We start from the raw sequence: 57,671 nt of genomic DNA, 5'->3' as shown, positions 1-57,671 counted from the left end.
GAGGACGTAGACGAGGAGACAGCCGCGGGCGTGGACGCGGAAAAGTGGACGCCGAATGGAAAAAGGGCGTGGGCAAGGACGTGGGCGTGACTCGTCATCGTTGAACGATCCCTCCATACTCATGTTGTCTCGTTCTTTTATCTGCGCTTGAATTCGTCCGTGGCCACGGACGAACTGCACGCACTCGCGGACGACCGCGAGCTGCTGGGACGCACCAGCACCGCCGAGCGCGTCGCGGACATCCTCAGGAACCGGATCGCGGAAGGCTTCTTCCCGTCCGGCACCCGCCTGTCGGAGGACAGCATCTGCGGCGCCCTCGGCGTCTCCCGCAACACCCTGCGCGAGGCGTTCCGGCTGCTCACGCACGAGCGGCTGCTCGAACACCGGCTCAACCGGGGCGTCTTCGTCCGCGTCCTGAGCGTCGCGGACGTACGGGACATCTACCGGACCCGGCGCATGGTCGAGTGCGCGGTCGTCCGCTCGCTCGGAGATCCGCCGTACGCCCTCGACGGCCTCGCCGCCGCCGTCGCCGAGGGGCGGCGCGCGGCCAGGGCCCGGGAGTGGCAGGGCGTCTCCACCGCCAACATCCACTTCCACCGCGAGCTCGTCGCCCTCGCCGGCAGCGAGCGCACCGACGAGCTGATGCGCGGGGTCCTGGCCGAACTGCGGCTCGCCTTCCACGTCGTGGACGACCCGCGCCGACTCCACGAGCCCTACCTCGCCCGCAACGCCCGGATCGTGGAGACGCTCGGCAAGGGCCTGCGCGACGAGGCCGAGACACTCCTCGCCGCCTATCTCGACGACTCCCGCGACGGGCTCGTCGAGGCGTACGGGCAGCGGGTCCCGAAGAGCGCGTAGCGGCCCGCGGGGCCAGGGGCATCTGCGTCGTTTCGACCGTTGTCAGACCCAGCGCCTAGTCTGTGCTCCGTGACTTCGCCTGCCACCACGGAATCCGTTCCGCCCCAGCTCAGCGCGGGGCCGCGCCCCGCACCGGGCCCGGCCGCCGACGAAGGGCTCGCGCGGCGCCTCCGCGCGCTCGCCTGCACCGCGCCGCTGCACGATCTGGACGTCCGCAAGGCGAACCTCGCGGGGGAGTACTCGACGTACGGCATGGCCGAGGTGGCGCTCTCCGCGATCGACCTCGTCACGCTGAACATGGACTTCGACACGGGCGCCGACCACGAGCAGATAGTGGCTCGCCTGGTGCCGCGCATCGCCGCGCAGGCCCCGCAGCGGCCGGCCTCCGAGCACGAGCGCGTCGCCCGCTGGGTCCTGGAGAACCTGATCAACGTCGGCAGTGTGGACCGCGGCTTCCGTGCCGTGTACGGCACCTTCGCGACCGACGGCTCGTACGTGCGCCGTGACTACGACTTCAAGCTGATCGAGGAAGTCCCCGGCTACGGGGGCAGCGTCTACCTCCGGACCACCGACGAGGCGGTCAACGTCCTGGTGGGCGCTCTCGACACGGACGTCACCAGCGCGCAGATCGCCGCCGAGGTGAAGCTGGAGGTGCTGATCAGCCGCGGCCGCCTCGCGGACGCGCAGCTCGCCGCCGAGCAGGCCAGGTACCGGACCGTGCAGTACTCGGAGACGCTGCGCAAGGCGCTGGACGCGACGCGGCGCAATGTGCGCGCCGTCGACTGGCTGCGGGCCGTGCCCGACATGATCGCCGAGGCCCTCGACCACGTGGCCGACCGCTACCGCCACGAGAACGCGATCCTGACGAACATCCGCAAGGCGCGGGACGAGTCCGAGGACCCCGAGCAGAAGCGGCGCGCGGCCGAGCTCGTCGACATCGTGAAGGACTGCATCCGCCGCCACACGCAGTTGCAGTCGCGCCTGCTCGAAGCCGGGCCGCTGTTCCGCGCCGAGCAGGACCGGCAGGCGTTCGCGACGCCCTCCGCGCGCGCGGGCCTCGACCTGTACGGCCAGCTCGTGGCGCCGCTGCTGCCGCTGCCCCTGGAGAGCGCGGTCCGGGTGACCGACGCGTTCTTCGCGCGCGGCACCGGACTGCGCACCCCCGTCTCCGTCCGCGTCACGGACCTGGTCGACATACTGCTGACGCCGCCGCAGGAGCGGGAGAACCTGGGCGCCGAGATGCCCGAGCCCGACCTGATCGCGACCCCGGACGACAGCCGGTTCAGCGAGGAGCAGCTCGCGAGCGCCATGGAACTGCTCGACCTGCCCGCGGACGCGCCGCGCCGACTGTCCGGGCTGCTGGCCGACGCCCGCGCGCGCGACGCCGAACTGCCGTACCTGGTCGCCCTGCTGGCGGTCCACGCGGCGAGCCCGGCCGTCGGCACCGCGTACCGCCAGGGCGAGGAGAAACTGCTGTTCGCCGTGGACGACGGCACCGAGCTCGACGACCCGGAGTTCGGCGGCGCCGACCTCATCGTGGGCACCGCGCTGCTCGACGCGGCCGGGATGGCCGCGGACCGGACGGAGGCCGCGTGACGTACCAGGAAATGATCAAGGAGCACCGCCCGTGACCGAGTACCCCGAAGAGCCCGCCGAGTGGGGCGAGCCCGAGGCCTCGGGCGCCGTGGCGGTCAAGGCCGCCGCGCCCGTCACCCCGGCCGACGCCGCGGACGCCGCGCGGCTCGTCTCCTTCGGTCTTCAGCCCAAGCTCCAGCCGTCCCGCGACCAGGAGTACGGCGAGCTGCTGCGCCGCTACCGCGACGACCCTGCGTTCGCCCGGCTCGCCGACGCCGTCGCCACCGGGCTCGGCCTCGTCGTCCTGGAGGTCTCCCCGCGCGCGGGGATGGCCGTGACCGCCGCCGAGGACTCCGTGTTCGCCGTCCGGATGGGCGACTACGCACGCCGCACCTCCGCCGACGGCACCGACCGCTTCCTGCACGGCCTGGCCCACCTCGCCGTCGCCGCGCTCGCCTTCCCGCGGCCCGAGGACCTCGCCGACGACGGCTACATCGGCCGCGTCAGTGTCAACGGCGTGGACGCGTTCGTCCGCCAGGCCTGCCGCAAGCTGGAGGAGCGCGCCGAGGAGACCGGCGAGAACACCGACCCGGCCACCGACGCCCCGGGCCTCGAAGCGGCCTGGCGGATCTGGGCGCGGCGCAGCTCCACCGGCGCCACCAAGGACACGCGCCGACTGGCCAGTTCGACGACCGGCATCATCGGCAAAGCCGTCGCGTTCCTCACCGACTCCGGATTCCTCCAGAGAACCGGCGACGACGGGGGCGGCACGTACCGCACCACCGCCCGCTACCAGTTGCAGGTCCGCGACATGGCCGGCACCGCCGCGATGGGCGAGCTCCTCGACCTCGGCGTCGTCCCGGTGACCGACGGTTCCGCGAGCCTTGTGCCGCCGATGGACGAGGACGCGGCCGAGCTCGCCGCCGACGCGGGCCTGCCGTTCCACTCGTAACCCCATCGACCGCCTCAACTTCCGTACCTACCACGAGAGTCCGCCATGTACGAGCTGTCCCGGATTCGCCTCTACTCGATCGGTCCCGCCGGTGCGCGCTACGCCGACACCGTGCTCGACCTGCGGGGCGTCGGCGCGCCCGTGCCCGACCCCGCGCCCACCCAGGCGGAGTTCTTCGAGGACGAGCCCGTAGGACCGCCGCGCCGCCCCGCGCCGGCCGGCGTGCTCTTCCTGGAGAACGGCGGCGGCAAGTCGGTCCTGCTCAAGCTGATCTTCTCGGTCATGCTCCCGGGACACCGGAACACGCTCGGCGGTGCCAGCTCCGGCGTGCTGCGCAAGTTCCTGCTGGCCGACGACTGCGGGCACGTCGCCCTGGAGTGGCAGCACACGCTCACCGGCGAGTGCGTCGTCGTCGGCAAGGTCAGCGAGTGGCGGGGGCGCCAGGTCTCCAACGACCCGCGGAAGTTCGCCGAGGCCTGGTACTCCTTCCGGCCCGGCCCCGGCATGAGCCTGGACGCGCTGCCCGTCGCCGAGTCGACCGCCGTACGGCCCGTCGTCGAGGGAGCCTCGGGCGCGCAGGGCCGGCGCCGCACCATGAAGGGCTTCCGGGACGCGCTCACCGAGGCCGGCAAGGCGTACCCGCACCTGGAGGTGCACTGGGAGGAGATCCACGACCGGTGGAACGAGCACCTCGGTGACCTGGGCCTCGACCCCGAACTCTTCCGCTACCAGCGCGAGATGAACGCGGACGAGGGCGAGGCCGCCGGCCTGTTCGCCGTGAAGAAGGACTCCGACTTCACCGACCTGCTGCTGCGCGCTGTCACCGACACCCGTGACACGGACGGCCTCGCCGACCTGGTCAGCGGGTTCGGGAACAAGCTGGGCCGACGCTCCGAGCTCATCGCCGAGCGTGACTTCACCGCCGGCTCGGTGGATCTGCTGACCCGCATCGTCGAGGCCGCGGGCACCCGCTCCCGCGCGCGCGACATCCACGCCGCGGCCGAGCGGCGCACCCGTACCCTGGCCCGCCGCCTCACCGCGCGGGCCGCCGTCGAGCGGGGCCGCGCCGGAGACCTCGCCCAGCAGGTCACCGCGGCCGCGCACACCGTCACCGAAGCCGAGTCCGCGCGCGAGCGCACCGCCCTGATCGCGGCCGAACTCGCCTACCGGCACGCCTCGTCGGCGCTCGCGGGTGCCGAGAAGGCCGCCGCCGCGCAGAAGCGGGAGATGGCCGACGCCCGCACCCTCTTCTCCGCGTGGCAGGCCGCCGAGGCCGTGCTGCGCCACCGCGCGGCGGCCGACCGCTCCGCGCGCGTGGCCGTCGCCATCCGCGAGGCCGAGCGGGACGCCGCCCCCGCCCTCGCCGCCCGCGCCAAGGCCGCGTCCGATCTCGTACGCGCCCTGCACGGCGCCGCCGAGAAGGCCGAGGCGCACGCGAACGAGGAGGAGGAGCGCTCCGCCGTCCTCCAGGAGGCGGGCGAGACCGCGCACCGCGACGCGACCGCCGCCGCCACCGAGGCGCAGCGCGCCCGCAGTGAACTCGGGCACCTGCGTCAGCGGTTGAGCGAGGTCGAGCAGGAGACCGCCGAGGCCGTCAGGGCCGGCTGGCTCGACGACAGCGCGCCCGACGCCGACCCGGCCCGCGCCGCGCTCGCCGCGTCCGACGCCGAGAAGACCACCGTCGCCGCGTGGGACACCGCCCGCGAGGCCGCGCGCCGCGCCGCCGAGCACGCCCGCGAGTCCGCCGCCGTGGAGGCCCGCGCCGAGCTGACCGCGGCCCGCGCCGCGGACGCCGCGAGCGCCGCCGAGCAGGCGTACCGGGCGGAGGAGCGGGCGGCCGCGTCCCTGGCGGGCGAGGAGCGCCTCGCCGAACTCCTCGGGGTGAACGACCGGTCGGGCACCCCCAGGAGGCCGGGTTCCCCGGCGCCGTCCGCGCGCGGGCCGAGGCCGCCGACGGTCCGCTCACCCCCGAGGACCTCGACCGCGCCGCCGACGACCTCAAGACGTTCCTCGACGACTCGGTCGCCTCCGCCGAGCGGCAGCTCTTCGAGCTGCGCACCGCCGCCGCCGACGACTCCCGGATCCTCGGCGCCCTCGGCGACGGCGGACTCCTGCCGCCGGGCCCGGACGTACTGGCCACCGTCGAGTTCCTCGGCGAGCACGGCATCCCGGCCCTGCCCGGCTGGCGCTACCTCGCCCAGTCCGTCGACCCGGCCGACCACGCGCGCGTGCTCGCCGCCCGGCCCGAGCTGGTCGACGGCGTCATCATCACCGACCCGGCCTCGCACGTACGGGCCCGCGAGGCGCTCGCCGGGGCCGCCCTGCTGCCCCGGTCCGCGGTCGCCGTCGGCACCGCGGCCGCGCTGCTCGCCCCGACCCCGGCCGAGAACACCTCGGACGAGAACGTCTTCCTCGTGCCGCCGAACCCGGCCATGCACGACGAGCACGCCGCCGACGAGGAGCGGCAGGCGCTGCGCGCGCGGGCCGCCCGGCGCGACGAGGACATCCGCACCCTCGCGGGGCGCCTCGCCAAGGACCGCGAGCTGTCCGCCCGTCTCACCTCCTGGCGCTCCGGCTGCCCGGCGGGACGGCTCGCCGAACTCGCGACGGCGGCCGACGAGGCCCGCACGTTCGCGGCGGAGGCCGAGGCCGAGCTCGCCGAGGCCCGCACCGTGCGCGCCGAGGCCGACGAGAGCGCGAGCGAGGCGACCCGCGTCCGCGACGAGCGCCAGGAAGCGGCCCAGAAGGCGCGCCGCGCCGCCGACGCCCTGGCCGGGCTCGCCTACCGGCTGCGCGAGCGGTCCGCCTGGCAGGCCAAGGTCCGCGAACTCGCCGACGAGGCCGTCGAGTCCGAGGCCCGCGCCCAGTCCTGCCTGGAGCACGCACGCGCGGCCGACGAGGACCGCCGCGCCGCCCAGCGCTCCGCCGACGACGCCCGGCGCACCGCCCGCACGCTGCGTGGCGAGCGCGCCGAGATCGCCGGCGCCCCCGACGACGTACCCGAGGGCGACTCCCCGAAGGCGTCGCTGCCCGCACTGCGCGAGGCGTACCGTGCGGCCTCGCAGGTCTACGAGAAGGTCGGCGTCGGCGCCGACCTGCGGGCCGAGCAGGCCCGCGCCGAGAGCGACGAGAGTGCCGCGCTCGCCGAGCTCGACCGGCTCAGCAACAAGGTCCGCACCCGCGCCGCCGCCCTCCTCGAATCGCCCGAGGGCGCCGACGGCCCGTCCCGGCAGGCCGCCGCGGGCCGCGCCGAGGAGCACGTCCAGCTCCTGGAGACCCGGGCCTCCGCGACGAGCGAGCAGCTCGGCCGGCTGCGCGGCGAGACCGAGCGGCTCGCGCCCGAGGACGGCGAGGCGCACACCGAGCTGCCCGAGGACCTGATCCCGCGCGACACCGAGCACGCGCAGGCCCTGCTCCGTACCGCCACCACCGAACTGGCCGTGCGCACCGAGGCGTTGAGCACCGCGCGCGCCGCGCACGGCGAACTCCTGGCCGCGCACCGCGCCGCGGAGGACGGCACCGGCGGCTTCGAGGAGACGGCGGCGCTCCTGCGCGACCTGTTGCGCGACCACAGCGCCGACACCGAGGAGCAGGACGAGCAGGAGCCCTACCCCGGCTCCCTGGAGGAGGCCCGCACGGCCGCCGCCGAGGCGCGGCGCTCGCTGCGAGGCTGCTCCGCCGACCTGTCCGCCGCCGAGGCCGCGGTCCGCGAGGCGAGCGACATCCTCGTACGGCATGCGAACTCGACGCGGTACGAGGCGGTGCGCACGCCCGCGCGGCAGCAGATCAGGGAGCTGCCGGCGTCCGCGCTGCCGGAGCACGCGCAGAAGTGGGCGGACGCGTTCGCGCCCCGACTGCGCGTCCTCACCGACGAGTTGGCGCAGCTGGAGCGGAACAGGGACTCGATCGTGGACCGGCTGCGGGGGCTCGTCGAGTCGTCGCTCGCCACGTTGCGCTCCGCCCAGCGCCTCTCCCGGCTGCCCGAAGGGCTCGGCGAGTGGTCAGGACAGGAGTTCCTGCGGATCCGCTTCGAGGAGCCCGACCAGGCCACGCTCACCGAGCGGCTCGGCGAGGTCATCGACGAGGCGACCCGCGCGGCCGTGAAGAAGAACTCCGACCTGCGGCGCGACGGCATGTCCCTGCTGCTGCGCGGGGTCGGCTCGGCCCTCGAACCCAAGGGCATCGCCGTCGAGATCCTCAAGCCGGACGCGGTGCTGCGCGCCGAGCGGGTGCCCGTCGGGCAGATGGGCGACGTGTTCTCGGGCGGGCAGCTGCTCACCGCGGCCATCGCCCTGTACTGCACGATGGCCGCGCTGCGCAGCAACGACCGGGGCCGGGACAAGCACCGGCACGCGGGCACGCTGTTCCTCGACAACCCGATCGGCCGCGCCAACGCCACGTACCTGCTGGAGCTCCAGCGGGCCGTGTCGGACGCCCTCGGCGTCCAGCTCCTCTACACCACCGGCCTGTTCGACACCACGGCGCTCGCCGAGTTCCCGCTGGTGATCCGGCTGCGCAACGACGCGGACCTGCGGGCGGGGCTGAAGTACATCAGTGTCGAGGAGCACCTGCGGCCGGGACTGCCGCAGCAGGACCCGGACGGGGAGACGGTGCACGGCGAGATCACGGCCACGCGCATGTTCAAGCGGCCCGAACCCGCGGCCCGTTAGGCGTCGAGCTCCTGGACCAGCCAGTGATGGAAGGTCCCGAGGTGATGCTCGGTCGGCACCAGGACGCCGCCCGAGCAGTACGCCCGTGACGACGTGGCCGACGGGGTGCGCTCGTACACGGCGAAGCCACCGCGGGGCCCGGCGACGTGTGGTCCTGCTTCTTGTAGGCCCGCACGTTCGACATGCCGCGCCGTTTTGCGCGCACCTCCGGTGAACTCGCCCGCGCCGAGGCGCAGGGCGAGGCAGGAACGGAGACGGGCCCCGACGTCGAGCCCGAGTCGCCACCGTCCGGCCGCCACGTGCCCAGCCCGATGCCCGGTCCGGCACCGGGTCCGGCTCCCCGGCCGAGCGCGTCAGGAATGCGTCAACTGCCCGGCGCCGCCCCGACCCCGTATGTTCTCGGGAGCGCGCCGACGAGCCGCCCGGCGGGCCTGGCGGCGCTCCTTGCGCAGTCGGCGGGCCGTACTGGCCGGGACCGACACCACGCCGTTCCGCTGGTTCCACACCTGCCGGGTCACCCAGACGTCGAGCACGCTCCAGGTCGCCACCACCGTGCTGCCCACGCTGCTGAGCACCATGGGGAACGCCAGCCAGGAATCGGCCAGGGTGCACAGCACGGCGACCATGCCCTGAATGAGGGTCAGCGAGCCTATGAGCACCGCCCGTACCGCCGCCGTCCGTACCGGGTCGGGCATGCGGCGTCGCTTCGCCGGTTCCTCGACCCACAATTCGCGTCGCTCCGCCGTGACCATCACCGCACCACTCCCCACCACTCCCGGGCCGCCCGGCCGATGCCCCCGCACCGGCTCCCCACAGTGACTGCCCGGTTTGCTCTGCTTTACGCCGCCTGCGCGGCGCCCGTGCACTGTCCACCCATGTCCCATGAGGAGAGACGAACGGGAGCGCGTGAAGATTCCCGGATCCGCCGGGTGAACCTGCCGGGAATCGGACAACTATCCATACGGAGTCCCGGACGGTCGCAAGGAACATCGGAATCCGGCCAACTGTCCTGTCCGGGCGGCTGAGGGACATCGCCCCGAGCGGACGCGATCCCGGGATGCAATCTCACGCAATGCCCGGACAACTCACGATCTCCGTCATGGTGTTGAGCCGGACAGCATCCGGACAGGCCTTCGAGTTGCTCCTGTCTCAGTAGTAGGCTCGCGCCGTTTGTTGACGCACATGTGTGCCCCTGGCTCTCGGGGGCCGATCTGGGGGAGGCCATGCGCTTTCGCGGGAAGTCCATCCGCCGGAAGATCGTGGCGTTGCTGTTGGTGCCGTTGCTGTCGCTGACGGCGATCTGGGCCTTCGCCTCGGTCATCACGGGCCGCGCCGCCGTCCAACTGATCACGGCAGGCCAGGTCGCCGACGCCATCGGCTACCCCCTGAGCGACACCAGCCGGGTGCTCCAGGACGAGCGCCGCCAGACGTTGGTCTACCTCGCGGACCCCCGGGCCTCCGACGCCCAGTCCAAGCTGCGGATCCGACGCAGCGCCTCCGACGAGGCGATGAGCAAGATCAAGGAGAAGGCCCGCGACTCGGGCCTGCGCGACGACCTGGACGACGACGCGCGCCGCACCCTCGACACCGTCGTCGAAGGCTTCGAGGGAATCGAGTCGCTGCGCCGCAACATCGACGAGGGCACGGTCACCCGCGCCCAGGCGCTCGAGTTCTACAACGACCTCATCACGCCCGCGTACGACTTCCTGCTCGACCTCACCGCCCTCGACGACGCCAAGGTGGAGCGCCAGGGCCGCGCCCTCGTCGGCATCCTGAAGGCGCGTGAACTCCTTTCCCAGGAAGACGCGTTGGTCGGCTCCGGGCTCGTCGCCCGCCGCCTCACCCAGCCGGAACTGCGGCAGATCTCGGACCTCGTCGCCCAGCGCGGCCTCCTGTACGACACCAACCTCGCGCTGCTCCCCGACGACGAGCGTTCCCGCTACGAACGGTACTGGCGCGGCCCCGACACCAACCCGCTGCGCACGGCCGAGGACGCCCTCGTGGACGGCGAGCCCGGCGCCCCGCAGGGCGTCACCGCCGGCCGCTGGGACAAGGCGTCCACCGCCGTCCTCGACGACCTCGTCGACCGCAACACCGACGCCGCCGACCGGTACCGGCTCCGGGCCCGTCCGGTCGCCGTGAAGGTGATCGTCCTCGCCGGCATCGCCGGAGTGCTCGGGCTGCTCGCCCTGCTCTTCTCCGTCTTCCTGTCGCTCCGCATCGGCAGCCGCCTCGTCCGCGACCTGCGCCGCCTGCGCCTGGAGGCCCACGAGTCGTCCGGCGTCCGCCTGCCGAGCGTGATGCGCCGCCTCGCCGCCGGAGAAGAGGTCGACGTCGAGACCGAGGCACCCCGCTTCGACTACGACAAGGACGAGATCGGGCAGGTCGGCCAGGCCCTCAACACGCTCCAGCGGTCCGCCGTCGAAGCGGCCGTGAAACAGGCCGAGCTGCGGCGCGGTGTCTCCGAGGTCTTCGTGAACCTCGCCCGCCGCAGCCAGGTCCTGCTGCACAAGCAGCTGACGCTCCTCGACACCATGGAGCGCAGGACCGAGGACACCGACGAACTCGCCGACCTGTTCCGCCTCGACCACCTGACCACGCGCATGCGCCGCCACGCGGAGGGCCTGGTCATCCTCTCCGGCGCCGCCCCGTCCCGGCAGTGGCGCAAGCCCGTCCAGCTCATGGACATCGTCCGGGCCTCCGTCGCCGAGGTCGAGGACTACGAGCGCATCGAGGTACGCCGACTGCCGCGCATCGCCGTGACGGGCCCCGCGGTCGCCGACCTCACCCACCTGGTCGCCGAACTCCTGGAGAACGCCACGGTGTTCTCGCCCCCGCACACCGCCGTGCAGGTCCTCGGCGAGCGCGTCGCGAACGGCTTCACCCTGGAGATCCACGACCGCGGTCTCGGCATGGCCCCCGACGCTCTGCTCGACGCCAACCTGCGGCTCGCCGAGACCCCCGAGTTCGAACTCTCCGACACCGACCGGCTCGGCCTGTTCGTCGTCAGCCGGCTCGCCCAGCGCCAGAACGTCCGCGTCTCCCTCCAGCCGTCCCCGTACGGCGGCACCACGGCCGTCGTCTTCATCCCGGACACGCTGCTCACGGACGCCCCCGACACCGAGGGCGCCGGTTTCCGTCTCGACCGGCCCGACCCCGCGCGCCGTGCGGCGCCGGCCGGTCGCGGCGCGACCCTGAGCACCTCGGAGGGGCTGCCGGGCCTCCCCGCCTCCGTCCTCGACGGCCCGGTGGAGCTCGAGGCACCGCTGACCACCTCGGACATGACGGAGTTCCCCGGCGCGCTCGGCGACGAGGACAGCGAGCGCGGCGGTCTCTTCCGGCCGCGCCGTGCGGTCGCCGGTACCTCCGGCGAACAGCACCAGCAGGCGTCCGACGACGAGGACGGCTCGGGTCCCGGCCACACCGGCTCCCGCGACGCGCAGCCGGGCGGCCTCGTGCCGCTGCCGCGCCGGGGCGCCCCCAAGCTCGTCAGCTCGCACGGCCGGCCCGTGGGACACAGCCGCCCCGGCGAGGGCGACCGCCCCGGAGCGCCCTCGCACCCGGGGACCACCGCGACCGCGCCGACGAGGAGAACCGGGGCGAGACCCCGTCCACCTCGCTCGCCGACCTGCCCCGGCGGCGCTCCCGCGCCACGGAGCCGACCCGGGCCCCGGCACCGGCCGCCCCGGCGGACGCCGGTCAGCCGGACGCCGGGGCCTGCCCCGCCGCGTACGACAGGCCAACCTGGCCCCGCAGTTGAAGGACGGCCCCGACCAGCGGGCCGACCGCACGACGGCCAGGGACGAGACGGTCGGCGCACCGCCCGTGGAGCGGGACGCCGACGAGGTACGCAGCCGCATGGCCTCGCTCCAGAGCGGCTGGCGGCGCGGCCGCGAAGAGAACGAACGGGACACCACCGCGGGCGACGACCGCGCCGACGGCACAGCACAAGGAACAACATCTGAGGGGGACGGTCGATGACCGCACCGAAGGCCACCGCGCACACCACGAACGGTGGTTCGGGGGAGCTGAACTGGCTCCTCGACGACCTGGTCGAGCGGGTCGCCGCCATCCGCAAGGCGATCGTGCTCTCGGGGGACGGACTTCCGACCGGGGTCTCCAAGGACCTCAGTCGTGAGGACGGCGAACATCTCGCCGCCGTCGCCTCCGGATTCCACAGCCTCGCCAAGGGCGTCGGGCGCCACTTCGACGCGGGCGGCGTCCGGCAGACCGTCGTCGAGCTCGACGACGCCTTCCTGTTCGTCACCGCGGCCGGCGACGGCAGTTGCCTCGCGGTCCTGTCCGACGCGGACTCCGATGTCGGCCTCGTCGCCTACGAGATGACTCTGCTGGTCAAGCGGGTCGGCGTGCATCTGGGGACGGCTCCGCGCACGGATCTGCCCGCCGGAGGGTAGTGGATCGGGATGAGCGCAGACGGTGAGGGGACGCAGGAGACGCACCACTGGTTCGACGACGAAGCCGGGCCGGTCGTCCGTCCGTACGCCATGACACGCGGCCGCACCACCAGCGCGGCCCAGCATCGCCTCGACCTCATCGCCGTCGTCGTCGCGGAACACCGCGGCGCCGAGGCGGTGGCCGACCAGACGCTGTCGCCGGAGCACGTCGACATCGTCGAACTGTGTGGCGACAGCCCGCAGTCGGTGGCCGAACTCGCCGCCGAACTCGACCTTCCCATCGGCGTGGTGCGCGTCCTGATCGGCGATCTCGTCGATGACGAACTGGTCCACGTGACCCGTCCCGTGCCGCCCGCCGAGCTGCCGGACGAGAGCATTCTGCGCGATGTGATCGACGGCCTCAGAGCGCTCTGAACCCCTCCAGCACCCCCGACACAGCGACCGCAGTGAGGCAGGAGAGACAACCGATGATCTTCGGGCGTTCCGAGCGCGGCAGGGCCCCCGTCGAGCCCGTCACGCTCAAGATCCTCGTGGCCGGCGGCTTCGGCGTGGGCAAGACGACCCTCGTCGGCGCGGTCAGCGAGATCAGGCCCCTGCGGACGGAGGAGCCGCTCAGCGAGGCGGGCCGCCCCGTCGACGACACGCGGCACGTCAAGGGCAAGCACACCACCACGGTGGCCATGGACTTCGGCCGGATCACGGTCCGCGAGGACCTCGTCCTGTACCTCTTCGGCACCCCGGGACAGGACCGCTTCTGGTTCCTGTGGGACGAGCTGGCGACGGGCGCCCTGGGGGCGGTCGTCCTCGCCGACACCCGCCGCCTGGAGGACTGCTTCGCCGCCGTCGACTACTTCGAGCGGCGCTCCATCCCGTTCGTCGTCGGCGTCAACTGCTTCGAGGGGGCCGCCCGATATCCCGCGGACTCCGTACGCCAGGCCCTCGACCTCGACCCCGGCGTCCCCGTCGTGCTCTGCGACGCGCGGGAGAAGGACTCCGTGAAGGACGTCCTCATCGGCGTCGTCGAGCACGCGGCGGCCACCGCGGCGCGGCTCCGCCAGCCCGCGGCCACCTGAACCGGTACCTCTGAACACGACCACGCGTGAACACGACCACGCGCGCGTAGCGACGAGAACGTCACCACGCGCGCGTGCCCTACTGTTCCCGGGAACCGTCCGGGGACGGTCCCCGAGCGCTCACGCGCCGTCCTCGTGCCAGCCGAAGCTCTTCTCCACGGCCTTGCGCCAGTTGTGGTACTCCCGGTCACGGATCTGCGGGTCCATGGCCGGCGTCCACTCGGCGTCCTTCTGCCAGTGCGCCTTCAGCTCGTCCAGGTCGTTCCACACGCCCGTCGCGAGCCCGGCCGCGTAGGCCGCGCCCAGGCACGTCGTCTCGGAGACCTTGGGCCGGACGACGGGCACGCCGAGGACGTCCGCCTGGTGCTGCATCAGGAGGTTGTTCTTCGTCATGCCACCGTCGACCTTCAGGGTCGTGATCTGCACCCCGGAGTCCTGGTACATGGCGTCGACGACCTCACGGGTCTGCCAGCTCGTCGCCTCCAGGACGGCCCGCGCCAGATGCGCCTTGGTGACGTACCGGGTCAGACCCGTGACGACACCGCGCGCGTCGGAACGCCAGTACGGCGCGAACAGACCCGAGAACGCGGGCACGATGTACGCGCCGCCGTTGTCGTCCACACTCGCGGCCAGCGTCTCGATCTCGTCGGCGTTCTTGATGATGCCGAGCTGGTCGCGGAACCACTGCACCAGGGCACCGGTGATCGCGATCGACCCTTCGAGGCAGTACACCGGCGCCTCGGACCCGATCTTGTAGCCGAGGGTGGTGAGCAGCCCGCTCTTCGACGGCACGGGCCGGTTCCCGGTGTTGAGCAGCAGGAAGCTGCCGGTGCCGTACGTGTTCTTCGCCGTACCCGCGTCGTAGCAGGCCTGCCCGAAGATGGCCGCGTGCTGGTCGCCGAGGGCGGAGGCCACCGGCACGCCCGAGAGCTGCCCGACCGCGGTGCCGTACACCTCGGCCGACGAGCGGATCTCCGGAAGGATCGCCTCCGGGACGTTCATCGCCGACAGGATCGACGGATCCCACTGGAGGGTCTCCAGGTTCATCAGCATGGTGCGCCCGGCGTTGGTGACGTCGGTGACGTGGACGCCGCCGTCGGTGCCGCCGGTCAGGTTCCAGATCAGCCACGAGTCGATCGTGCCGAAGGCGATCTCGCCGCGTTCCGCGCGGGCTCGCAGACCCGGCACGTTGTCGAGCAGCCAGGCCGCTTTCGGCCCGGAGAAGTAGCTCGCGAGCGGCAGCCCCGTCTGGTCGCGGAAACGGTCCTGCCCGTCGGTTCCGCCCAGTTCGTTGCAGAGCCCCGACGTCCGCGTGTCCTGCCAGACGATCGCGTTGTGCACGGGTTTGCCGGTCGACCGGTCCCACAGGACCGTCGTCTCGCGTTGGTTGGTGATACCGAGGGCGCTGAGCTGGTCCGCGCGCAGACCGGCCTTGGCGACCGCGCCGGCCACCACGGCCTGGACCTTGGACCAGATCTCGGTGGCGTCGTGCTCGACCCAGCCCGGCTTCGGGAAGATCTGGCGGTGCTCGCGCTGGTCGACGGAGACGATGGCGCCGTTCTGGTCGAAGATGATGCAGCGGCTCGAGGTGGTGCCCTGATCGATGGCGGCGACGTACTTCACGGAAGTGTCGGGCATGGCTACCCCTTCGTGAGAAGACGGTCGTTCGTGTGGAGGCTGCCGAGAATGCTTCGGAAGGCGGGCGTCCGGAAGCCGGGCTTCAGAACGCCACGTTGTAGATGAGTCCCGCCAGCGCGCCGCCGATGAGCGGCCCGACGACCGGGACGAGGGCGTAACCCCAGTCGGAGGTGCCCTTGTTGGGGATGGGCAGGAACTGGTGGACGATGCGCGGGCCCAGGTCGCGCGCCGGGTTGATGGCGTACCCCGTCGGCCCACCGAGCGACAGACCGATGCCGACCACCAGCAGCGCCACGATCAGCACCTGGGTGCCGGATTCGCCGAGCCCCTTGGTCAGGCCGAACGCGAGGATGGGCAGGACGAGACCAATGGTCGCGATGATCTCCGTGAGCAGGTTCGCGACCGGGTTACGGATCTCGGGGATCGTGGAGAAGATGCCGAGCGTCGGCGTCGGACCGTCCTCGTCCACGGCGTCCGCCGACTTCACGCTGGAGCTCACATTGGCGTTGAACTGCGCGAGGTACACCAGGTACGCGAGGACGGCGCCCAGCATCGCGCCGACCATCTGCCCGAGCAGATAGACCCAGACCTTGTCCCACTTGCCGGTGTCCACGGCGATGCCGATCGTGACGGCGGGGTTGAGATGGCCGCCCGAGAGCGGGGCCGCGGTGTAGGCCCCGGCGAGCACGGCGAACCCCCACCCGAACGCGATGACGATCCACCCGGAGGCCCTCGCCTTGGAGTGTTTGAGAGTGACCGCGGCGCAGACCCCCGCGCCGAACAGGATCAGGATGCCGGTGCCGATGACCTCACCGATGAAAATGTCTCCGTTGCTCATGGCGGCTCCTAGGCCCTCGCCCGGAGCAGTACGCCCCGGTCCTCCGTGCAGGGTGCGTTTTCCATGGCTGGTTCTGGCTGCGTCAGCTGACGGCAAGGGGGTCCCGCGCCCCGTCCGGCTCCGTGACGAGCCCGCGCAGCCGGAATCGTGCGTGGGGGAGCGGCCCCGACCTGCGACAACCGGACAGGAAGCGCCTCAAGGGCAGGAAGGAACCCCGTACGACGGTGGGCCGACATGCGACGCTGCCGACTGACACCCGGAAGTGTTCACCGGCCTTACTGGAGCGTCAAGGTCGCGGACCGCACGGGTTGACCGGGCCCGAACACCGCGCGAACTGCCCTTTGCCGCACGGTATTTGAGACGGTCCTACGGGGTGCTCGGCGCATCGCCCCGGGTGGGGACGGCGGCGGCCGCCGCCGCCCCGCGCCGCACCTCGAAGCCGTCACGACCCGCGTGACCGCACACCCAACTCGCCCCTGCCAGAGCCTTCGCCGCCTTCTTGAGCGGCGCCAGGTGCGCCGCGGCCCGTCGATGGTCCGGCACGCTCCCCGGCGGGCACACCACGGTCGCGAGCGACAGCGTCACCGCTCGTCCGCCCGCCGACCACGGCGCGTCGAGCACCTCCGCGGCCAGCGGCCCGAACCCCGCCGGATCGGCGAGGACCAGGAAGTCGTCACCACCGATGTGCGCGACCCGCACCGCCTCGGACTCCGCGCGGGCCAGGGCCCGCCCCACCGCGCGGATCAACTCGTCGCCGGCGGCGAACCCGGCCCCGTCGTTGACCTGCTTGAACCCGTCGATGTCCAGCCAGCTCAGCGCGAAGCCCCGCCCCTGCGCCACCCACCGGTCCAGCTCACCGGTCACCGCGTCCGAACCCGGCAGCCGGGTCAGCGGATTGAGCCGGGCGGCCTGCTCCACCCGGCTCTCCGCCAGCGCCCGTACGAGATCGGCGAGGCGTACGACCCCTACGCACCGCCCGTCGTCGTCGACCACGGCGACATCGTCGGCGGTGCGGCTGTGCTCGCCGTCCGCGACCACGTCGAGCACCTCCCACGCCGTCGCTGTGACCCCCACCGTGCGCGGCCGGTCCCCGAGCCGGGCGGCCGGCCGGTCCGCGTACAGCGCGTGCCCGTACCGCGCGGACAGCGACAACAGGAACCGGTCCCGCTGCACCGACCGCACCGGCGCCCCGGCCCGGTCCACGAGCAGCACCCCGGACACCTCGGGGGCGCCGGTGAGCAGCATTCGTACCTGCTCCGCCGAGGCCGCCTCGGGCAGCAGCGCTGCGGGCCGCACGAACTCCCGCACCGAGGGCCCGGCGGGCCGCGACGTGCCGCCGGCCATCGGCAGTCGAGGCACGTACACCTCGACCGTGGGCAGCCGGGCCGGCGGCGCGAACAGCTCCCCTGTGCCACCTGCGCCCCGGCGTCCCGCGCCACGGCGCACTGCCGCTCCGTCTCCACCCCTTCGACCGCCAGCAGCGCGCCGAGTTCCTCGCACAGCGTCCGCATGGCGCGCACCGTGGCCGTGCGCGCCAGCAGCGACGCGTCCAGCTTGACCAGGTCGGGCGTCATGTCGTCGAGCAGCCGCAGCGGTACGTCGCCGTCGCCCACGCCGTCCGCGCAGATCCGGAAGCCCTCGCCGCGCAGCGCCGACACCCCCTCCAGGAGGGCCCGGTGCGGCACGTGCGTGTACGGCGGGCAGATGTCCACCGTGATCTCCCACGGCAGGCGCCCCACCGCACGCACCGCTTCCCGCAGCGGAGGGAGGCCGCCGAGGTCGGCGAGGGTGCCCGCGAACACGTTCACGTGCAGCGGCAGCAGCGTCTCCCGGCGTGCCGCGTCGCGGATCGCCGACGCCGCGAGCCGACCGTCGAGTTCGGGGTCCCGGTGGGCCCGCGCCAGGACGTCGCCGGCCTCCGGGCGGGCCAGTATCTCCAGCGCCGCCACGGTCCCCGTCGTCAGATTGACCACGGGCTGGAAGGCGAAGCGGAGAGTGTCCGTCCAGGAGCGCACGGGAGCATGATGGGCGCCCCAGGAGCACCTCCAGGCCCAGTTCATGCGCTGTTCACGCAGCATTCCCAGCGGCTCGCTCAGCGCGCGCCGAGGCGGGTCGGCCGCCGTGCGTACCAGCCGGTCAGCGTACGGCGACGACGGCCGAACCGTGCCCGAACAGGCCTTGGTTGGCGGTGATCCCGACCCTGGCCCCCGCCACCTGCCGCGCGCCCGCCGTGCCCCGCAACTGCCAGGTCAGCTCGCAGACCTGCGCGATGGCCTGTGCGGGCACCGCCTCCCCGAAGGAGGCGAGCCCCCCACTGGCGTTCACCGGTATGCGGCCGCCGGGAGCGGTCGCACCCTCCCGCAGCAGCTTGGCCCCCTCTCCGGCGCCGCACAGACCCAGGTCCTCGTACCACTGCAACTCAAGGGCGGTCGACAGGTCGTAGACCTCGGCGAGCGACAGCTCGTCGGGCCCGATCCCGGCCTCCTCGTACGCGGCGCGCGTGATGGACGCGCGGAACCCCGGCCCCTCGGGCTCGACCCCCGCGGCCGAGTCGGTGGCGATGTCCGGTAGGTCGAGCACCGTGTTCGGATACGTGGGCGTGACCGTCGAGACGGCGCGTACGCGTACGGGGTCCGCCGCCCCGTGCCGCCGCGCGAACTCCATGCTGGACAGCACCAGCGCAGCGCCCCCGTCGGAGGTCGCGCAGATGTCGAGCAGCCGCAACGGATCGGCCACGACGGCGGATCCGGCGACCTCCTCGGCTGTCACCCGCTTGCGGTAGCGCGCGAGCGGATTCAGCGCTCCGCAGGCGGCGTTCTTCACCTTGACCTGCGCGAAGTCCTCCAGGGTGTCGCCGTACAGCGCCATCCGGCGGCGGGCGTAGAGCCCGAAGTAGGTCGGATTCGTCGCCCCGAGCAGACGGAACCGCAGCCAGTCGGGGTCATCGGCCCGCTCCCCTCCGGCGGGCCGGAAGAACCCCTTGGGGGCGGCGTCGGCGCCCACCACGAGCACCACGTCGGCGAGACCCGCGAGGATCTGCGCCCGCGCGGTGTTGACAGCCTGGGCCCCCGACGCGCATGCCGCGTACACGCTGGCCATCCTGGCGCCCTGCCAGCCGAGCGCCTTGGCGAACGTCGCCCCGGCCACATACCCCGGGTATCCGCCGCGCACGGTGTCCGCGCCGACCACGGACCCCACGTCACGCCAGTCGATCCCCGCGTCGGTGAGCGCGGCCCGCGCCGCGGCCGTCCCGTACTCGACGAAACTGCGCCCCCACTTGCCCCACGGGTGCATGCCCGCGCCCAGTACCGCCACGTCCCCCGTCATGCCGCCACCCCCGTCGGCCGCCAGTGCCACGTCGTCCAGACCGTCCCGGTCTCGTCGTCCCCCTCCTCGTTCAGAACCCCCGGGACGACCTCCACCTCCATGCCGACCTCCAGATCGACCACGGAGACCCCGGGCGCTCCCTGACCGAGCACCACGAGTCGCTCCGCCGCGAGCTCCACAGCGATCAACGTGTAGGGCTGCCACGGAAGTTCCCGGTCCGTGACGTACGGCTCCGGCGGCCGGTAGCGGGCGTCGGTGTACGACCAGACGCGCCCGCGCCGCGACAGCGGCACCTCCACGAGTTCGCCGCCCGCACAGCCGGGATTGCGGCACAGCGCGTCCTCGCGGGGGAAGAAGACCGACGAACAGGCGGTGCAACGGGTCCCCAGGAGCCGGAAGTCGCCCCCCTCGCCGGCGAACCAATCGGCGACGACCGGTGTACGCGTGCGCACCACAATGCCTCCCCGGCAGCAGATCTGACGGAACGTCAGAAGTGTGCCACGGGCAACCGTTCGGCGTCAGGAGTCCCGCAGAACCATGTGCGCGTCCTGTGCGTCCGTCTATCGGTAGGGCGCGGCCGGGATCCACGGGGGTGGTTCCGGTCGTGCCCTGTCGGTGCCGCCTACTAGGGTTTGTGCCGACCATCAGCAGCTGTGACAAGGGAGCCCGATGTCCGAGCACGCCCCGGACCCGTCCGTCGCCCATTTCGGCCGAGACGGCATGCGCCGGATCGATGTGCCCGGCGCGTACGCGGCGGGCCTGCCCGAGACGAGCCGCAGGGCGTTGCGCGAGGTGGGGGTCCCGCTCCACGTGGCGTCCTACTTCACGGCGGCCGAAGAGGCGGAGGGGCCCACGCTCGGCATGTTCACCGGACACCGGGGGCTCGTCATGGAGGGCGAACGAGCCGACTGGGTCCGGCTCGGCACGGATCGTCTGGCCCACCTGTGCGTGCGTCCCGACGGCGCGGTCCTGGCCGTCTTCCTCGCACGTCCTGAAGAGGACCTGTTCGTCAGCAGTGACGTGGAGGCGTTCACCTCCTCGCTGGCGGCCCTGGACCGCCGCCTGCCCGTGATGGCTGCGTCCACGAGCCTGCCCGTCGCGGCGGCGGCCTTCAGAGAGCTGAACGCCGAGCTGCGGCAGATCGACCCGGAGGCCTTCGACCAGCGTGAGAGCTGGTGGCCGCGCGTGCTCGACGACGTCCGCCACACCCTGAACTTCCCGTTCTCGGCCGCCTTCGAGTACGTGAACGACGCCGGCGAGAAGCAGATCGCCACGGACGCCACCGGCCCCGGCAAGGCCCACCCGGAGGAGCTGCTGTGGGCGCGCCTGTCCGCCGAGGGCGTGGCGCCCGCGCGGGTGCGCCGCGTCTACTGCGAACTGGAGCCCTGCATGATGCCGGGCCACTACTGCGCCGTATGGCTCCAGAACCTCTTCCCGCACGCGGAGTTCACGCACAGCTTCGACTACGGCGAGACGGCCGAGTCCCGCGAAGAGGGCCTCAAGGAGCTGATGACGTACAGCGCACAGCAGGCGGAGCGTCCGTGACGCGGCAGGCATGGGGGCGCCCGGCCGCCGGTCGCGAGCCGGCCGCGGCCGCGCTGCTGTCGTGGCTGGCGGACCCCGAGGCGCCGCGCCTGTGTGTCGTCTCCGGCGCCGAGGCGTCCGGGAAGTCCACCCTGCTGGCCTGGCTCATCGCCCATGGGACCCGGCCGGGCACGCCGGCCGGCCGCCGGGTGCACGGCATCGTGCCGCTCGCGGGCCTCACGGCGACGGCGGCGGCCTGGATGCTGGCCGACCAGCTGGGAGTGGCCGCGCGCACACCGGACGAGCTGGTGGACCGACTGGCGGCCGATCCTCGGCGCACCGTGATCGTGCTTCCTGACCTGCACGCGGCCGCAGACCCGCGGGCGCTTGCCGAGTTCGCCCTGGAGCTCCTCGGTCTGGACCACGTCCGGTTGATCGTCGAAGCGCGCAGCGGCGGCGGTCCGTCGACGACCCTGTCCGCCGTACCGGCCGCGACCATGGACCTGGACGAGCCGCAATGGGTCGAGCGCGAGCGCTACACCGCCTGGGCCGCCGAGCGGCAGCCGCACACACGGGAGCCGGACGCGCCTCCGCTCGCCATCGATCTCGACGATCCGGCCGCGATCTGTGGCGCGGACCCCTGGGCGGTCACCGCGCGGTACGAGCGGTCCGTGGACGCCCACGGCGGGCTGCGCGCCGCGTGGCTGCGGGCGGGCGCTTCGCTCACGCGCGACCAGAGCGTGCCGGACAGAGCCGTCGTCCTCCTGGCGGCACTCGGCGACGACGCCGACCCGCGCCTGCCCCGAGCACTCGCCGACCTGGCCGAGGGTGCCCCGTGGCGGGTCGTCTGGCGTCGCGTACGGGGCGACATCCACCCCCGTGGCCGGGCCCGGCGCACGCGCTGGCGATGGGCAGCGGCCCGTCGGCGGACCGGCTGCTGGCCGCTGATCACCAGGGCACCGTCCGATTGATCAGCGGCGCGGACGCCACGCCGCTCGGACGGCTGCCCGAGGCGATACCGCTCATAGCGTCGCTCACCACCCACGAGGACGGCACGGTGACCGTGCTCGACGGACACGGCCGACTCCACAGACGTCAGGGGGCCGCTGCGGCCGCTCCCACAGGGCTGTTGGCCCTCCTGGACGACGGCCCGCACCCCGTGGAGCGACTCCTGGACGAGGTGCAGGCCCACGTGCGGGGCATCGCGCCGACCGCCCTGGCGTCGGCCGGGCGGACGATCGTCGTGGCCGACGCGGCGGGCACGGTCCACGCCTTCGACGCGACCGCAGGCGGCCCGCGTACGGCGTCGCTGCACCGGGGCCCGGTGACGGCCGTGGCGGCGCTGGATCTGGCGATCTCGGACGACGGCGCGACCGTTCCGCTGCTCTACAGCGGAGGCGCCGACGGGACCGTACGCGCCTGGGCGCCCCGGACCGATCCGCTGCCCGAACCGGCCCTGGCGCGCCCCTGCGCGGTCACGGCCCTGGCGGTGTCGGCCACGGAAGCAGGGCCGGTGCTGGCGTGCGCGTGGGCCGACGGGCTCGTCGAACACCACATGCCGGACATGGACGTGGCGCGCGACTTCCGGCCCGGCGGGCGGGTCCACTCGCTGGCGTTCACGGCCGACGGACATCTGGTCGTGGGGACGGACGAAGCGTTGGTCTGCCTCAGCACCGCGTGAAACACGCCAAACCCCAGGCGGAGTTGTCACAGTCACGCCATAGCTCACCCCGCCCCCTTGCTCCCCGGCAGGGAGTGATCGTTAGCCTCACCCCAGGCGTGTCATGCACACCAACGAGAAGGGGCTGTACGGGGGATGGGCTACACGATTCCGGGCTGGCTCGATGACGTCCTCGACTTCATCGGCATCAATTTCCCGAACGTGGACGAGGACGACTATCGCGAAATGGCCACGGCCATGCGCGACTTCGCGGACAAGTTCGAAGGCCACGGGGGCGACGCGCACAAGGCGTTCTCGCGCATCCTCTCGTCGTCCGAGGGCTGGGCCGTCGACTCGATGGAGAAGCACTGGAGCCAGGTCAAGGCCAGTCACCTCGACAAACTGCCCGAGCTTGCGCGGCTGTTCGCGGACGCCTGCGACGTCCTCGCGGACATCATCTTCGGGATGAAGACCAAGGCCGAGGTCGAACTCGCCGTCATGGCGGGGTCGGTGGGGATCTCCGCGGGGCTCGCGGTGGTCACCGGCGGCCTGTCCGCGCTGATCGGCGCCGCCGAGGTGGCCGCGATGCGGCAGCTGGTCAAGCGGATCATCGACGAGGCCGTGGACCGCATAGTCGACGAGGTCCTCGCCAAGATCACCGAGCCGATCAACGCCAAGCTGGAGGCCATGGTCGAGGACATGGTCCTCGACCTCGCCGAGGGCGCGTTCTCCATGCAGACCGGCGGCGGGCACGGCGGCAAGAGCGGGCACGGCGGAATGCAGCTCGCGTCGGCCAGCGGTGTGGCGGGCTCCGGGGCGAAGATCACCCACATCGACCACTTCGAGTTCGAGGACGGCGCCGGAAAGGTCTCGGCGCACGGCAGCGAACTCCACCTGAACGCTTCGACCCACCTCACCAAGGCGAAGAACGCATTCGGTCGGAGCAAAGGAAAGGACCCCTTCACCCAAGCCTTCGACAGCGTGTTGCACGGTGCGCTGAACGGATCAGAGAAGGCGCTGAAGAAGGTCGCGAAGCACGTATCGGAAACCGTCCCCGACCGGGTCAAGGCGTCATCGAAGGTCCACAAGGACAAGGACCACGGCGTCAAGGACGACGTCAACAAGATCGAGACCAAGAAGGGCCTCGACGCGGAGCAGCGAACCTATCTGCTGAACGCGGACGGAACGATTCAGCGGGTCCATCCCGACGGCACCACGGGAAAGCTCGACGATCACGACAGGCTGCGCCTCGACGGGATCGTCAGGCCGGACGGCACCTACTACATCCCGAAGACGGACAAGGAAAAGGCGGACTTCCACGCCGACAGTGACCACAAAAGTCGCGTCAAGTCCCAGAAGGTCAGCCCTTACGGGTACGACCTGGCGGAGGCCACGCACGCGGCGCGCAAGGCGCGTGGTGACAGCAAGGGTACGAACTACGCCGCCGGCCGCTATTTCGACGCGGAGGGCCGCGAGTCCGTCCTCGTCGGCTACAGCAACAAGCTCGGCCACTCCGAGCGCATGATCGGCCGCCCCCTGATCCACGGCGGTTTACAGGACGGCCTGACCGAGGTGTTCAGCTCACGAGAACCCTGCCAGAAGAACCCCGTCTGCGCGCGCTGGCTCGATTTCCACTTCAGTGACAATCTCAAAGTCACGCATGCGGCCGATTATTACGACGCGACCGGAAAGACGACGAACAAAGAACACATCGCATACGTCAACAATTTGAAGAAAATTCTGGATCTCTAGCACTGCGGTAGGATGTGCCCGTGAACTTTACAGTGACCCCGACCAAAATGATCGAAGCCTACGGCCTGGAGAACGTGGTTTTCTTCCCGCAATACGCGGAAGTCGAACCGCGCGCCGGTACGCTTCTCAGTCTGGTGGGGCTGCCGCATTCCGATGTGTTCTCGTCCCGGATCGACCCCGAGGACCCGTACGACGCGGAATTCGATCCAGTGGCACTCGGCAGTCGATTCGAGCACTACGGATTTCCGTGTCCCCCGGAAAGCCGTTCCTGGTGGATGCTGGGAAACCTCTTCACTTCGCTCATCGCGCTGGACCCGGAATCCGGAAAGATCTACGCCTTCCCCGAGGGGGAGGAGGGTTACATTCCGCTCCACCGGGATGTCGAGTCGTTCCTGTTCGCGCTGATCGAGTTCCGGAAGCTCGAAGTCGACCACGACAACGAGACCCTCGAACCCGAGGAGCTCTCCGAGCGGTTCAAGCAGGTCGTCGGTGAGTTCGACCCCACGCCCTTCGCGGACGAGGACTCCCAGTGGAACCTGTCCCTCCAGGAGCTGGAGGACGAGATGTGGTAGCCCCGCCCGGCCCGTGGGGGCAGACCGCGACCAGGTGATCGGATACAGTCCGCGCCGTGTCCGCATCAACCCACACCACGGTCGCCCCCGTTCCGGATTCCCACTGTTCGAGCTGCGGAGCCGCCTACGGAGCCGAGGTGCGCGGATGGCCGCGCACCTGCCCGGCCTGCGAGTCCGTCGCCTACCGCAACCCGCTGCCCGTGGCGATCGCCGTGCAGCCCGTGTACGACACGGCCGGTACGGCACTCGTGGTGATCACCCGCACCATCGCGCCCGCGCGCGGCGAGGCGGCACTGCCCGGCGGTTTCATCGACGACCGCGAGGACTGGCGGCATGCCGTCGTCCGCGAACTCAACGAAGAGACCGGCATCGACGCGGCGGCCCGCGACGTACGCCTCATGGACGCCATGAGCGCCCCCGACGGCCATCTGCTGCTCTTCGGACTGCTCCCCGAACGCCCGGCCGCCCACCTGCCGTCCAGCGCGCCGACCGACGAGACCGAGGGCTGGCACCTCCTGCGCCGCCCCGCCGAACTGGCCTTCCCGCTGCACACGTCGGCCGTCAAAGGCTGGTTCGAAGGCCGCTACCTGTAGGCCGCCGGCAGGCCGAGCCTCCGGGCTGCCGTCGAAGGGCGCTCACAGCCCTCGCACACGCACCGGACACGAGGGCTCGCCACCGCCGCTCGACTCGACGACCACACGACCCTCGGACCAGCACGACTGATAGCGCTCGATCGCGGGCTCCTCCCAGCCGTCCCCGGCATCGCGGACGACGAGACCGCCGCCGGTCCGCCCCGGCGCCGGCGCCCACACCTCCAACTCCACGCCTCCTTGTTCGCCGCGCACCGGCAGCACCGCACCGGCCCGCGCCAGCACCGCGATGCGCGGCAACGGACACGCCACCGTCACCGACCCCGGCCCCTCGAAGACCTCACCCGTCACCGTGTCGTACCACCGCCCCTCCGGAAGCCGCACCGTCCTCCGCTCCACTCCCGGATCCAGAACGGGAGCCACCAACAGGCAGTCACCCAACAAGAAGGCGTCCTCACAGTCCCGAAGACCCCTGTCCTCCGGAGCGGCCCACCACAAAGGACGCACATAAGGGGCGCCCGTACGCCGGGCCAGATGAGCGAGCGTCATGAAGTACGGCACAAGACGCCGACGCTCTTCCAGCGCACCACGCGCGTGCCCGAGCACCTCGTCACCGAACTCCCACGGCTCACGCCGACCGGCCCGCAGCGCCGAGTGCGTACGGAACAGCGGCAAGTAGGCGCCCAGTTGGAACCAGCGCAAATAGAGCTCGGGCGAGGGATGTCCGTCGAACCCGCCCACATCCGGACCCGAGTACGGCACCCCGCACAGCCCGAGCCCGACCACCAGCGACAGGGAAGCGCGAAGCCCAGGCCAACCGCTCGCCACGTCCCCCGACCACGTCCCTCCGTAGCGCTGCATCCCGACCCAGCCCGACCGCGAGAACACGAACGGCCGCTCCCGAGGCTGGAGTTCACGCATCCCCTCGTAGCAGGCCCGTGCCATGCACAGGCCGTACACGTTGTGCGCCTCTCGATGGTCACCACCGCGCCCGTCGAGCGCGTGACGGGCCGACCGGGGGAGCGTGGTGTCCCCGAACGCCGTGAAGGACGCCGGCTCGTTCATGTCGAGCCAGAACCCGGAGAAACCCTGTGCGAGACGCTCCTCGTACAGCCCGCCCCACCACTTCCGGACGTGCTCCGCCGTGAAGTCAGGGAAGACCGACTCACCCGGCCACACGACCCCGCGGACGGCCTTGCCTGTCGTGTCCCGCACGAACGCGTCGATCGCCCGCCCGCCGTCGTACGCCGGGTTGCCGTGCACCGCCTTGATCGCCGGATCGATGACGGACACCAGCCGCACACCCTCCCCGCGCAGCTCTGTGGCGAGCCGGGGCAAGGAAGGGAACCGTTCGCGATCCACGGTGAACACCTGGCGCGCCGCATAGTGGTCGATGTCCAGATGCACGGCTTCCAAGGGCAGCGAGCGCTCCCGGTAGCCGGTGACGACCCGCCGCACCTCCTTCTCGCTGCCAAAGCCCCACCGCGCGTGCTGATGACCCAAGGCCCATGAAGGAGGCACCGTGGCACCGCCCGTCAGTTGCGCCCAGGCGTGCAGCACACGCGCGGGCGTGCCCACCACGACCCAGCACCGCAACGGACCGCCCTCCATGCGCACTTCGCACGATCCGCCGCGGTCGTGGCCCGATCCCGCGCCCTCAGTGCCCTCCCGCAGGCTCACCACGCCGTCCCACGAGTTGTCGTGGAACATCAGATGCGTGCCCGCGTCGGCGACCACCATCTGTACGGGCATCGTGATCGACAGCGGATCGTCGCCGGGAGCGAACGAACCGCCGGGATCGGTGTTCCACAGCCGGTAGGACCCGTCGCGCAGTCGCGGTCCCGCCGCCCGGCCACCGAGCCCGAAGAAGCGCGCGTCCGCGGCGACCTCCGAGCGCTGCACCCAGCGCGCCTCTCCGCCACCCTCAGGCTCCCACCAGCGCGGCGGCAGATCGCGGCGCAGCATGACACCGCCCGGGGTGCACACCTCGACGGCACCGTGCCGGGACACCGCGATGGTCACCCGCTCGGCCACCACCCGCCAGCCCCCGTCCTTGTCCGGCTCCAGAACGGCCCGCGGATCCACCTCGGGGCAGACATCGGCCAGCGCGTACGACGGCCCCGGCTCGGCCCCGTCCCACCCCCAGAACACGGCCCCACCCACCGTCACCGTGATCCGCAGCCGCGACCGCGCGAAGCGCACCAGGCCGCCGCCCGGCTCGGGATCCACGCCCACGACGGCCCCCGGCACCCGCGCCCGCTCCGGCCCCCGCCGCCGCAACCCCACCGCGTCGACGCGGCGCCGTCGCCACGAGGCCCGCACCGCGCGCAACCCCTGGGCGGGACCCACCACAGAGACCGCTTTCACCGAGCGCACCAGGTCACGACCGTTCATGCCGCTCACCCTGCCACCGACGCCCACGCGCGCGTGCCGCGTTCAACTGCCGTTCACTCATGGCCGCAGCACATCTTCACGACACGGACCAGGTGCGGCGCACCCTGGTGTCGAAGTCGATCACGTGGCATCGTCCTGTCAGCCGCGTCACGCGCACACCCCAGCCCGTGCGCGTCGAGGACGCACACACCGCGTACATCCCGGGAGCCGCCCCATGTCCACCGCGAACCCCCAGCCGCTCTGGCAGCCCGACCCGCAGCAGATCGCCGCAGCGCAGGTCACGCGGTTCCAGGCCTGGGCGTCCGAGCACTACGGAGCCCCCGCCGACGGCGGCTACGAGGCACTGCACCGCTGGTCCGTCGCGGAGCTGGAGACCTTCTGGGAAGCGGTCACCGACTGGTTCGACGTGCGCTTCACCCACCCGTACGCGCGCGTACTGGGCGACCGCTCGATGCCGGGCGCCCAGTGGTTCCCCGAGGCCACGCTCAACTACGCGGAACACGCCCTGCGCGCCGGCGACGACCCCGCACGCGCCGACACCCCCGCCATCCTGCACGTCGACGAGTCGCACGAGCCGCGCCCGGTCACCTGGGCCGAACTCCGCCGTCAAGTCGGCTCCCTCGCCGCGGAACTGCGCGGACTCGGCGTCCGCCCCGGCGACCGCGTGAGCGGCTACCTTCCCAACATCCCCGAAGCCGTCGTCGCCCTCCTCGCCACCGCGACCGTCGGAGCCGTCTGGACCTCCTGCGCCCCCGACTTCGGCGCACGCAGCGTCCTCGACCGGTTCCAGCAGGTCGAGCCCGTCGTCCTCTTCGCGGTCGACGGCTACCGCTACGGAGGCAAACAGCACGACCGCGCCGACACCGTGGCCGAACTCCGCTCCGAACTTCCCTCGCTCCGCGCGGTCGTGCACATCCCGCTGCTCGGTACCGAGGCACCAGAAGGCGCCGTGGAATGGTCGGCCCTCACCTCCGCCGATGTGGCGCCCGTCTACGAAGCAGTGCCGTTCGACCACCCGCTGTGGGTCCTCTACTCCTCCGGCACGACCGGCCTGCCCAAAGCCATCGTGCAGTCGCAGGGCGGCATCCTGGTCGAGCACCTCAAGCAGCTGGGCCTGCACTGCGACCTCGGCCCGGACGACCGCTTCTTCTGGTACACGTCCACCGGCTGGATGATGTGGAACTTCCTGGTCTCCGGACTCCTCACCGGCACCACGATCGTCACCTACGACGGCAGCCCCGGCTATCCCGAGACCGGCGCACAGTGGGCCGTCGCCGAGCGCACGGGCGCGACCCTCTTCGGCACGTCGGCCGCCTACGTGATGGCCTGCGGCAAGGCGGACGTGCACCCGTCCCGCGACCATGACCTCTCCCGTATCAAGTGCGTGGCCACCACAGGCTCCCCGCTCCCGCCCGACGGCTTCCGCTGGCTGCACGACGAGGTCCGCGCGGACCTGTGGATCGCCTCGGTGAGCGGCGGCACCGACGTCTGCTCCTGCTTCGCCGGCGCTGTCGCCACTCTTCCCGTCCACATCGGCGAGCTCCAGGCCCCGGCCCTCGGCACGGACCTCCAGGCCTGGGACCCCGAAGGCAACCCGCTCATCGACGAGGTCGGCGAGCTCGTCGTCACCAACCCCATGCCGTCCATGCCGATCCGCTTCTGGAACGACCCCGACGGCAGCCGCTACCACGACAGCTACTTCGACACCTACCCCGGCGTCTGGCGGCACGGGGACTGGATCACCCTCACCTCCCGCGGCTCCGTCGTCATCCACGGCCGCTCCGACTCCACGCTCAACCGCCAGGGCGTCCGCATGGGTTCCGCCGACATCTACGAGGCGGTGGAGCGGCTTCCCGAGATCCGCGAGTCCCTCGTCATCGGCCTCGAACTGCCCGACGGCGGGTACTGGATGCCCCTCTTCGTCCACCTGGCCCCCGGAGCCGTCCTCGACGACGACCTCCGCTCCCGCATCAAGCGGACGATCCGGGAACAGCTCTCGCCCCGCCACGTCCCCGACGAGATCATCGAAGCCCCCGGCGTCCCGCACACCCTCACCGGCAAGCGCATCGAGGTCCCGGTGAAGCGCCTGCTCCAGGGCACCCCGCTGGAGAAGGCGGTCAACCCCGGATCCGTCGACAGTCTCGAACTGCTCCGGTTCTACGAGGACATCGCCCGCAAACGCTCGTGACACCCCAGCCCGACCGGTCGCGCTGCGTCACGCCGAACGGCGTTGTCAGTACCCATGATTACTCTGAGTGAGCATTGTTGGTCGAGCTCATCCAGGGGGAACCATGACGAACACTCAGCGCGGCCGGACGGCGGGCATGCGGCAGCTCCTGCACCGCGAAGTGGCGGGGACCATCGGCCTGTTGGCCGACGAGCAGGACTTCACGGCGATGCGGCGCTACCGCAGCTTCACCTTCCCGGACCACGAGACGTACCTGCGCCAGGTGGAGGGACTCCTCAAATCCAGGGCCGCGATCGGTGGCCACACCTCCATCGCCCTCTTCGACCCCGAGGAGTACGCGGAGTTCTGCGCGGAGACCGGCATCGAGCCGGACGCCCCCGCCAGCCGCTCCCGCTTCACCGCCGAACTGGCCTCGGCGGGCCCGTCCATCCCGTACGAGGGACAGCCCCTTTCCGACCTGGTCCCGGACCTCGTCGAGGAGGCCGTCCGCCAGGCGACGTGGGAGTACGCGACCACGCTCGTGTCCCGGGTCGGCCCCTGCCCGGTCTGCGGCGAGGACGTCGGCAGGCTCGCCTTCGCGCGAGCGTCGTACCTGGTCGCCCGGGTGATCGACGCCATCGGCGACGGTACGCACCACTGGGTGTGCAGCGTTCCCACCGGCAGGGAGACGCTGCACGCGGTGCTCCATGTCGATGCCTCGGAACCCGGCAGGGTCACTCTCGACGAAACGGAGGCCATGGAGCTCACAACAGTTCTGGCGCTCGCCATCGTCACGCGCACGCCGTGCGGGCTCGTCCTGCGCACCACCAGCCCGGGCCGAACCGCCCGTGTCTACGGCTGGCACCTGAAGGACGAATCCCTCGACCCCCTGACGGGGGCACAGGTCTTCGACGCCTACTGCGTCGACGCCGACTCCGGTGATCTGAAGGCCCCGGATCCTCACCTCGACTACTGCACGGCACCCGACGTCGCCGACGGCGATCCGGAAGGCCGCCACCGCCACTGAGAGGACACACCCACCGAAACGCCCGGAGGGCGCCCCACCCTCAGGTGGAGCGCCCTCCGGTACGGGACCTAGCGCACTACTCGCCGGACAGCACGGCCTGCGCGGCCTTACGAGCCTCGTCCGCCGAGTCGGCGGCGCGTGCGGCCGCGGCCGCACGCTCGCACTGGGCCAGCGTGTACTTGCCGAGCGTCGCGCGCACGTAGGGAATCGAGGCGGCACCCATGGAGAGGGAGGTGACACCCAGACCGGTCAGCACACAGGCGAGCAGCGGGTCCGAGGCGGCCTCGCCACAGACACCACAGCTCTTCCCCTCCGCCTTGGCCGCGTCCGCGGACAGCGCGACCAGGTCGAGAAGGGCGGGCTGCCACGGGTCCTGAAGCCGCGACACGGCACCGACCTGACGGTCGGCCGCGAAGGTGTACTGCGCCAGGTCGTTGGTGCCCAGCGACAGGAACTCGACCTCCTGAAGAACCGAACGGGCACGCAGCGCGGCGGACGGAATCTCCACCATCGCGCCGAACTTGGCCTGGAGGCCGGCCTCACGGCACGCGTCGGCGAACGCCTTGGCGTCGGCACGGTCGGCGACCATCGGCGCCATGACCTCGAGGTAGACAGGGAGGCCTTCGGATGCCTTGGCCAGCGCGGTCAGCTGCGTGCGCAGCACCTCGGGGTGTTCGAGCAGCGACCGCAGACCACGCACGCCCAGAGCCGGGTTGGGCTCGTCGACGGGCGTCAGGAAGTCCAGCGGCTTGTCGGCACCGGCATCCAGGACACGCACCACGACGCGCCCCTCGGGGAACGCCTCGAGCACCTGCCGGTACGCCTCGACCTGCTTGTCCTCGGACGGCGCCTTCTTGCTGTCGTCCAGGAACAGGAACTCGGTACGGAAGAGACCCACGCCCTCCGCACCGGCCTCGAGCGCGGCCGGCACGTCAGCGGGACCGCCGATGTTGGCGAGCAGCGGCACCTTGTGCCCGTCGGACGTCGCACCGGGGCCGGTCGACGCGGACAGAGCGGCCTTGCGCTCGGCGGCGGCGGCCTCGAGCGCGGCCTTCTTCTCGGCGGTCGGGTTCACGAAGATCTCACCCGTGCTGCCGTCCACCGCGACGACCGTGCCCTCCGCCAGCTCACCGGCACCCGGCAGCGCCACGATCGCGGGCACGCCGAGGGCGCGCGCCAGGATCGCGCTGTGGCTGGTGGGCCCGCCCTCCTCGGTGACGAAGCCGAGCACGAGCGCGGGGTCGAGCAGCGCCGTGTCGGCCGGAGCCAGGTCACGAGCGATCAGCACGTACGGCTCGTCGCTGTCCGGAACACCCGGCATCGGAACGCCCAGCAGGCGAGCCACGATGCGGTTCCGCACGTCGTCGAGGTCCGCGACGCGACCGGCCATGTACTCACCGGCGCCGGCAAGGAGTTCGCGGTAATGCGAGAACGCGTCGTAGATGCCGCGCTCGGCGGTGCTGCCGACAGTGATACGGCGGTCGACATCGGCGATCAGCTCGGGGTCCTGAGCGATCATCGCCTGGGCCTCGAGCACCGCCTGCGCCTCGCCACCGGCCAGGTTGCCGCGCGCGATCAGGTCGGCCGCGACCGCTTCGACGGCCTGGCGGGCACGCCCCTGCTCGCGTTCGGCCTCTTCCGCCGGAATCTGCTTGGCGGGCGGCTCGAGCACCGCCGTCCCCATGTGCCGAACCTCGCCGATCGCCACACCGTGGCTCACGCCGACGCCTCGAAGCGTTGTCTCCATCTCACCCGTCTCCGATAGTGCGGCGGCACTGTGCCGCCGCGTTGATTGCCTTGCCGGCCGTCAGTGACGGCGCCTCGCTACTTCCAGCCGAAGAGCGCGTCGCCGGTCTTGAGCTCGCCGTCCTCGATCACGTCCGACAGCGACTCGGCCGTTGCCTCGAGCGCCACCACCGGGCACACCGGCGACTTGCCCGCGGCCTCGACGGCCGCAGGGTCCCAGCGCACCACGGACTGCCCGCGCTGAACGGTGTCGCCCTTGTTGACGAGCAGCTCGAAGCCCTCGCCATTGAGCTGGACGGTGTCGATCCCCAGGTGGGTAAGGACCCCGTGCCCTTCCTCGTCCACGACGACGAAGGCGTGCGGGTGGAGGGACACGACGATCCCGTCGACGGGCGCGACGGCTTCGGAGCGCTCACGCACCGGGTCGATGGCGGTGCCGGGACCGACCATGGCACCGGAGAACACCGGGTCCGGAACGGCGGAGAGCCCGATGGCGCGTCCAGCAAGAGGGGACGTCACACTGGTCATGGCAAGCCTCCCAGGAGGTGGGGATTCATGATCGCCGTCACTGCGTGTTCTGGACGACGACGTACTGTTCAGAAGCGTAAGTCATAAGAAGTCCCGGTTCCGCATGAGAGGTACCGGTTGGCTGACGTAGAGGCCCCGCGCAAACGATTTGCGCCTGCCCTGGACGGCCATGTACTGTCGTACTCCTGCCTGGGAACAGCCGACGCCGATGAGCGTGGTGGATCCCGGCGGCATCTACCAAGTTGAAACCCTATCTCTGATCGACTTCCGCATGTCTGCGGGGCGACTGGTCAGAGGGTCGAGAAAAGACTGGTAGAGTTCGATCTCGCCGGAAAGGGAACCGTGAAAACGGAATCCCGAAAAGGCAGAGCGAAACCTCGAGGAAATCGGATCGGAAAGATCTGATAGAGTCGGAAACGCAAGACAGCAAGACCGAAAGGAAGCGCCCAGAGGAAAGCCCGAGAGGGTGAGTACAAAGGAAGCGTCCGTTCCTTGAGAACTCAACAGCGTGCCAAAAATCAACGCCAGATATGTTGATACCCCGTCTCCGGCCCTTTCGGGTCGAAGATGAGGTTCCTTTGAAAAAGTCCTGTCGGCCTCTAGTGGGTTGGCAGGCGCACAGCGAGGACGCTGTGAACGACCGGGATTATTCCTCCTGGTTGTTCCGCTCTCGTGGTGTCACCCCGATCACGGGGAAACATTCACGGAGAGTTTGATCCTGGCTCAGGACGAACGCTGGCGGCGTGCTTAACACATGCAAGTCGAACGATGAAGCCCTTCGGGGTGGATTAGTGGCGAACGGGTGAGTAACACGTGGGCAATCTGCCCTTCACTCTGGGACAAGCCCTGGAAACGGGGTCTAATACCGGATACCACCTCTCCTCGCATGGGGGGAGGTTGAAAGCTCCGGCGGTGAAGGATGAGCCCGCGGCCTATCAGCTTGTTGGTGAGGTAGTGGCTCACCAAGGCGACGACGGGTAGCCGGCCTGAGAGGGCGACCGGCCACACTGGGACTGAGACACGGCCCAGACTCCTACGGGAGGCAGCAGTGGGGAATATTGCACAATGGGCGAAAGCCTGATGCAGCGACGCCGCGTGAGGGATGACGGCCTTCGGGTTGTAAACCTCTTTCAGCAGGGAAGAAGCGAAAGTGACGGTACCTGCAGAAGAAGCGCCGGCTAACTACGTGCCAGCAGCCGCGGTAATACGTAGGGCGCAAGCGTTGTCCGGAATTATTGGGCGTAAAGAGCTCGTAGGCGGCTTGTCACGTCGGTTGTGAAAGCCCGGGGCTTAACCCCGGGTCTGCAGTCGATACGGGCAGGCTAGAGTGTGGTAGGGAGATCGGAATTCCTGGTGTAGCGGTGAAATGCGCAGATATCAGGAGGAACACCGGTGGCGAAGGCGGATCTCTGGGCCATTACTGACGCTGAGGAGCGAAAGCGTGGGGAGCGAACAGGATTAGATACCCTGGTAGTCCACGCCGTAAACGGTGGGAACTAGGTGTTGGCGACATTCCACGTCGTCGGTGCCGCAGCTAACGCATTAAGTTCCCCGCCTGGGGAGTACGGCCGCAAGGCTAAAACTCAAAGGAATTGACGGGGGCCCGCACAAGCAGCGGAGCATGTGGCTTAATTCGACGCAACGCGAAGAACCTTACCAAGGCTTGACATACACCGGAAAGCATTAGAGATAGTGCCCCCCTTGTGGTCGGTGTACAGGTGGTGCATGGCTGTCGTCAGCTCGTGTCGTGAGATGTTGGGTTAAGTCCCGCAACGAGCGCAACCCTTGTTCTGTGTTGCCAGCATGCCCTTCGGGGTGATGGGGACTCACAGGAGACCGCCGGGGTCAACTCGGAGGAAGGTGGGGACGACGTCAAGTCATCATGCCCCTTATGTCTTGGGCTGCACACGTGCTACAATGGCCGATACAATGAGCTGCGATACCGCAAGGTGGAGCGAATCTCAAAAAGTCGGTCTCAGTTCGGATTGGGGTCTGCAACTCGACCCCATGAAGTTGGAGTTGCTAGTAATCGCAGATCAGCATTGCTGCGGTGAATACGTTCCCGGGCCTTGTACACACCGCCCGTCACGTCACGAAAGTCGGTAACACCCGAAGCCGGTGGCCCAACCCCTTGTGGGAGGGAGCTGTCGAAGGTGGGACTGGCGATTGGGACGAAGTCGTAACAAGGTAGCCGTACCGGAAGGTGCGGCTGGATCACCTCCTTTCTAAGGAGCATCTAGGCTGCCAAGCTTGCTTGGTGGTCCAGGGCCATTACGTCGGCAAATGTTCGACGGTGGTTGCTCATGGGTGGAACGTTGATTATTCGGCACACTTGACCTGCTCTGGTCGCAAGTACTGCTTCGGCGTGGAAAGCGAATAGGACAGGCGAGGGTGTCGGGCACGCTGTTGGGTGTCTGAAGGTACGGCCGTGTGGTCGCCTTCAGTGCCGGCCCCAGTGCACTCGAACCGGTTGGTTCGGGGTGATGGGTGGTTGGTCGTTGTTTGAGAACTGCACAGTGGACGCGAGCATCTGTGGCCAAGTTTTTAAGGGCGCACGGTGGATGCCTTGGCACCAGGAACCGATGAAGGACGTGGGAGGCCACGATAGTCCCCGGGGAGCCGTCAACCAGGCTTTGATCCGGGGGTTTCCGAATGGGGAAACCCGGCAGTCGTCATGGGCTGTCACCCATACCTGAACACATAGGGTATGTGGAGGGAACGCGGGGAAGTGAAACATCTCAGTACCCGCAGGAAGAGAAAACAACCGTGATTCCGGGAGTAGTGGCGAGCGAAACCGGATGAGGCCAAACCTTGTATGTGTGAGACCCGGCAGGGGTTGCATGCAGGGGTTGTGGGATCTCTTTGTCACAGTCTGCCGGCTGTGAGACGAGTCAGAAACCGTTGATGTAGACGAAGGACATGCGAAAGGTCCGGCGTAGAGGGTAAGACCCCCGTAGTCGAAACGTCAGCGGCTCGTTTAAGAGACACCCAAGTAGCACGGGGCCCGAGAAATCCCGTGTGAATCTGGCGGGACCACCCGTTAAGCCTAAATATTCCCTGGTGACCGATAGCGGATAGTACCGTGAGGGAATGGTGAAAAGTACCGCGGGAGCGGAGTGAAATAGTACCTGAAACCGTGTGCCTACAAGCCGTGGGAGCGTCGCGCAAGGAACTTGTTCCTTGCGTCGTGACTGCGTGCCTTTTGAAGAATGAGCCTGCGAGTTTGCGGTGTGTTGCGAGGTTAACCCGTGTGGGGAAGCCGTAGCGAAAGCGAGTCCGAATAGGGCGATTCAGTAGCGCGCTCAAGACCCGAAGCGGAGTGATCTAGCCATGGGCAGGTTGAAGCGGAGGTAAGACTTCGTGGAGGACCGAACCCACCAGGGTTGAAAACCTGGGGGATGACCTGTGGTTAGGGGTGAAAGGCCAATCAAACTCCGTGATAGCTGGTTCTCCCCGAAATGCATTTAGGTGCAGCGTCGTGTGTTTCTTGCCGGAGGTAGAGCACTGGATAGGCGATGGGCCCTACCGGGTTACTGACCTTAGCCAAACTCCGAATGCCGGTAAGTGAGAGCACGGCAGTGAGACTGTGGGGGATAAGCTCCATGGTCGAGAGGGAAACAGCCCAGAGCATCGACTAAGGCCCCTAAGCGTACGCTAAGTGGGAAAGGATGTGGAGTCGCAGAGACAACCAGGAGGTTGGCTTAGAAGCAGCCACCCTTGAAAGAGTGCGTAATAGCTCACTGGTCTAGTGATTCCGCGCCGACAATGTAGCGGGGCTCAAGCGTACCGCCGAAGTCGTGTCATTCCAGCATATAGGGCCAACGCCTGCTGGGATGGGTAGGGGAGCGTCGTGTGCCGGGTGAAGCAGCCGCGGAAGCGAGTTGTGGACGGTTCACGAGTGAGAATGCAGGCATGAGTAGCGATACACACGTGAGAAACGTGTGCGCCGATTGACTAAGGGTTCCTGGGTCAAGCTGATCTGCCCAGGGTAAGTCGGGACCTAAGGCGAGGCCGACAGGCGTAGTCGATGGATAACCGGTTGATATTCCGGTACCCGCTGTGAAGCGTCAAACATCGAATCCAGTGATGCTAAGGCCGTGAAGCCGTTCCGGACCCTTCGGGGAATGGAAAGTGGTGGAGCCGCCGGCCCAAGTTGGTAGTAGGTGAGTGATGGGGTGACGCAGGAAGGTAGTCCAGCCCGGGCGGTGGTTGTCCCGGGGTAAGGGTGTAGCCCGTGTGATAGGTAAATCCGTCGCACATGGGGGTGAGACCTGATGCCGAGCCGATTGTGGTGAAGTGGATGATCCTATGCTGTCGAGAAAAGCCTCTAGCGAGTTTCATGGCGGCCCGTACCCTAAACCGACTCAGGTGGTCAGGTAGAGAATACCGAGGCGTTCGGGTGAACTATGGTTAAGGAACTCGGCAAAATGCCCCCGTAACTTCGGGAGAAGGGGGGCCATCACTGGTGATTGGATTTACTCCATGAGCTGGGGGTGGCCGCAGAGACCAGCGAGAAGCGACTGTTTACTAAAAACACAGGTCCGTGCGAAGCCGTAAGGCGATGTATACGGACTGACGCCTGCCCGGTGCTGGAACGTTAAGGGGACCGGTTAGTGCACTTTCGGGTGTGCGAAGCTGAGAACTTAAGCGCCAGTAAACGGCGGTGGTAACTATAACCATCCTAAGGTAGCGAAATTCCTTGTCGGGTAAGTTCCGACCTGCACGAATGGCGTAACGACTTCTCGACTGTCTCAACCATAGGCCCGGTGAAATTGCACTACGAGTAAAGATGCTCGTTTCGCGCAGCAGGACGGAAAGACCCCGGGACCTTTACTACAGTTTGATATTGGTGTTCGGTTCGGCTTGTGTAGGATAGGTGGGAGACTTTGAACCAGCCACGCCAGTGGTTGGGGAGTCGTCGTTGAAATACCACTCTGGTCGTGCTGGATGTCTAACCTGGGTCCGTGATCCGGATCAGGGACAGTGTCTGATGGGTAGTTTAACTGGGGCGGTTGCCTCCCAAAGAGTAACGGAGGCGCCCAAAGGTTCCCTCAGCCTGGTTGGTAATCAGGTGTTGAGTGTAAGTGCACAAGGGAGCTTGACTGTGAGACCGACGGGTCGAGCAGGGACGAAAGTCGGGACTAGTGATCCGGCGGTGGCTTGTGGAAGCGCCGTCGCTCAACGGATAAAAGGTACCCCGGGGATAACAGGCTGATCTTCCCCAAGAGTCCATATCGACGGGATGGTTTGGCACCTCGATGTCGGCTCGTCGCATCCTGGGGCTGGAGTCGGTCCCAAGGGTTGGGCTGTTCGCCCATTAAAGCGGTACGCGAGCTGGGTTTAGAACGTCGTGAGACAGTTCGGTCCCTATCCGCTGCGCGCGCAGGAGTCTTGAGAAGGGCTGTCCCTAGTACGAGAGGACCGGGACGGACGAACCTCTGGTGTGCCAGTTGTCCTGCCAAGGGCATGGCTGGTTGGCTACGTTCGGAAAGGATAACCGCTGAAAGCATCTAAGCGGGAAGCCTGCTTCAAGATGAGGACTCCCACCCCCTTTGAGGGGTTAAGGCTCTCAGTAGACGACTGGGTTGATAGGCCAGATCTGGAAGCCCGGTAACGGGTGGAGGTGACTGGTACTAATAGGCCGAGGGCTTGTCCTCAGTTGCTCGCGTCCACTGTGTTGGTTCTGAAACCATGAACAACCGTCGTAGTCATAGGCCACGACTCCGGTTGACAGTTTCATAGTGTTTCGGTGGTCATAGCGTGAGGGAAACGCCCGGTTACATTCCGAACCCGGAAGCTAAGCCTCACAGCGCCGATGGTACTGCAGGGGGGACCCTGTGGGAGAGTAGGACGCCGCCGAACTATTTTTGATAAAGCCTCTGGCCCTGAACTTCGTGTTCGGGGCCAGAGGCTTTTTTGCGTTGCGGCGACCCCTCTGCTCTCGCCGGCTCGGGCTGAGGGTAAGGTCAGGGGGCATCGTTGGCTCGTTTCCCACAGGAGGCCCCCGGGTGGAGGTCCAGGAGACCCGTGTCCAGACGGACCGGGTGCTCACCATCCCGAACATCCTCAGCATGGCGCGTCTCGTCGGCGTACCCCTCTTCCTGTGGCTCATCCTCAGGCCGGAGTTCGGCGGCCCCAAGAGCGACGGCTGGGCGCTGCTCGTGCTCGCGCTGAGCGGCATCAGCGACTATCTCGACGGGAAGCTCGCACGGCGCTGGAATCAGATCAGCAGCCTCGGTCGGCTTCTCGACCCTGCCGCCGACCGGCTCTACATTTTGTCCACCTTGGTCGGTTTGACATGGCGCGAGATTCTGCCGATTTGGTTGACCGGCGTACTGCTCGCGCGAGAACTGCTCCTGCTGGTGATGGTGGGGATCCTCAGGCGGCACGGCTATCCGCCGCCTCAGGTGAACTTCCTCGGCAAGGCAGCGACGTTCAACCTGATGTATGCCTTCCCTCTGTTGCTCCTGAGCGATGGAAGTGGCTGGATCCACGAAGTCGCTGCTATTTTCGGATGGGCGTTCGCCGGATGGGGTACAACGCTGTATTGGTGGGCAGGGATCCTGTACGTGGTTCAGGTCCGCCGCCTTGTCAAGGCGGACTCCATGGCCGATTGAGCTCGCCAATGCGTGTTGGTTGAGGCCAGCCGCCCTACGCGATGACACCCGCGGGGCATTCTGGACGGGCGAAGTCGGCTAGACCGTCGTCTCTTCAAGGAGGACGCTTCCGACATGAAGGCCGTCGTGATGGCCGGAGGTGAAGGCACTCGCCTTCGCCCCATGACCTCGAGTATGCCCAAGCCGCTCCTGCCGGTGGCCAACCGGCCGATCATGGAGCATGTGCTCAGGCTGCTCAAGCGGCATGGGCTCACCGAAACCGTGGTCACCGTGCAGTTCCTGGCCTCCCTGGTCAAGAACTACTTCGGGGATGGCGAAGAGCTCGGAATGGAGCTCACCTATGCCAATGAGGAGAAGCCACTCGGCACTGCCGGCAGCGTGAAGAACGCCGAGGAAGCGCTGAAGGATGACGCGTTCCTCGTGATCTCCGGCGATGCCCTCACTGATTTCGACCTCACCGAGCTCATCAATTTCCACAAGGAGAAGGGTGCGCTCGTCACCGTCTGTCTGACGCGTGTGCCGAATCCGTTGGAATTCGGCATCACCATCGTCGACGAGGAGGGAAAGGTCGAGCGGTTCCTCGAGAAGCCGACGTGGGGCCAGGTCTTCTCGGACACGGTCAACACGGGCATCTACGTCATGGAGCCCGAAGTCTTCGACTACGTCGAGGCAGATGTCCCCGTGGACTGGTCCGGTGATGTCTTCCCGCAGCTGATGAAGGAAGGCAAGCCGATCTACGGCTACGTGGCCGAGGGGTACTGGGAGGACGTCGGTACCCACGAAAGCTACGTGAAGGCCCAGGCCGATGTCCTGGAAGGAAAGGTCGACGTAGAACTCGACGGCTTCGAGATCTCGCCGGGTGTGTGGGTCGCGGAGGGCGCCGAAGTTCATCCCGACGCCGTGCTTCGTGGACCGCTGTACATCGGTGACTACGCAAAGATCGAAGCCGATGTCGAGATTCGCGAGCACACGGTCGTGGGTTCGAACGTCGTCGTGAAGTCGGGGGCCTTCCTCCACAAGACCGTCGTACACGACAACGTCTACATCGGGCAGCACAGCAATCTGCGCGGCTGCGTGATCGGTAAGAACACCGACATCATGCGGGCCGCCCGGATCGAAGACGGTGCTGTCATCGGAGACGAGTGCCTGGTCGGTGAGGAATCGATCATTCAGGGCAATGTGCGCGTCTACCCCTTCAAGACGATCGAGGCCGGCGCCTTCGTCAACACGTCGGTGATCTGGGAGTCGCGCGGACAGGCCCATCTGTTCGGGGCGAGGGGCGTCTCCGGGATCCTGAACGTGGAGATCACGCCGGAGCTGGCCGTTCGACTGGCCGGTGCCTACGCGACGACCCTGAAGAAGGGCTCCACCGTCACGACCGCCCGTGACCACTCACGTGGTGCCCGGGCGCTCAAGCGGGCCGTCATCTCCGCACTTCAGGCCAGCGCCATCGACGTACGGGACCTGGAGAACGTGCCGCTTCCCGTTGCTCGTCAGCAGACGGCTCGGGGCAGTGCCGGCGGGATCATGATTCGTACCTCTCCCGGTGTGCCGGACTCCGTCGACATCATGTTCTTCGACGAGCGCGGAGCGGACCTGTCCCAGGGGAGCCAGCGGAAGCTGGACCGCGTGTACGCGCGGCAGGAGTACCGGCGGGCCTTCCCCGGCGAGATCGGGGATCTGCACTTCCCGTCCAGCGTTTTCGACTCGTACACGGGGTCGTTGCTGCGCAATGTCGATACGACCGGGATCGCCGAAGCCGGGCTGAAGGTCGTCGTCGACGCGTCCAACGGAAGTGCCGGGCTCGTGCTGCCCAGCCTGTTGGGGCGGCTCGGTGTCGATTCGCTGACGATCAACCCGGGACTCGACGAGTCGCGGCCCACCGAGACCGCGGACACCCGGCGCTCCGGGCTCGTGCGGCTCGGGGAGATCGTGGCGTCGGCGCGGGCGGCGTTCGGGGTGCGGTTCGACCCGGTCGGTGAGCGACTTTCGCTCGTCGACGAGAAGGGGCGGATCGTCGAGGACGACCGGGCGCTCCTGGTGATGCTCGATCTCGTCGCCGCCGAGCGCAGGAGCGGACGGGTCGCTCTGCCGGTGACCACCACCCGTATCGGCGAGCAGGTCGCGGCGTACCACGGCACGCAGGTGGAGTGGACGACCACGTCGCCCGACGACCTCACGCGCGTGGGACGCGAGGACGGGACCATCTTCGGTGGTGACGGGCGCGGTGGCTTCATCATTCCGGAGTTCAGCAGCGTGTTCGACGGAGCCGCCGCCTTCGTGCGGCTCATCGGGCTCGTCGCGCGTACGCAGCTCACCCTGAGCCAGATCGACGCGCGGATTCCGCGGGCGCATGTGCTGAAGCGGGATCTCGCGACGCCGTGGGCCGTGAAGGGGCTCGTCATGCGGCGGGTCGTGGAGGAGGCCGGCGACCGGTCCGTGGACACGACCGACGGTGTGCGGGTCGTGGAGGCCGATGGGCGCTGGGTGATGGTGCTGCCCGACCCGGCCGAGGCCGTCACCCATCTGTGGGCCGAGGGGCCGGACGACGCATCGGCCCAGCAGCTGCTCGACGAGTGGTCCGCCGTCGTGGACAGCGCGGGTCGCTGAGTCCGTGAGCCGTGCCTGTGGGCGCCCCGATCGGGGCGCCCACAGGCACGCCGGAGGGGCCATTCGGAGGTAGCGGCCACGACGTGCGACGATGTGCGGCATGTCGCAGCAGCCCCCCGTTCGGAGCACTCCTGAGCGCCCCGCGCGCCTCGACGCATCCATGTCGCTGCTGAACAACGTGATGGACCACAGCCTGGACGACGGGTACGCGGAGGCCGCGGCCCGTAAGCAGGCCGAGGGGCAGAGCGGGCTGCCGAAGACGCTGCGGGCGAAGCTGGGACTCGCCGCCGGACTCGTGCTCGCCGCCCTGGTCGTGACCGTGGGGGCCGCGCAGGCGCGCGTCGCCGCTCCGGTGGTCGCCAAGGAACGTGAAGAACTCATCGATCGCATCGAGCAGGAGACCGACTCCGCGGACAAGTTGGAGAGCCAGGTCGACTCGCTGCGGACCGATGTGGGGGACATGCAGAGCGAGGCGCTGAAGAAGCACGGCGGCGAGCAGGGCGAGCTGGTGGGCGTGCTCTCCGGGGCCGTACCCGTGCACGGACCCGGGCTCAAGCTCGTCGTCGACGACGCCAAGTCGGCCGAGACGGGCGGCGGCAGCGGGCCTCGGGAGAGCGCCGGTTTCGCCGACACCGGACGGGTGCGCGACCGGGACATGCAGCGCGTGATCAACGGTCTCTGGCAGTCCGGTGCCGAGGCCGTCAGCATCAACGGGCAGCGGCTCACCGCCCTGTCCGCGATCAGGGCCGCGGGTGACGCGATACTGGTCGACAACAAGCCGCTGGTGCCGCCGTACACGGTGCTCGCGGTGGGGGACGGACAGCGGCTGAGCACCCGGTTCCAGAACAGTCCCGACGGGTTGTACCTGCACGCGTTGCAGGAGAACTTCGGGATCAGGACCAGCATTTCGGCCCAGGACGACATCAAGCTGCCCGCCGCACCCAGCGTGATCGTACGTACAGCACAGCCGAGAGCAGAGCAGAAGGGCACATCGTGATCGCCGTACTGGGCCTCGTCGTGGGAGTCGTGGTCGGGCTGTTCGTCCGGCCCGAGGTTCCGGCGGTGGTCGAGCCGTACCTGCCGATCGCCGTGGTCGCGGCGCTCGACGCGGTGTTCGGCGGGCTGCGCGCCATGCTGGACGGGATCTTCGACGACAAGGTCTTCGTCGTGTCGTTCCTGTCGAACGTCGTCGTGGCCGCGCTGATCGTCTTCCTGGGCGACAAGCTGGGCGTCGGCGCGCAGTTGTCGACCGGCGTCGTCGTGGTGCTCGGCATCCGCATCTTCTCCAACGCGGCCGCCATCCGGCGGCATGTGTTCCGGGCGTGAGGCCGATGAACCCCGAAGAGAAGCCCGAGCACGAGCACGACCACACGCACGGCCACAAGCATGACCACAAGCCCGAGCACCGGCTGCGCAAGGAGCTGCCCGCCGAGGTCGCGCCGCAGCCGGGGACGCCCGAGCCCGAGCCCGCCGGTGAGCCCAAGCTGACCGGGCGTCAGAGGCTCGTGAAGGGGCTGTGGCCGCCGCGCGTGTCCCGTGCCCAACTGACGGTCGCCGTGCTGTTGTTCGTCCTGGGCCTCGGACTCGCCATCCAGGTGCGGTCCAACAGCGACAACAGCGCCCTGCGCGGGGCCCGCCAGGAAGATCTTGTGCGCATTCTCGATGAACTCGACGACCGAACTCAGCGTCTGGAAGATGAGAAGCAGGGCCTCGAGGACCAGCGCACCGAGTTGGAGAACAGCTCGGACCAGGCCGAGGAGGCCCGGAAGCAGACGGTCGAGAAGGAGCGCCAACTCGGCATCCTCGCGGGCACCGTGGCCGCGCAGGGGCCCGGCATCACGATGACGATCACGGACACGAAGGGGGCCGTCGAGGCCGACATGCTGCTCGACGCGATCCAGGAGCTGCGCGCCGCGGGCGCCGAGGCGATTCAGGTGAACGACGTCCGCGTCGTGGCCAACACGTACCTGGCGGACGGAACCGGAGGGAAGGGTGTGAGCGTCGACGGACACAAGATCAGCCAGCCCTACCGCTTCAAGGTCATCGGCAAGCCGCAGGACCTCGAGCCGGCTCTAAACATCCCCGGAGGCGTGGTGCAGACCCTGGAGAAGGAGCAGGCCACGGCCTCTGTGAGCCGCTCGCAGAAGATCGTCGTGGACGCCTTGCGTGCGGCGCAGCGGCCTGATTACGCTCGGTCGTCCTCGCAGTGAGGCGGGGGTGCATGGGGGATGTCGTACGAGGGCATGAGGTTGCGGGGGGTCGGCGCACCGTAGGCGGGGTGCGTGGTGGAAACTGTTTGGCGGATACGGACGTTGTGAGGTTGTCCGTGTCAGTGTTGTACGCCGATGTGTGCAGTCAGGGTTCGTCCTGCCCCACGGGCGGGTCTGTTTCGGTCAAGGGGAATCGCCCGTGAAGTTGTTTGCGAAGTTGTTCGGCAAGAGCGCACGTGAGGACAACGCCCGTCACCGTGCGCCGCGCCACGGTGACGTGCCGGAGACGCAGGTGGGCGAGCGCCCGCTGTTCCGGGACCAGGTCGGCGGTGACAATTCGGGCGGACAGGGCGCGTCGTCTGTTGACCCTGCCGGTTCCGGCCGCATAGGTTTCGGAGAACCGTCAACCTCAAGTACGGGTGGAGGGTTTACCCCCGACCCGTACGCGTCCCACGCCCCCGCGGGGCAGCCGCGGCAGGAGGATCCGTCCATGTCGGCCCTGGTGTGTACGAGGTGCGGAAACCGGAACGCGGAGAACAGCCGGTTCTGCTCCAACTGCGGTGCGCCGCTGCGTGGCGGAGTGGCGGCCGAGGGGCCGTCGGAGACCACCTCCACGATCTCCATCTCCGGTCTTGAGTCCTACGACCCCGAGGCCACCGGCCAGACGCAGCTGCCCGCGCTGTCGCCCGAGGCGCAGGCCGCGGTCGACGCGCTGCCGCTCGGCTCGGCGCTCCTGGTGGTGCGGCGAGGTCCGAACTCGGGCAGCCGCTTCCTCCTGGACGGCGACCTGACGACGGCGGGGCGCCACCCGCAGAGCGACATCTTCCTGGACGACGTGACCGTGTCGCGCCGCCACGTGGAGTTCCGTCGTCTGCAGGACGGCACGTTCACCGTCGCCGACGTCGGCAGCCTCAACGGCACGTACGTGAACCGTGAGCGCATCGACTCGGTGACGCTGCACAACGGCGACGAGGTGCAGATCGGCAAGTACCGGCTGGTCTTCTACGCGAGCCAGCGGGCTATCTGACCGTCAGCGAGCCTTCAGGAAGGTCCATGCTGCAAACGACGAGGGGCGGTGCCGGCAGCGGCACCGCCACCACGGACAGTCGGCTGATGAGCATCGGCACCGTACTGAACGTGCTGCGCGATGAGTTTCCCGAAGTCACCATCTCCAAGATCAGGTTCTTGGAGTCCGAAGGGCTCATCGAGCCGCAGCGGACGCCGTCCGGCTACCGCAAGTTCAGTCCCGACGACGTCGAGCGGCTCGCTCACGTCCTGCGGATGCAGCGGGACCACTATCTGCCGCTGAAGGTCATCAAGGAGCAGCTCGACGCCCTGGAGCGGGGCGAGGCGCTGCCCGTACCCGCTCCTGGGCGCCCCGGCGACCTGACGGACGAGGGCGAGGCCCCGACGGCCGCGCGGGTCGGCCGGGACGAATTGCTCGCCGCCGCCGGGATCGACGAGGCGGACCTCCAGGAGTGGGAGTCGTACGGTCTCATCGCCCCGTTGCCGGACGGGGGTTACGACGCCTCGGCCGTTCTGGTCGCCGAGCTCGTCGGCGAACTGGGCGGGTTCGGGATCGAGCCGCGGCATCTGCGCGTCATGCGGGCGGCCGCGGACCGTGAGGCGGGTCTGGTCGACTCCGTCGTCGCGCCGCTCAAGGTGCACCGCAATCCGCAGACCAGAGCGCTCGCGCAGGCCCGTGCCACGGAGATGGCGGGGCTGACCGTGAAGTTGCACGCGGCACTTGTGCAGACCGCTCTCGGGGTGCGTCTGCCCTGATGGAAAGGGCGGGCGAGTGCCGTGGGCCCGGCCCTCGGAGCATGCCCGACTACCCAAACCGGCCGGGCACGTCCTAGGGTTGCTGTGTGAACGAGCTCGACGTCGTAGGTGTCCGGGTCGAAATGCCCTCCAACCAACCGATCGTGCTCCTGCGTGAAGTGGGAGGCGACCGTTACCTCCCCATCTGGATCGGACCGGGGGAGGCGACGGCGATCGCCTTCGCTCAGCAGGGCATGGCCCCCGCGCGGCCGCTGACGCACGACCTTTTCAAGGACGTGCTGGAGGCGGTCGGTCAGGAGCTGACGGAAGTACGCATCACGGACCTGCGGGAAGGCGTCTTCTATGCGGAACTGGTGTTCGCGAGCGGTGTCGAGGTCAGTGCCCGCCCGTCCGACGCCATAGCGCTCGCGCTGCGCACCGGGACGCCGATCTTCGGCAGTGACGGTGTCCTCGACGACGCCGGGATCGCGATCCCGGACGAGCAGGAGGACGAGGTGGAGAAGTTCCGCGAGTTCCTGGACCAGATTTCGCCCGAGGATTTCGGGACCAACAGTCAGTGATCAGGAGGCGGTCGCCGAGCGGCGGCCGCCTCAGCGCATTCGACAAGCCTTTCCCCGCGGTGGGATACGGGAAACCACTCCTAGGGTGATTATCACTCGGCGTGGCGAGTGTGGCGTTCGTTGACGCACCCCCTGAGACTGCCTACCGTCGAGAGGGCAGGTCAAAGAGGAGGTCGGCGTGAGAAGCAGCGGCGACGGTACGGCGACGGGCGGTCCGTACTCGTTTCACGGCAGCGCGGCCGATCACACTTCGCAGCGCCCACAGGCGGTTCCTGTGGTGGCGGGGGAGAACGGTGACGCGGCTTCCGAGCAGGTCGGATACCGGGGGCCGACCGCTTGCGCGGCGGCGGGCATCACCTATCGGCAGCTCGACTACTGGGCCAGGACCGGCCTTGTCGAGCCCAGTGTGCGGCCCGCGTACGGGTCGGGGACGCAGCGCCTCTACAGCTTCCGGGACGTCGTCGTCCTGAAGGTCGTCAAGCGCTTCCTGGACACCGGGGTCTCCCTCCAGAACATCCGCACGGCGGTACAGCATCTGCGGGAGCGGGGCTTTCGGGATCTGGAGCGCATGACGCTCATGAGCGACGGCGCGACGGTCTACGAGTGCACGTCACCGGCCGAGGTGCACGACCTGCTCCAGGGCGGGCAGGGGATCTTCGGCATCGCGGTGGGTGTGGTCTGGCGGGACGTGGACGCGGCCCTGTCGCAGCTGCACGGGGAGCGCGTGGACACCGGGGAGACCCTGGTGCGGCCGAACCCGGCGGACGAGCTCGCGAGGCGACGCAACCGGGCCGTGTGACCTCGTACGGCCGCGTTGTCAGTGGCGTAGGGCAGCATCGGAGATGTGAGAACCGCGCCGACGATTCTGCATCTCGACATGGATGCCTTCTACGCCTCTGCCGAGCAGGCGGCGAAGCCGAGCCTGCGCGGGAAAGCGGTCGTCGTGGGCGGTCTCGGGCCGCGCGGTGTCGTCGCCACGGCGTCGTACGAAGCACGCAAGTTCGGGGTGCACTCGGCGATGCCGATGGGGCAGGCGCGGCGGCTCGCGCCGAACGCGGCGTATCTGGTGCCGAGGTTCCGGCTGTACCGGGAGATCAGCGAGCAGGTGATGGGGCTGCTGCGGGAGCTCTCGCCGCTGGTGGAGCCATTGAGCCTGGACGAGGCGTTCGTCGATCTGGAGGCCGGTGAGACGGCCTGGGACGAGGCGTCCGCGCACGCCGTGGGGGTGCGGCTGCGGACGGACATCCGGCGGGTGACCGGGCTGACCGGGTCCGTGGGGATCGCCGCCTCCAAGATGCTCGCCAAGATCGGGTCCGAGGAGGCCAAGCCGGACGGGCTCGTGCTGATACGGCCCGGGACCGAGCGGGCGCTGCTCGGGCCGAAGTCCGTGCGGATCCTGCCCGGGGTCGGGCCGGCCACCGGGGATCATCTGCGGCGGGCCGGGATCGTCACCGTGGAGGAGATCGCCGAGGCGGGCGAGGACGAGTTGGTGCGGCTGCTCGGGAAGGCGCACGGGAGCCATCTGTACGCGATGGCGCTGGCGCACGACGACCGGCCCGTCGTCGCCGAGCGGGACTCCAAGTCGGTGTCGGTCGAGGACACGTACGACGTGGACATCCATGACCGGGTGCGGGTGCGTATGGAGGTGCAGCGCCTCGCTGACCGGTGTGTGGAGCGGCTGCGGGCCGCCGACAGATCGGGGCGGACCGTGGTGCTCAAGGTGCGGCGCTACGACTTCTCGACCTTGACGCGGTCCGAGACGCTGCGCGGGCCCACGGACGATCCGGCGGTCGTGCGGGAGTCTGCCGCGCGCTTGCTGGAGGGCGTGGACACGACCGGGGGCGTGCGGCTCCTGGGGGTCGGGGTCAGCGGGCTCGCCGACTTCACGCAGGAGGATCTGTTCGCACAGGCGGCCGCCGCCGAGCGGGCCGGTGAGGTGGTCGAGGACGCCGAGGCGGCGGCGGACGAGGTCGTCGGGGAAGCGGCCCCGGTCGAGCCGGTCGTCGAGCGGCGCTGGATGGCCGGGCACGATGTGCGGCATGCCGAGTTCGGGGCGGGGTGGGTGCAGGGCAGCGGGCTCGGGCGGGTCACCGTCCGGTTCGAGACGCCGTACTCGCAGGTGCCCGGGCGCGTGCGGACGTTCCGGGTGGACGATCCCGAGCTGGAGCCGGCCGAGCCGCTGCCGCTGGTGGAGCCGGTGGGGCGGGTCGGCGTGGCTGACGCGGTGGAGACGGGGGTGGATGTCGCGGCGGGGGCTTAGGGCCCGTCCGGTGATCGGCCGGGCGGCGGCCGGGGAGGGGCGGCGCCTCAGGGGCGCGGAGGCGTCAGGTCGGGTCTTCTTCCGCGCCCGCGATGTGGCCGAAGGTGGCGTCCGGGCCCGGGGGAGCCGTGATGTCCAGGCCGTAGTGGTGGTACAGCTGGAGCTCCTGCTCGGGGGAGAGGTGGCGGCCGACGCCGAAGTCGGGGGCGTCCTTGATCAGGGAGCGCTCGAAGGGGACGCGCAGGGTCCCGTCCACGAGTTCGCTGGGCTCCAGGGGGACGAAGGCGTCGCGGCTGAAGAGGCCGGTACGTATGGCAGCCCACTCCGGAACGCCGGTGGCGTCGTCGAGGTAGACCTCGTCGATGGTGCCGATCTTGGTTCCGTTGCGGTCGAACGCCTTGCGGCCGATCAGATTGCGCGGATCGACATCGGTCTGCACGGTGCCTCCAGCTGATCGCAACTCGTCTGTAAGCACTACGAAAGAGCACATTGAGGAAGGCGGCCACTCGAGGGTTCCGGCCAAGTAGCCGCTGGTAGGCTGGCAGACGGCTGCTGACCCCGTGCGGGAGAGTCCTCCGAGCAGTCGTCGGAGGCGCCGAAGGAGCAAATCCTCCCCGGAATCTCTCAGGCCCCTGTACCGCACGGACGAGGTCACTCTGGAAAGCAGGGCGGGGTGTGCGTTTCCCGCTCTCACCGACGGTGAAAACCGGCGTGCCCTCGTGCAGCTGCGCGGGCGGGCCGGTGAAGCTCTCAGGTTGAGATGACAGAGGGGGAGGCCGTCCGGGTACCCGCGCCGTGGTGCCCCTCGCAGGTCGCAATGACCAGGAGGCCTCCGTCATGACCGCCAACCGTATTCCGCTCTCCCAGTTGGAGCAGGGAATCCCCTTCGAGCAGCGCCATATCGGTCCGGATGATGCCGCGCAGGCCAAGATGCTCGCGCAGGTCGGCTACGGCTCGCTCGACGAGCTGACGGCCGCCGCGGTGCCGGACGTGATCAAGAGCGCCGAGGCCCTGCGGCTTCCCGGTGCGCGCAGCGAGGCCGAGGTCCTGGCCGAGCTGCGGTCCCTCGCCGATCGCAACCAGGTGCTCGGGTCCATGATCGGGCTCGGCTACTACGGCACGTTCACGCCGCCCGTCATCCTGCGCAACGTGATGGAGAACCCGTCCTGGTACACGGCCTACACGCCGTACCAGCCGGAGATCTCGCAGGGCCGTCTCGAGGCGCTGCTGAACTTCCAGACGATGGTCGCCGAGCTGACCGGCCTGCCGACCTCCGGTGCCTCCCTGCTCGACGAGGGCACGGCCGCCGCCGAGGCCATGGCCCTGTCCCGGCGCATCGGCAAGGTCAAGAACGGTGTCTACGTCGTCGACGCCGATGCCCTGCCGCAGACCATCGCCGTGATCGAGACGCGCGCCGAGCCGACCGGTGTCGAGATCGTCGTCGCCGACCTGAGCGACGGCATCCCGGCCGAGGTCGCCGAGCGCGGTGTCGTGGGTGTGCTCGTGCAGTACCCGGGTGCCTCGGGTGCCGTGCGGGACATCAAGCCCGTCATCGACCAGGCGCACGAGCTGGGCGCCGTGGTCACCGTCGCCGCTGACCTTCTCGCTCTCACGTTGCTGACCTCTCCCGGCGAACTCGGCGCGGACATCGCCGTCGGTACGACGCAGCGCTTCGGTGTGCCGATGGGCTTCGGCGGACCGCACGCCGGTTACATGGCGGTGCGCGAGAAGTTCGCGCGGTCGCTGCCCGGGCGGCTCGTGGGTGTCTCCGTGGACGCGGACGGGAACAAGGCGTACCGCCTCGCCCTCCAGACCCGTGAGCAGCACATCCGTCGCGAGAAGGCGACCAGCAACATCTGTACGGCCCAGGTGCTGCTCGCCGTCATGGCCGGCATGTACGCCGTGTACCACGGGCCCGAGGGTCTGAAGTCCATCGCGCGGCGCACGCACCGGTACGCCAACCTGCTCGCCGCCGGTCTGACCGCGGGCGGTGTCGAGGTCGTGCACGGCGCGTACTTCGACACGCTCACCGTGCGGGTGCCCGGCAGGGCCGCGGCGGTCGTGAGCGCCGCCCGCGAGGCCGGCGTCAACCTGCACCTGGTCGACGCCGACCAGGTGTCGGTCGCCTGCGACGAGACGACCACGCGGGCCCAACTGGCCGTCGTCTGGGACGCGTTCGGTGTCGAGGCGGACATCGAGACGCTGGACGCCGAGGTCGCCGAGGCGCTGCCGGACGGACTGCTGCGCACGGACGAGTACCTGGCCCACCCGGTCTTCCATCAGTACCGCTCCGAGACGGCGATGCTGCGCTACCTGCGCCGTCTCGCGGACCGCGACTACGCGCTCGACCGCGGCATGATCCCGCTGGGCTCGTGCACGATGAAGCTCAACGCGACGACGGAGATGGAGCCGGTCACCTGGCCCGAGTTCGGTCAGCTGCACCCCTTCGTGCCGGCCGAGCAGGCGCAGGGCTACCTCACGCTCATCAAGGAGCTGGAGGAGCGGCTCGCCGAGGTCACCGGCTACGACAAGGTGTCGCTCCAGCCGAACGCCGGGTCGCAGGGCGAACTGGCCGGTCTGCTCGCGGTGCGCGGCTACCACCGGGCCAACGGCGACGAGCAGCGGACCGTGTGCCTCATCCCGTCCTCGGCGCACGGCACCAACGCCGCCAGTGCCGTGATGGCCGGGATGAAGGTCGTCGTGGTGAAGACGGCCGACGACGGCGAGATCGACGTCGAGGACCTGCGCGCCAAGATCGAGCAGTACGCCGACCAGCTGGCCGTCCTCATGATCACGTACCCGTCGACGCACGGTGTGTTCGAGGAGCACGTCGCCGACATCTGCGCTGCCGTGCACGACGCCGGCGGTCAGGTCTACGTGGACGGCGCGAACCTGAACGCCCTGGTGGGCCTCGCCAAGCCGGGACACTTCGGTGGCGACGTCTCGCACCTGAACCTGCACAAGACGTTCTGCATCCCGCACGGCGGCGGCGGTCCCGGCGTCGGTCCGGTCGGTGTGCGCGAGCACCTGGCGCCGTACCTGCCGAACCACCCGCTCCAGCCGGCCGCGGGACCCGAGACGGGTGTCGGCCCGATCTCCGCGGCGCCGTGGGGCTCCGCCGGCATCCTGCCGATCTCCTGGGCGTACGTACGTCTCATGGGCGGCGAGGGCCTGAAGCGGGCGACGCAGGTCGCCGTGCTCTCCGCCAACTACATCGCCAAGCGGCTCGAGCCGCACTTCCCGGTGCTGTACACCGGTCCCGGCGGTCTCGTCGCGCACGAGTGCATCATCGATCTGCGGCCGATCAGCAAGGCGACCGGGGTCAGCGTCGACGACATCGCCAAGCGGCTCATCGACTACGGGTTCCACGCGCCGACCATGTCGTTCCCGGTGGCGGGGACGCTGATGATCGAGCCGACCGAGAGCGAGGACATCGGCGAGCTCGACCGGTTCTGCGAGGCGATGATCGCCATCCGCGGGGAGATCGAGAAGGTCGCCGCGGGTCAGTGGCCGGCGGACGACAACCCGCTGCGCAACGCTCCGCACACGGCCGGGATGCTCGGCGGTGACTGGGAGCACGCGTACAGCCGGGAAGAGGCTGTCTTCCCGGCGGGTGTGGCTGCGTCCGACAAGTACTGGCCGCCGGTGCGCCGCATCGACCAGGCCTTCGGTGACCGCAACCTGGTCTGCTCGTGCCCGCCCATGGACGCGTACGAGGGCTGAGGTTCGAGGTGGGTGCGCGACCGGCCGAGCGTCATGGCTGGTCGCGCAGCCGCGGCGGAGCCGTACGTCGATACCGGCTCACGCCTTCGCAGGTGCCTCTAGGCCGCCGTGACCACGGGGCTCAGTGGGCGGTGCGGCGCGATGATCGTGCCGTTGGGCAGCAGCTCGCCGGTGTCCTCGAAGAGCAGGACCCCGTTGCACAGGAGGCTCCAGCCCTGCTCCGGGTGATGAGCCACAGGCAAGGCGGCTTCCCTGTCCGCGGAATCGGCTGTCGGACACGGCGGCTGGTGCTGGCACATGGAGAGGTTCTTTCGCTGTGAAGTGATGCCGGTGATGGATGCGATGGCGTCTGTGCTGCGGCTCGGTGTGGTGTTCATGGCCGCCCCCCGTTTTCAGTCGGTCCGGAACCCAGTGTTGCCCTGTGGGCGTCAATCCGCAGGGATTTCGTTGCAGCGGTCCTCACAGGATGGAGACGCGTCACCCGTGCGGACGGTTCAGCCGAACTGCACTGCCCCTTCGGGTGGTTCGGGGTGGCCGGACCGGGCTAGTCCGGATGGGCACGGCTGTGCCCCGCGACCGGACGGCGGACGGCGCGGGGCACAGGTCTGGATCGCCCGGATCCCCCCGGGCCTCATCCTCCGGTCGCGTCAGGCCAGCAGAGTGGCCCGGGCGGGCGTCAGTCGGTGCGTGAGGACCGGGAGCAGCTCGGACACCCGGTGCGGACGGTGGGCGGCGATGCCGGGTGGCGCGGGAGCGAGCGGGACCAGGATGTCGTCGGCCGCCGGATGGCCGCCGGCGGCGTCGGCCGTGATGTCGCCGTGCAGCCACAGGGTGAGCATGTAGAGCTCGGGCACCGAGAGCAGCCGGGGCTGGTACGGCTTCGTGAGGGACTCCGCCTGCCGGAGCGCCCGCTCGGTGGACGTGACGTAAGGGCCTTCGAAGAAGTGCGAGAAGGCCCAGCCGTCGGGCGTGAGCATGGTGTCGGCCGCGGCCACGGCACGGTCCCCGCAGCGGATCAGGAAACGCCAGCCGGTGAGGCGGGCGCGCGAGGGGCCGGTGCTCTCGGTGATCCGGTCCAACACATGGACGGGAAGCGGGAGTTCGGGGCTTGCGGGGCCCTGCGCGGAGCGCAGGGACGGGGTGCGTGCCTCGCGGACGGCGGTGGGGGAACCGAGGGCCGTGAGGACCGTGCGGAGGGCAGGCGCGGGAGCCGGAGGGACATGCAGCGGCATGGTGGGTCGCCTCTCTCATTCGACAGGCACGTGGTGCGAGGGCGGTGCGGGACGAGCGGACGGCGCTGTCAGCTGCGCAATGCACATGGGGTACGCGGGCCAGAGGGGGCGGGGGCCTCGGCCGCGGGCGCCAACTCTCTGTCTCGTCCGCGGAGTTTATACGACACCTGTTCACACAGTGTTTCGTCTAGCAGGCTCAGCTGTTTCGGCAAGGTGCTATTCGGCCGTCGTTCGCGTGACGGTATGCAGGCATTGTGCGGATTTCCTGTGGACGTCCCGCTCGTGACCTCGGAGTCTTTCGATCGAGCGGTCGGCCGATACTTGTCGGCGTTTTTCACCAGATGTGTGTGCCGTGAATCTGCGAGCTGCCGCATGCCTAAGGAATGTGCCGCAGGGTAACTGCCTTGAGCGTACTGCCCCGTCGGCCCGTGCGGGGCGTTATCGATCACATTGCCTGGGCATCATCCACCGTGACATGCGGCCGGATCAGCGGGCTGCCCGTGCGAGGAGGGACGCTTCCATGGGGGAGAAGGTCGTTGCGGGCGCGGTGGACCTGGCCGACCGCCGGAGCTACCGGAAGAAGCTGAAGGAGTGTCTGACGGGGCTGGAGCGGCTGTTGGACGAGAAGCGCTTCGACCGGCCCCAGAATCTCATGGGCCTGGAGATCGAGCTGAATCTCGCCGGGCCCGACGGGATGCCGAGAATGATGAATGCCGAAGTTCTCGAGCGCATCGCGAGCCGGGATTTCCAGACGGAACTCGCGATGTTCAATCTCGAAGTGAATATCGCCCCGCACCGGCTCGGCGGCCGTGTTCTCGACCAGCTCGCCGAGGAGTTGCGCACCGGGCTCGGCTATGCGCACCGCAAGGCCAATGAGGTCGATGCGGGAATCGTGATGATCGGCATTCTGCCGACGCTCGGCAAGGACGACCTCGTCTCGGCGAACCTGTCGGCCGTCGACCGCTACACCCTGCTCAACGATCAGATCGTCGCCGCGCGCGGCGAGGACTTCCTGCTCGACATCGACGGTGTGGAGCGGCTGACCTGCACGTCCTCGTCGATCGCGCCCGAAGCGGCGTGCACGTCGGTGCAGTTGCATCTCCAGGTGACGCCGGGCCGGTTCGCGGATGTGTGGAACGCTGCGCAGGCCGTGGCCGCGGTGCAGATAGCGGTGGGCGCCAACGCCCCGTTCCTGTTCGGACGCGAGCTGTGGCGCGAGTCGAGGCCGCCGCTGTTCCAGCAGTCCACGGACACCCGGCCGCCCGAATTGCAGGCGCAGGGCGTGCGGCCACGCACCTGGTTCGGAGAGCGGTGGATCGAGTCGGCGTACGACCTCTTCGAGGAGAATCTGCGGTACTTCCCGCCGCTGCTCCCGATCCTCGACGAGGAGCAGCCGCTCGACGTCCTGGACGCGGGCGGCATTCCCAGCCTCGCCGAACTCGTGCTGCACAACGGCACGGTGTACCGCTGGAACCGGCCCGTCTACGGCATCGCCGACGGCGTCCCGCACCTGCGCGTGGAGAACCGCGTGCTGCCCGCGGGCCCCACCGTCACCGACGTCATCGCCAACACCGCCTTCTACTACGGGCTCGTACGGGCGCTCGCGGAGGACGCGCGGCCCGTGTGGTCACGACTCTCCTTCGACGCGGCCGCCCGCAACTTCGACGCGGCCTGCCGGTACGGCATCGACGCGCGCCTGGAGTGGCCGCGCCGGGGCCGGTTCGGCGGGACCGAGCAGGTGCAGGCCGTCGCCCTCGTACGGGACGAGCTGCTGCCGCTCGCGGCGGCGGGCCTGGACGCCTGGGGCGTCGAACCCGCCGACCGCGACCACTACTTGGGCGTGATCGAGGAGCGCTGCCGGCTGCGCACCAACGGCGCGGCGTGGCAGGCGGCGACGTACCACCGGGCCCTGGACAGCGGACTGGCGCGCGACGCGGCGCTCGCGGCGACCACGCGCCGGTACTGCGAGCTGATGCATGTCGGCGAGCCTGTGCACACCTGGCCCGTGGGGCTGCCGGCGCCGGCGGTGCCGCTGGGCTGAGCGGGGTCAGTTGGACTTGGCGCCGGCCTCGATGATCGCCTTCAGGATCACCTTCTGGATGTCGGCGGGGTCGGTGACCTGGTGCCCCGACCCGCCGGTGGCCTCGGCGATCTGCTCGATCTCGTCCTTGTCGGTGTCCGGGCCGACGGCGATCGCGATGAGCGGCACCGGGTGCTCCGCGTCGGAGAGCGCGGCCAGCTGGGAGAGGAGGCTGGAGCGGGAGACCGACCCGGGGTCCTCGTTGACACCGTCGGTGACCACCACGACCGCGTTGAACTTGCCGCCCCGGTACGACGACGTGGCCTCCTTGTAGGCGGCGAGCGTCGTGTCGTACAGGCCCGTCGCGCCGCCCGGCACCGGCTGGAGTCCGGTGAACGCCGCGGAGAGGCGGTCGCGTACGGTGCCGGAGCCCTTGCGGTCGCCGAGGCGCTGGGTCGGCACGAGCTTCTTGTAGTCGCGGCTGCCGTCGAGGAGCGTCGAGAACTCCCACAGGCCGATCTCGTCCTCCGGCGTGAACGTCGACAGGGCCGCCAGCATCGAGGCCTTGGTCACCTCCATCCGGGACTCGCCGCTCCCCGGCACCGGATTGGACATGGACGCCGAGGCGTCCACGACCGTGGTGATCCGGGCGCTCTGCACCGTGATCGTCCACATACCGAGGGTCTGCTCGATCTGCTCGTCGGCGGCCGGTTCCGAGGTGGGGTCCGCGTACGGCTGCGGGGTGCGGCCGCCGGCCTGCGCGGCGACCGCCTCGGGCGAGGCGCCGCCGTCGGTGCGGAAGCCGTGCTTCTCCAGGATCGAGCGGCCCTCGCGCGCGGTGAGCAGCGTCATGAAGCGGACGACCGCCCGGCTCTCGTCGGTGCTCAGGCCGGGCTCGTCGACCAGCGTGAGCGGGTAGTCGAGGGCGGGAGAGCCGTCCTTCGGATAGAAGAGGTCGAGCTCGCCGGCGTCGCCGACGTCGGCGTTGTGCGTGAACGCGGCCTGCTCGGAGAGGATCAGCGCCTCGTTGCGCCGGGGGTTGCCCTCCTCGGTGCCGGACGAGTCGCGGGCCACCGTGTCCATCAACTGGCTGTCGCTGTCGGACGTCCGCTGCGAGAGGACCTTCGCGAGGGCGGCGGCCTGGGTGCCGTCCTTGTCGCCCGACTTCTGCGCGGCCGTCGCCAGTTTGGTCAGCGCGAGCAGGCCGGTGGCGCTGCGGGCCGGGTCGGCGGCACCGAGCCGCAGCTGGTCCTCCCGCATGGTCGCGCCGGTCAGCTGGGTCCAGCCGTACGTCTTGTCGGGCCAGCCGAAGGACTTGGCGGCCGACGGCACCATGCCGACGCCGATCGGC

The 57,671-nt window shown here is 69.5% G+C and carries 40 protein-coding genes, 3 rRNA genes, 2 pseudogenes and 1 riboswitch (1 of these 46 running past the window's edge); of the genes and pseudogenes, 31 read left to right on the top strand and 14 right to left on the bottom strand.

Annotated features, from left to right (window positions below):
- The first annotated feature begins 159 nt into the window (after positions 1-159).
- From V2W30_RS06150 to V2W30_RS06135, 4 genes and pseudogenes are all read left to right on the top strand, one after another.
- On the top strand, positions 160-858 hold the full coding sequence (locus V2W30_RS06150; RefSeq protein ID WP_338694278.1) for a GntR family transcriptional regulator: 699 nt from the start codon (positions 160-162) through the stop codon (positions 856-858).
- A 69-nt stretch (positions 859-927) separates the two neighbouring features.
- Positions 928-2,454 carry a hypothetical protein gene (locus V2W30_RS06145; protein ID WP_338694277.1) on the top strand — a complete coding sequence of 509 codons (1,527 nt, stop codon included), beginning with the start codon at positions 928-930 and terminating at the stop codon, positions 2,452-2,454.
- Between the two features lie 88 nt (positions 2,455-2,542).
- Positions 2,543-3,385 (top strand): hypothetical protein, encoded by an 843-nt coding sequence (locus V2W30_RS06140; protein ID WP_338703503.1) that lies wholly within the window; start codon positions 2,543-2,545, stop codon positions 3,383-3,385.
- A gap of 45 nt (positions 3,386-3,430) precedes the next feature.
- Positions 3,431-8,055, top strand: a pseudogene (locus V2W30_RS06135) (hypothetical protein).
- On the opposite strand, the gene V2W30_RS06130 reads toward V2W30_RS06135, so the two are convergent.
- Entirely contained in the window at positions 8,052-8,174 is a 123-nt protein-coding gene (locus V2W30_RS06130) for a hypothetical protein (protein WP_338694276.1), read from the bottom strand. The pseudogene V2W30_RS06135 and the gene V2W30_RS06130 overlap by 4 nt on opposite strands.
- Positions 8,175-8,408: 234 nt before the next feature.
- The gene (locus tag V2W30_RS06125) at positions 8,409-8,939 is read right to left on the bottom strand and encodes a hypothetical protein (RefSeq protein WP_425244493.1); all 531 of its coding nucleotides are present in this window, start codon (positions 8,937-8,939) and stop codon (positions 8,409-8,411) included.
- Between the two features lie 339 nt (positions 8,940-9,278).
- On the opposite strand from V2W30_RS06125, the gene V2W30_RS06120 reads away from it, so the two are divergent.
- Genes V2W30_RS06120 through V2W30_RS06105 form a run of 4 tightly spaced genes read left to right on the top strand, consistent with a single transcriptional unit; the run spans position 9,279 to position 13,543 of the window.
- Positions 9,279-12,020 (top strand): nitrate- and nitrite sensing domain-containing protein, encoded by a 2,742-nt coding sequence (locus V2W30_RS06120; RefSeq protein WP_338694274.1) that lies wholly within the window; start codon positions 9,279-9,281, stop codon positions 12,018-12,020.
- Between the two features lie 12 nt (positions 12,021-12,032).
- Entirely contained in the window at positions 12,033-12,470 is a 438-nt protein-coding gene (locus V2W30_RS06115) for a roadblock/LC7 domain-containing protein (protein WP_338694272.1), read from the top strand.
- 9 nt (positions 12,471-12,479) lie between these two features.
- A complete protein-coding gene (locus V2W30_RS06110) occupies positions 12,480-12,884 on the top strand; it encodes a DUF742 domain-containing protein (RefSeq protein ID WP_338694270.1) in 405 nt (134 codons plus the stop codon).
- A gap of 53 nt (positions 12,885-12,937) precedes the next feature.
- Positions 12,938-13,543 carry a GTP-binding protein gene (locus tag V2W30_RS06105; RefSeq protein WP_338694268.1) on the top strand — a complete coding sequence of 202 codons (606 nt, stop codon included), beginning with the start codon at positions 12,938-12,940 and terminating at the stop codon, positions 13,541-13,543.
- A gap of 120 nt (positions 13,544-13,663) precedes the next feature.
- On the opposite strand, the gene glpK is transcribed toward V2W30_RS06105, so the two are convergent.
- The 5 genes and pseudogenes from glpK to V2W30_RS06080 all read right to left on the bottom strand — a co-directional run bounded on the left by glpK (position 13,664) and on the right by V2W30_RS06080 (position 19,801).
- Positions 13,664-15,181, bottom strand: a complete 1,518-nt coding sequence (glpK, locus tag V2W30_RS06100; protein ID WP_338694266.1) for a glycerol kinase GlpK — start codon at positions 15,179-15,181, stop codon at positions 13,664-13,666.
- A gap of 82 nt (positions 15,182-15,263) precedes the next feature.
- Positions 15,264-16,019 carry an MIP/aquaporin family protein gene (locus V2W30_RS06095; RefSeq protein WP_338694264.1) on the bottom strand — a complete coding sequence of 252 codons (756 nt, stop codon included), beginning with the start codon at positions 16,017-16,019 and terminating at the stop codon, positions 15,264-15,266.
- A 366-nt stretch (positions 16,020-16,385) separates the two neighbouring features.
- Positions 16,386-18,034: pseudogene (locus V2W30_RS06090) on the bottom strand (EAL domain-containing protein).
- A gap of 121 nt (positions 18,035-18,155) precedes the next feature.
- A complete protein-coding gene (locus tag V2W30_RS06085; RefSeq protein WP_338694262.1) occupies positions 18,156-19,346 on the bottom strand; it encodes a lipid-transfer protein in 1,191 nt (396 codons plus the stop codon).
- Entirely contained in the window at positions 19,343-19,801 is a 459-nt protein-coding gene (locus tag V2W30_RS06080; protein ID WP_338694261.1) for a Zn-ribbon domain-containing OB-fold protein, read from the bottom strand. The genes V2W30_RS06085 and V2W30_RS06080 overlap by 4 nt, the downstream gene beginning before the upstream one ends.
- 214 nt (positions 19,802-20,015) lie before the next feature.
- Between V2W30_RS06080 and V2W30_RS06075 the strand changes: the two genes are divergently transcribed.
- From V2W30_RS06075 to V2W30_RS06050, 6 genes are all read left to right on the top strand, one after another.
- The gene (locus V2W30_RS06075; RefSeq protein WP_338694260.1) at positions 20,016-20,891 is read left to right on the top strand and encodes an SUKH-4 family immunity protein; all 876 of its coding nucleotides are present in this window, start codon (positions 20,016-20,018) and stop codon (positions 20,889-20,891) included.
- Complete coding sequence (locus tag V2W30_RS06070) at positions 20,888-21,841, top strand: hypothetical protein (RefSeq protein WP_338694259.1); 954 nt, start codon at positions 20,888-20,890, stop codon at positions 21,839-21,841. The genes V2W30_RS06075 and V2W30_RS06070 overlap by 4 nt, the downstream gene beginning before the upstream one ends.
- Positions 21,778-22,551, top strand: coding sequence for a hypothetical protein (locus V2W30_RS06065; protein ID WP_338694257.1), 774 nt, complete (start codon positions 21,778-21,780; stop codon positions 22,549-22,551). The genes V2W30_RS06070 and V2W30_RS06065 overlap by 64 nt, the downstream gene beginning before the upstream one ends.
- 135 nt (positions 22,552-22,686) lie before the next feature.
- Positions 22,687-24,282 (top strand): nucleic acid/nucleotide deaminase domain-containing protein, encoded by a 1,596-nt coding sequence (locus V2W30_RS06060; protein WP_338694255.1) that lies wholly within the window; start codon positions 22,687-22,689, stop codon positions 24,280-24,282.
- Positions 24,283-24,329: 47 nt separating this feature from the next.
- A complete protein-coding gene (locus V2W30_RS06055; RefSeq protein ID WP_425244492.1) occupies positions 24,330-24,854 on the top strand; it encodes an SUKH-4 family immunity protein in 525 nt (174 codons plus the stop codon).
- Between the two features lie 56 nt (positions 24,855-24,910).
- Positions 24,911-25,447, top strand: coding sequence for an NUDIX domain-containing protein (locus V2W30_RS06050; RefSeq protein WP_338694251.1), 537 nt, complete (start codon positions 24,911-24,913; stop codon positions 25,445-25,447).
- 42 nt (positions 25,448-25,489) lie between these two features.
- Here the strand turns inward: V2W30_RS06050 and V2W30_RS06045 are convergent, their stop codons facing one another.
- Positions 25,490-27,838 (bottom strand): glycoside hydrolase family 31 protein, encoded by a 2,349-nt coding sequence (locus V2W30_RS06045; RefSeq protein ID WP_338694249.1) that lies wholly within the window; start codon positions 27,836-27,838, stop codon positions 25,490-25,492.
- A gap of 214 nt (positions 27,839-28,052) precedes the next feature.
- On the opposite strand from V2W30_RS06045, the gene V2W30_RS06040 reads away from it, so the two are divergent.
- On the top strand, positions 28,053-30,026 hold the full coding sequence (locus V2W30_RS06040; RefSeq protein WP_338694247.1) for an acetoacetate--CoA ligase: 1,974 nt from the start codon (positions 28,053-28,055) through the stop codon (positions 30,024-30,026).
- A gap of 103 nt (positions 30,027-30,129) precedes the next feature.
- Complete coding sequence (locus V2W30_RS06035; RefSeq protein WP_338694245.1) at positions 30,130-31,032, top strand: hypothetical protein; 903 nt, start codon at positions 30,130-30,132, stop codon at positions 31,030-31,032.
- A 76-nt stretch (positions 31,033-31,108) separates the two neighbouring features.
- On the opposite strand, the gene ptsP is transcribed toward V2W30_RS06035, so the two are convergent.
- Both ptsP and V2W30_RS06025 read right to left on the bottom strand, forming a co-directional pair.
- A complete protein-coding gene (gene ptsP / locus V2W30_RS06030; protein WP_338694243.1) occupies positions 31,109-32,779 on the bottom strand; it encodes a phosphoenolpyruvate--protein phosphotransferase in 1,671 nt (556 codons plus the stop codon).
- Between the two features lie 77 nt (positions 32,780-32,856).
- Positions 32,857-33,306 carry a PTS glucose transporter subunit IIA gene (locus V2W30_RS06025; RefSeq protein WP_338694242.1) on the bottom strand — a complete coding sequence of 150 codons (450 nt, stop codon included), beginning with the start codon at positions 33,304-33,306 and terminating at the stop codon, positions 32,857-32,859.
- Between the two features lie 700 nt (positions 33,307-34,006).
- On the opposite strand from V2W30_RS06025, the gene V2W30_RS06020 reads away from it, so the two are divergent.
- The 13 genes from V2W30_RS06020 (at position 34,007) to V2W30_RS05960 (ending at position 49,345) form a co-directional block, all read left to right on the top strand.
- Positions 34,007-35,531 (top strand): 16S ribosomal RNA (locus V2W30_RS06020).
- A 309-nt stretch (positions 35,532-35,840) separates the two neighbouring features.
- A 23S ribosomal RNA gene (locus V2W30_RS06015) occupies positions 35,841-38,963 on the top strand.
- Between the two features lie 88 nt (positions 38,964-39,051).
- Positions 39,052-39,168: ribosomal RNA gene (gene rrf, locus V2W30_RS06010) — 5S ribosomal RNA — on the top strand.
- The 16S, 23S and 5S rRNA genes sit together here, the layout of an rRNA operon.
- 146 nt (positions 39,169-39,314) lie before the next feature.
- On the top strand, positions 39,315-39,923 hold the full coding sequence (locus V2W30_RS06005; protein WP_338694241.1) for a CDP-alcohol phosphatidyltransferase family protein: 609 nt from the start codon (positions 39,315-39,317) through the stop codon (positions 39,921-39,923).
- A gap of 114 nt (positions 39,924-40,037) precedes the next feature.
- Positions 40,038-42,533 (top strand): mannose-1-phosphate guanyltransferase, encoded by a 2,496-nt coding sequence (locus V2W30_RS06000; RefSeq protein WP_338694240.1) that lies wholly within the window; start codon positions 40,038-40,040, stop codon positions 42,531-42,533.
- Positions 42,534-42,624: 91 nt separating this feature from the next.
- Positions 42,625-43,530: a DUF881 domain-containing protein gene (locus V2W30_RS05995; protein ID WP_338694239.1), complete on the top strand. Its 906-nt coding sequence runs from the start codon at positions 42,625-42,627 to the stop codon at positions 43,528-43,530.
- Entirely contained in the window at positions 43,527-43,859 is a 333-nt protein-coding gene (locus tag V2W30_RS05990; RefSeq protein ID WP_008749169.1) for a small basic family protein, read from the top strand. Before V2W30_RS05995 ends, V2W30_RS05990 begins: the two co-directional genes overlap by 4 nt.
- Before the next feature lie 5 nt (positions 43,860-43,864).
- On the top strand, positions 43,865-44,743 hold the full coding sequence (locus tag V2W30_RS05985) for a DUF881 domain-containing protein (RefSeq protein WP_338694232.1): 879 nt from the start codon (positions 43,865-43,867) through the stop codon (positions 44,741-44,743).
- Positions 44,744-44,825: 82 nt separating this feature from the next.
- Positions 44,826-45,770 carry an FHA domain-containing protein gene (locus V2W30_RS05980; protein ID WP_338703502.1) on the top strand — a complete coding sequence of 315 codons (945 nt, stop codon included), beginning with the start codon at positions 44,826-44,828 and terminating at the stop codon, positions 45,768-45,770.
- A gap of 26 nt (positions 45,771-45,796) precedes the next feature.
- Positions 45,797-46,525 carry a MerR family transcriptional regulator gene (locus V2W30_RS05975; RefSeq protein ID WP_338694230.1) on the top strand — a complete coding sequence of 243 codons (729 nt, stop codon included), beginning with the start codon at positions 45,797-45,799 and terminating at the stop codon, positions 46,523-46,525.
- Positions 46,526-46,611: 86 nt separating this feature from the next.
- Complete coding sequence (locus V2W30_RS05970; RefSeq protein ID WP_005475662.1) at positions 46,612-47,085, top strand: bifunctional nuclease family protein; 474 nt, start codon at positions 46,612-46,614, stop codon at positions 47,083-47,085.
- A 178-nt stretch (positions 47,086-47,263) separates the two neighbouring features.
- A complete protein-coding gene (locus V2W30_RS05965; RefSeq protein WP_338694222.1) occupies positions 47,264-47,884 on the top strand; it encodes a MerR family transcriptional regulator in 621 nt (206 codons plus the stop codon).
- Positions 47,885-47,929: 45 nt separating this feature from the next.
- The gene (locus V2W30_RS05960; RefSeq protein WP_338694220.1) at positions 47,930-49,345 is read left to right on the top strand and encodes a DNA polymerase IV; all 1,416 of its coding nucleotides are present in this window, start codon (positions 47,930-47,932) and stop codon (positions 49,343-49,345) included.
- A gap of 64 nt (positions 49,346-49,409) precedes the next feature.
- Here V2W30_RS05960 and V2W30_RS05955 read toward each other — a convergent pair whose 3' ends face one another.
- Positions 49,410-49,784, bottom strand: a complete 375-nt coding sequence (locus V2W30_RS05955) for a PRC-barrel domain-containing protein (protein ID WP_338694219.1) — start codon at positions 49,782-49,784, stop codon at positions 49,410-49,412.
- A gap of 114 nt (positions 49,785-49,898) precedes the next feature.
- A riboswitch (glycine riboswitch) is annotated at positions 49,899-49,995 on the top strand.
- A 187-nt stretch (positions 49,996-50,182) separates the two neighbouring features.
- Here V2W30_RS05955 and gcvP point away from each other — a divergent pair.
- Positions 50,183-53,068: an aminomethyl-transferring glycine dehydrogenase gene (gcvP, locus tag V2W30_RS05950; RefSeq protein WP_338694218.1), complete on the top strand. Its 2,886-nt coding sequence runs from the start codon at positions 50,183-50,185 to the stop codon at positions 53,066-53,068.
- A gap of 98 nt (positions 53,069-53,166) precedes the next feature.
- Here the strand turns inward: gcvP and V2W30_RS05945 are convergent, their stop codons facing one another.
- Positions 53,167-53,367: a DUF5999 family protein gene (locus V2W30_RS05945; RefSeq protein ID WP_338703501.1), complete on the bottom strand. Its 201-nt coding sequence runs from the start codon at positions 53,365-53,367 to the stop codon at positions 53,167-53,169.
- 348 nt (positions 53,368-53,715) lie between these two features.
- Positions 53,716-54,300, bottom strand: coding sequence for a hypothetical protein (locus V2W30_RS05940; RefSeq protein WP_338694217.1), 585 nt, complete (start codon positions 54,298-54,300; stop codon positions 53,716-53,718).
- Positions 54,301-54,820: 520 nt separating this feature from the next.
- Here V2W30_RS05940 and V2W30_RS05935 point away from each other — a divergent pair.
- Positions 54,821-56,341 carry a glutamate--cysteine ligase gene (locus tag V2W30_RS05935; protein ID WP_338694216.1) on the top strand — a complete coding sequence of 507 codons (1,521 nt, stop codon included), beginning with the start codon at positions 54,821-54,823 and terminating at the stop codon, positions 56,339-56,341.
- Positions 56,342-56,347: 6 nt separating this feature from the next.
- Here V2W30_RS05935 and V2W30_RS05930 read toward each other — a convergent pair whose 3' ends face one another.
- A protein-coding gene (locus V2W30_RS05930; protein WP_338694215.1) for a substrate-binding and VWA domain-containing protein crosses the window boundary here: on the bottom strand, positions 56,348-57,671 show its 3' portion. Its footprint extends 449 nt past the window's final position; only the last 1,324 of its 1,773 coding nucleotides appear in the window; its start codon lies off the right edge, out of view; its stop codon occupies positions 56,348-56,350.

Source organism: Streptomyces sp. Q6 (assembly GCF_036967205.1).
In the GTDB taxonomy this organism is placed as follows: Bacteria; Actinomycetota; Actinomycetes; order Streptomycetales; family Streptomycetaceae; genus Streptomyces; species Streptomyces citrinus.
This window is presented reverse-complemented; position numbering and strand designations above follow the sequence as displayed.

Bases quoted from the DNA above. Each gene is read 5' to 3' on its own strand.
- V2W30_RS06035 (WP_338694245.1), top strand. From the start codon at position 30,130: ATGACGAACACTCAGCGCGGCCGGACGGCGGGCATGCGGCAGCTCCTG.
- V2W30_RS06095 (WP_338694264.1), bottom strand. From the start codon at position 16,019: ATGAGCAACGGAGACATTTTCATCGGTGAGGTCATCGGCACCGGCATC.
- V2W30_RS06025 (WP_338694242.1), bottom strand. From the start codon at position 33,306: ATGACCAGTGTGACGTCCCCTCTTGCTGGACGCGCCATCGGGCTCTCC.
- V2W30_RS06125 (WP_425244493.1), bottom strand. From the start codon at position 8,939: ATGGGACATGGGTGGACAGTGCACGGGCGCCGCGCAGGCGGCGTAAAG.
- V2W30_RS05935 (WP_338694216.1), top strand. From the start codon at position 54,821: ATGGGGGAGAAGGTCGTTGCGGGCGCGGTGGACCTGGCCGACCGCCGG.
- V2W30_RS05985 (WP_338694232.1), top strand. From the start codon at position 43,865: ATGAACCCCGAAGAGAAGCCCGAGCACGAGCACGACCACACGCACGGC.
- V2W30_RS06085 (WP_338694262.1), bottom strand. From the start codon at position 19,346: ATGACGGGGGACGTGGCGGTACTGGGCGCGGGCATGCACCCGTGGGGC.
- V2W30_RS06045 (WP_338694249.1), bottom strand. From the start codon at position 27,838: ATGAACGGTCGTGACCTGGTGCGCTCGGTGAAAGCGGTCTCTGTGGTG.
- glpK (WP_338694266.1), bottom strand. From the start codon at position 15,181: ATGCCCGACACTTCCGTGAAGTACGTCGCCGCCATCGATCAGGGCACC.
- V2W30_RS06115 (WP_338694272.1), top strand. From the start codon at position 12,033: ATGACCGCACCGAAGGCCACCGCGCACACCACGAACGGTGGTTCGGGG.
- V2W30_RS05945 (WP_338703501.1), bottom strand. From the start codon at position 53,367: ATGTGCCAGCACCAGCCGCCGTGTCCGACAGCCGATTCCGCGGACAGG.
- ptsP (WP_338694243.1), bottom strand. From the start codon at position 32,779: ATGGAGACAACGCTTCGAGGCGTCGGCGTGAGCCACGGTGTGGCGATC.
- V2W30_RS06060 (WP_338694255.1), top strand. From the start codon at position 22,687: ATGGGCTACACGATTCCGGGCTGGCTCGATGACGTCCTCGACTTCATC.
- V2W30_RS06120 (WP_338694274.1), top strand. From the start codon at position 9,279: ATGCGCTTTCGCGGGAAGTCCATCCGCCGGAAGATCGTGGCGTTGCTG.
- V2W30_RS06040 (WP_338694247.1), top strand. From the start codon at position 28,053: ATGTCCACCGCGAACCCCCAGCCGCTCTGGCAGCCCGACCCGCAGCAG.
- V2W30_RS06105 (WP_338694268.1), top strand. From the start codon at position 12,938: ATGATCTTCGGGCGTTCCGAGCGCGGCAGGGCCCCCGTCGAGCCCGTC.
- V2W30_RS05940 (WP_338694217.1), bottom strand. From the start codon at position 54,300: ATGCCGCTGCATGTCCCTCCGGCTCCCGCGCCTGCCCTCCGCACGGTC.
- gcvP (WP_338694218.1), top strand. From the start codon at position 50,183: ATGACCGCCAACCGTATTCCGCTCTCCCAGTTGGAGCAGGGAATCCCC.
- V2W30_RS06075 (WP_338694260.1), top strand. From the start codon at position 20,016: ATGTCCGAGCACGCCCCGGACCCGTCCGTCGCCCATTTCGGCCGAGAC.
- V2W30_RS05975 (WP_338694230.1), top strand. From the start codon at position 45,797: ATGCTGCAAACGACGAGGGGCGGTGCCGGCAGCGGCACCGCCACCACG.
- V2W30_RS05995 (WP_338694239.1), top strand. From the start codon at position 42,625: ATGTGCGGCATGTCGCAGCAGCCCCCCGTTCGGAGCACTCCTGAGCGC.
- V2W30_RS06055 (WP_425244492.1), top strand. From the start codon at position 24,330: ATGATCGAAGCCTACGGCCTGGAGAACGTGGTTTTCTTCCCGCAATAC.
- V2W30_RS06110 (WP_338694270.1), top strand. From the start codon at position 12,480: ATGAGCGCAGACGGTGAGGGGACGCAGGAGACGCACCACTGGTTCGAC.
- V2W30_RS06065 (WP_338694257.1), top strand. From the start codon at position 21,778: ATGGGCAGCGGCCCGTCGGCGGACCGGCTGCTGGCCGCTGATCACCAG.
- V2W30_RS06000 (WP_338694240.1), top strand. From the start codon at position 40,038: ATGAAGGCCGTCGTGATGGCCGGAGGTGAAGGCACTCGCCTTCGCCCC.